Origin of the sequence: Bacteroides oleiciplenus YIT 12058, from assembly GCF_000315485.1 — a bacterium.
Taxonomy (GTDB): Bacteria; Bacteroidota; Bacteroidia; order Bacteroidales; family Bacteroidaceae; genus Bacteroides; species Bacteroides oleiciplenus.
The window spans coordinates 279,370-337,040 of the sequence record NZ_JH992942.1 but is presented as its reverse complement, the minus strand read 5'-3'; the positions used below and the strand labels follow the sequence as shown (position 1 = coordinate 337,040).

37 protein-coding genes (2 of these 37 only partly in view) are annotated in these 57,671 nt (G+C 41.6%); 21 read left to right on the top strand and 16 right to left on the bottom strand.

Annotated features, from left to right (window positions below; all coding sequences use genetic code 11):
• Window positions 1-2,085: the 3' portion of a glycoside hydrolase family 2 protein gene (locus HMPREF9447_RS14875; protein ID WP_009130564.1), read on the top strand. Its footprint begins 927 nt before the window's first position; only the last 2,085 of its 3,012 coding nucleotides appear in the window; its start codon lies beyond the left edge, outside the window; it ends in the stop codon at window positions 2,083-2,085.
• A 209-nt stretch (window positions 2,086-2,294) separates the two neighbouring features.
• Here HMPREF9447_RS14875 and HMPREF9447_RS14870 read toward each other — a convergent pair whose 3' ends face one another.
• The 8 genes from HMPREF9447_RS14870 to HMPREF9447_RS14835 all read right to left on the bottom strand — a co-directional run bounded on the left by HMPREF9447_RS14870 (window position 2,295) and on the right by HMPREF9447_RS14835 (window position 20,467).
• Window positions 2,295-5,153 carry an exo-beta-1,4-galactosidase gene (locus tag HMPREF9447_RS14870; RefSeq protein ID WP_009130563.1) on the bottom strand — a complete coding sequence of 953 codons (2,859 nt, stop codon included), beginning with the start codon at window positions 5,151-5,153 and terminating at the stop codon, window positions 2,295-2,297.
• Window positions 5,154-5,284: 131 nt separating this feature from the next.
• The gene (locus tag HMPREF9447_RS14865) at window positions 5,285-7,018 is read right to left on the bottom strand and encodes a RagB/SusD family nutrient uptake outer membrane protein (RefSeq protein WP_009130562.1); all 1,734 of its coding nucleotides are present in this window, start codon (window positions 7,016-7,018) and stop codon (window positions 5,285-5,287) included.
• A 29-nt stretch (window positions 7,019-7,047) separates the two neighbouring features.
• Window positions 7,048-9,864, bottom strand: a complete 2,817-nt coding sequence (locus tag HMPREF9447_RS14860) for a SusC/RagA family TonB-linked outer membrane protein (protein ID WP_009130561.1) — start codon at window positions 9,862-9,864, stop codon at window positions 7,048-7,050.
• A gap of 48 nt (window positions 9,865-9,912) precedes the next feature.
• Window positions 9,913-11,955, bottom strand: coding sequence for a RagB/SusD family nutrient uptake outer membrane protein (locus HMPREF9447_RS14855; protein WP_009130560.1), 2,043 nt, complete (start codon window positions 11,953-11,955; stop codon window positions 9,913-9,915).
• Between the two features lie 6 nt (window positions 11,956-11,961).
• The gene (locus HMPREF9447_RS14850) at window positions 11,962-15,129 is read right to left on the bottom strand and encodes a SusC/RagA family TonB-linked outer membrane protein (RefSeq protein ID WP_009130559.1); all 3,168 of its coding nucleotides are present in this window, start codon (window positions 15,127-15,129) and stop codon (window positions 11,962-11,964) included.
• A gap of 418 nt (window positions 15,130-15,547) precedes the next feature.
• Complete coding sequence (locus HMPREF9447_RS14845; RefSeq protein WP_009130556.1) at window positions 15,548-18,418, bottom strand: glycosyl hydrolase; 2,871 nt, start codon at window positions 18,416-18,418, stop codon at window positions 15,548-15,550.
• 47 nt (window positions 18,419-18,465) lie between these two features.
• Entirely contained in the window at window positions 18,466-19,359 is an 894-nt protein-coding gene (locus tag HMPREF9447_RS14840) for a sialate O-acetylesterase (RefSeq protein WP_009130555.1), read from the bottom strand.
• 67 nt (window positions 19,360-19,426) lie between these two features.
• Complete coding sequence (locus tag HMPREF9447_RS14835; protein ID WP_009130554.1) at window positions 19,427-20,467, bottom strand: polysaccharide deacetylase family protein; 1,041 nt, start codon at window positions 20,465-20,467, stop codon at window positions 19,427-19,429.
• A gap of 387 nt (window positions 20,468-20,854) precedes the next feature.
• Here HMPREF9447_RS14835 and HMPREF9447_RS14830 point away from each other — a divergent pair, with 387 nt between their 5' ends.
• The 6 genes from HMPREF9447_RS14830 (at window position 20,855) to HMPREF9447_RS14805 (ending at window position 28,758) form a co-directional block, all read left to right on the top strand.
• The gene (locus tag HMPREF9447_RS14830; protein WP_044138210.1) at window positions 20,855-22,375 is read left to right on the top strand and encodes a glycoside hydrolase family 28 protein; all 1,521 of its coding nucleotides are present in this window, start codon (window positions 20,855-20,857) and stop codon (window positions 22,373-22,375) included.
• Between the two features lie 123 nt (window positions 22,376-22,498).
• Window positions 22,499-22,918, top strand: a complete 420-nt coding sequence (locus HMPREF9447_RS14825) for a hypothetical protein (protein ID WP_009130552.1) — start codon at window positions 22,499-22,501, stop codon at window positions 22,916-22,918.
• Window positions 22,919-23,304: 386 nt separating this feature from the next.
• Window positions 23,305-24,177 (top strand): FecR family protein, encoded by an 873-nt coding sequence (locus HMPREF9447_RS14820; RefSeq protein ID WP_009130551.1) that lies wholly within the window; start codon window positions 23,305-23,307, stop codon window positions 24,175-24,177.
• Between the two features lies 1 nt (window position 24,178).
• On the top strand, window positions 24,179-26,962 hold the full coding sequence (locus HMPREF9447_RS14815) for a TonB-dependent receptor (protein WP_009130550.1): 2,784 nt from the start codon (window positions 24,179-24,181) through the stop codon (window positions 26,960-26,962).
• A gap of 15 nt (window positions 26,963-26,977) precedes the next feature.
• Window positions 26,978-28,117: a DUF4249 domain-containing protein gene (locus tag HMPREF9447_RS14810; RefSeq protein WP_009130549.1), complete on the top strand. Its 1,140-nt coding sequence runs from the start codon at window positions 26,978-26,980 to the stop codon at window positions 28,115-28,117.
• Window positions 28,118-28,404: 287 nt separating this feature from the next.
• Window positions 28,405-28,758 carry a hypothetical protein gene (locus HMPREF9447_RS14805; protein ID WP_009130548.1) on the top strand — a complete coding sequence of 118 codons (354 nt, stop codon included), beginning with the start codon at window positions 28,405-28,407 and terminating at the stop codon, window positions 28,756-28,758.
• 84 nt (window positions 28,759-28,842) lie between these two features.
• Here HMPREF9447_RS14805 and HMPREF9447_RS14800 read toward each other — a convergent pair whose 3' ends face one another.
• Window positions 28,843-29,595, bottom strand: coding sequence for a LytR/AlgR family response regulator transcription factor (locus tag HMPREF9447_RS14800; protein ID WP_009130547.1), 753 nt, complete (start codon window positions 29,593-29,595; stop codon window positions 28,843-28,845).
• A 131-nt stretch (window positions 29,596-29,726) separates the two neighbouring features.
• Entirely contained in the window at window positions 29,727-31,754 is a 2,028-nt protein-coding gene (locus HMPREF9447_RS14795) for a tetratricopeptide repeat-containing sensor histidine kinase (RefSeq protein WP_009130546.1), read from the bottom strand.
• An 894-nt stretch (window positions 31,755-32,648) separates the two neighbouring features.
• On the opposite strand from HMPREF9447_RS14795, the gene HMPREF9447_RS14785 reads away from it, so the two are divergent.
• The 12 genes from HMPREF9447_RS14785 to HMPREF9447_RS14720 all read left to right on the top strand — a co-directional run bounded on the left by HMPREF9447_RS14785 (window position 32,649) and on the right by HMPREF9447_RS14720 (window position 48,143).
• The gene (locus HMPREF9447_RS14785; RefSeq protein WP_009130544.1) at window positions 32,649-33,341 is read left to right on the top strand and encodes a sigma-70 RNA polymerase sigma factor region 4 domain-containing protein; all 693 of its coding nucleotides are present in this window, start codon (window positions 32,649-32,651) and stop codon (window positions 33,339-33,341) included.
• On the top strand, window positions 33,338-33,835 hold the full coding sequence (locus tag HMPREF9447_RS14780; RefSeq protein WP_009130543.1) for a hypothetical protein: 498 nt from the start codon (window positions 33,338-33,340) through the stop codon (window positions 33,833-33,835). The genes HMPREF9447_RS14785 and HMPREF9447_RS14780 overlap by 4 nt, the downstream gene beginning before the upstream one ends.
• A gap of 87 nt (window positions 33,836-33,922) precedes the next feature.
• Window positions 33,923-35,128, top strand: coding sequence for a C39 family peptidase (locus tag HMPREF9447_RS14775; RefSeq protein WP_009130542.1), 1,206 nt, complete (start codon window positions 33,923-33,925; stop codon window positions 35,126-35,128).
• 27 nt (window positions 35,129-35,155) lie between these two features.
• On the top strand, window positions 35,156-35,707 hold the full coding sequence (locus tag HMPREF9447_RS14770; protein ID WP_009130541.1) for a hypothetical protein: 552 nt from the start codon (window positions 35,156-35,158) through the stop codon (window positions 35,705-35,707).
• Window positions 35,694-37,595 (top strand): dynamin family protein, encoded by a 1,902-nt coding sequence (locus tag HMPREF9447_RS14765; protein WP_009130540.1) that lies wholly within the window; start codon window positions 35,694-35,696, stop codon window positions 37,593-37,595. The genes HMPREF9447_RS14770 and HMPREF9447_RS14765 overlap by 14 nt, the downstream gene beginning before the upstream one ends.
• Window positions 37,596-37,610: 15 nt before the next feature.
• Window positions 37,611-39,632 (top strand): dynamin family protein, encoded by a 2,022-nt coding sequence (locus HMPREF9447_RS14760; RefSeq protein WP_009130539.1) that lies wholly within the window; start codon window positions 37,611-37,613, stop codon window positions 39,630-39,632.
• Window positions 39,633-39,698: 66 nt separating this feature from the next.
• Window positions 39,699-40,223, top strand: coding sequence for a hypothetical protein (locus tag HMPREF9447_RS14755; RefSeq protein WP_009130538.1), 525 nt, complete (start codon window positions 39,699-39,701; stop codon window positions 40,221-40,223).
• A gap of 54 nt (window positions 40,224-40,277) precedes the next feature.
• Window positions 40,278-42,092 carry a dynamin family protein gene (locus HMPREF9447_RS14750; protein ID WP_009130537.1) on the top strand — a complete coding sequence of 605 codons (1,815 nt, stop codon included), beginning with the start codon at window positions 40,278-40,280 and terminating at the stop codon, window positions 42,090-42,092.
• A 515-nt stretch (window positions 42,093-42,607) separates the two neighbouring features.
• The gene (locus tag HMPREF9447_RS14735; RefSeq protein WP_009130535.1) at window positions 42,608-43,687 is read left to right on the top strand and encodes an ADP-ribosylglycohydrolase family protein; all 1,080 of its coding nucleotides are present in this window, start codon (window positions 42,608-42,610) and stop codon (window positions 43,685-43,687) included.
• Window positions 43,688-43,767: 80 nt separating this feature from the next.
• A complete protein-coding gene (locus HMPREF9447_RS14730; protein ID WP_009130534.1) occupies window positions 43,768-45,642 on the top strand; it encodes a RelA/SpoT family protein in 1,875 nt (624 codons plus the stop codon).
• 11 nt (window positions 45,643-45,653) lie between these two features.
• Window positions 45,654-46,670, top strand: a complete 1,017-nt coding sequence (locus HMPREF9447_RS14725; RefSeq protein WP_009130533.1) for a WG repeat-containing protein — start codon at window positions 45,654-45,656, stop codon at window positions 46,668-46,670.
• A gap of 162 nt (window positions 46,671-46,832) precedes the next feature.
• A complete protein-coding gene (locus tag HMPREF9447_RS14720) occupies window positions 46,833-48,143 on the top strand; it encodes a DUF5723 family protein (RefSeq protein ID WP_009130532.1) in 1,311 nt (436 codons plus the stop codon).
• A 98-nt stretch (window positions 48,144-48,241) separates the two neighbouring features.
• Here HMPREF9447_RS14720 and HMPREF9447_RS14715 read toward each other — a convergent pair whose 3' ends face one another.
• Window positions 48,242-49,336 (bottom strand): DUF2027 domain-containing protein, encoded by a 1,095-nt coding sequence (locus HMPREF9447_RS14715; protein ID WP_044138249.1) that lies wholly within the window; start codon window positions 49,334-49,336, stop codon window positions 48,242-48,244.
• 148 nt (window positions 49,337-49,484) lie between these two features.
• On the opposite strand from HMPREF9447_RS14715, the gene HMPREF9447_RS14710 reads away from it, so the two are divergent.
• Window positions 49,485-50,723, top strand: a complete 1,239-nt coding sequence (locus tag HMPREF9447_RS14710; protein ID WP_009130530.1) for an S-adenosylmethionine:tRNA ribosyltransferase-isomerase — start codon at window positions 49,485-49,487, stop codon at window positions 50,721-50,723.
• Window positions 50,720-51,229, top strand: a complete 510-nt coding sequence (locus HMPREF9447_RS14705) for an NUDIX hydrolase (RefSeq protein ID WP_009130529.1) — start codon at window positions 50,720-50,722, stop codon at window positions 51,227-51,229. The genes HMPREF9447_RS14710 and HMPREF9447_RS14705 overlap by 4 nt, the downstream gene beginning before the upstream one ends.
• Before the next feature lie 78 nt (window positions 51,230-51,307).
• Here HMPREF9447_RS14705 and glmM read toward each other — a convergent pair whose 3' ends face one another.
• The 5 genes from glmM to HMPREF9447_RS14680 form a co-directional block, all read right to left on the bottom strand.
• Window positions 51,308-52,696: a phosphoglucosamine mutase gene (gene glmM / locus HMPREF9447_RS14700; protein ID WP_009130528.1), complete on the bottom strand. Its 1,389-nt coding sequence runs from the start codon at window positions 52,694-52,696 to the stop codon at window positions 51,308-51,310.
• Window positions 52,697-52,734: 38 nt separating this feature from the next.
• Complete coding sequence (locus tag HMPREF9447_RS14695; protein ID WP_009130527.1) at window positions 52,735-53,334, bottom strand: DUF4827 domain-containing protein; 600 nt, start codon at window positions 53,332-53,334, stop codon at window positions 52,735-52,737.
• Window positions 53,335-53,437: 103 nt separating this feature from the next.
• Window positions 53,438-54,475, bottom strand: coding sequence for a DHH family phosphoesterase (locus tag HMPREF9447_RS14690; protein WP_009130526.1), 1,038 nt, complete (start codon window positions 54,473-54,475; stop codon window positions 53,438-53,440).
• A gap of 116 nt (window positions 54,476-54,591) precedes the next feature.
• Complete coding sequence (locus HMPREF9447_RS14685; RefSeq protein WP_009130525.1) at window positions 54,592-55,902, bottom strand: HlyD family secretion protein; 1,311 nt, start codon at window positions 55,900-55,902, stop codon at window positions 54,592-54,594.
• Between the two features lie 19 nt (window positions 55,903-55,921).
• Window positions 55,922-57,671, bottom strand: the 3' portion of a protein-coding gene (locus HMPREF9447_RS14680) for a peptidase domain-containing ABC transporter (protein ID WP_085938333.1). Its footprint extends 461 nt past the window's final position; the window shows 1,750 of its 2,211 coding nt (coding positions 462-2,211); its start codon lies off the right edge, out of view; it ends in the stop codon at window positions 55,922-55,924.

Genomic DNA, 57,671 nt, shown 5'->3' with positions numbered 1-57,671 from the left:
ACCGGTTTCCGCAAAACGCGCTTTGGGAATGGTAAAATTTGGTTGAATGACCGCGTACTCCAAATGAAGGGATTTGCACAGCGCACAAGCAATGAATGGCCTGCTTTAGGTTTATCAGTCCCTGCCTGGCTAAGCGATTATAGCAACGGACTGATGGTAGAGTGCAACGCCAATCTGGTGCGTTGGATGCACGTCACTCCCTGGAAACAAGATATAGAATCCTGTGACCGTGTAGGTCTTATTCAAGCCATGCCTGCCGGTGACTCTGAAAAAGACAGACAAGGACGCCAATGGGAACAGCGTACAGAACTAATGCGGGATGCTATCATTTACAACCGTAATAACCCGAGTATCTTATTCTACGAATCAGGCAACGAATCTATCAGCAGAGAACACATGCTGGAAATGAAAGCCATACGTGATAAATATGACCCTTATGGAGGACGCGCCATCGGCTCACGTGAGATGCTGGATATTCGGGAAGCGGAATATGGAGGCGAAATGCTTTATATCAATAAAAGCGCCCATCACCCGATGTGGGCAACAGAATATTGCAGGGATGAAGCGCTCCGCAAATATTGGGACAATTACAGCTATCCATATCATAAGCATGGAGAAGGCTCCAAAGCTTATAAATCCACAGTAACTAATAAAGTACAGAAACAAGTGGATGCAAGAGCTTACAATCAGAATCAGGATTCATTTGCCATTGAGAACATCAGACGCTGGTATGACTACTGGCGTGAACGTCCGGGAACCGGATTCCGCGTTAGTTCGGGAGGCGTTAAGATTATTTTCTCGGACAGTAATACTCACTTCCGCGGAGTCGAAAACTATCGGAGAAGCGGAGCCACCGATGCCATGCGAATTCCCAAAGATCTTTTCTATGCTTTGCAAACCATGTGGGATGGATGGGTTGATACGGAGAACCCGCGTATTCATATCATCGGTCATTGGAACTATGAAGAAAGTATAATCAAACCTGTACACGTGGTATCGAGCGCTGACAGTGTAGCTCTCTTCCTAAACGGAAAATCATTAGGAGAAAGTATACAGGAATATCACTTTCTGCATACATATAATGATGTCAAGTTTGAAGCAGGAAAACTGGAAGCTGTAGGTTATGATCAAAACGGAAAAGAATGTTGCCGTACAGAATTACAGACAGCAGGAAAGCCGGAACGCATTCTGTTAAATCTGATGCAAAACCCGGCAGGCTGGAAAGCGGATGGTGCAGACGTGGTTATGGTACAAGTAGAAGTAGTAGATAAAGACGGAAGACGCTGCCCATTGGCCAACGATTTGATTTCCTTTGAAATGGAAGGTCCGGCAGAATGGCGTGGAGGTATAGCCCAAGGAGAAAACAACTATATTCTGTCTCAGAAACTTCCCGTAGAATGTGGCGTGAACCGTGTTTTGATACGTTCGCTTACAGAAGCGGGCAAGGTACATCTCAAAGCAAGTGCCGCCGGATTACAATCAGCCGAAATAAATTTCACATCTCTACCTATAGAAGTAAAGAACGGACTAAGCCAATACATTCCTTCCAATGAGTTGCAAGGGCGGCTTACTCGTGGAGAAACTCCTCAGACTCCGTCTTATACAGACAAGAAAGTAGCTGTTTTCATTGAGTCCGTAAAGGCCGGCACCAATAATGAAACTGCAACTAACAGTTACGATGACAATGAACTGAGTGAATGGAAGAATGACGGCAAAGCCAGCACCGCCTGGATCACCTATCGTCTGAATCGCCCGGCCCGCGTAGATGAGATTTGCATGAAACTGACCGGATGGCGCATGCGTAGTTATCCTTTAGAAATATATGCGGGCGAAGAACTCATCTGGAGTGGTGACACAGAAAAAAGTCTCGGATATATCCATCTGAATGTAAAACCTGTATTAACTCAGGAAATCACCATCCGTCTAAAAGGGAGCAGCAGTGAAGAAGATGCTTTCGGACAAATTGTCGAAGTAGCAGCTCCGGTAGCCAATGAACTGGATCTTTACAAATCAGATGAAAGCAAAAGGGCCAAATATGAACTGAGAATTGTCGAAATAGAGTTTCTGGAAAATCTACTTCAATAATCAGAGCTATATCTTCCCACAGGCAGTTTCTCAACTGACTATAATGAACAGGAATGATAGCGACAACTAATTCGTCCCCTTATGGAATACTTTTCGTCCCCTTATGGAGGGACGAAAAGTATTCCATAAGGGGACGAAATGTTCCTTATAAGGGAACGCATTGGCTATCGCTGGGAAAATTATAAACTTTCGATAGGAAATTATATACCCTACTTGATCTTTGGCTTTAATTCATCCGGAGAATCTTTCGTATACGACTTCACACTACCAGCTACTTTAGTAAATAAATCGCTGACCCGTTCCGGTTCTATCGTGAATTGCGGACGAAAATAATCAGAGTTCATATAATCTAAAACAGCTTTATGCATCTGCCTTGCCACAATACGCCTATCAGTATCCGTAGCCAGATCCATAGTTGTCATCATCAATTTTCCGTTCAGCACATTTGCTTCGAATAACATACCTATTTTCCGACTGACAAACCAAGTATCTATGCTTTGTATGGTAGGTTGGAAATCAGCAGGAAAATCAGTAAATTGCATCACATTAGCACGGTTCAACAACTCCCACCACTGCAAATTGCTATGGTATTCTGTCGGAAATTGACGAAATAGCGGATGTTTGGAATTCACCAGAATACCTGTAGTATGCGGAGGACGCATTTTGAACCAGGAAGTATTCCAGAATACAGGAGTAAACATCTGAGATACTTCTTTTCCATAACTCACTTTCCCGGCAGCAAGAATTAAAACCTTTCCACCTTTTTTCAGAACATCCAATGCTCTTGAATCCAATGTATCTGTTGAATAAACATCTCCTTGTGCCAGTTCTACAACTTTGGGATATACCCAAAAATTCCAGTCATTTACAGCCTCCGTACCTTCAATGCGAACTTCCAGGTTCAGCTTGATAGGTTTTTCAATGTTTTCCAAAGGAAATTCAATACGTCCCAAACCATTAAGGTTCCCTATTGGAATATCCTTGTTTCCCAAAGTGTTCCGGACATACACTTTCCCATATTCATCTTTTATCGTATAAGTTACAGGAACCTGTGTCAAAGCCTTCTCACCAAAATGAGCAACCTCAATATCGGCAGAAAAAGTTTCATCATTACTATAAACAAACTTTTCGGTACGCATCAGAGGTACAGTAGCCGAGCAGAATCGCCTCCATTCCTGGGCATTGATATATCCTTTCTCTTCAAAGAACACATCAAGTACACCGACAAGTGCCGTGCCCTGACCCGAATAATCATTCAATGCAAGGAGCTGAAAGCCTGCATAATCCGGAGTACGAAGTGTTTTTTCTATCTCATATTTATAACAAAGAGCTTGCAGCTTCCCTGACGCCATCATAAACAACTGTGCTTGTTCCCCCATCTGATTATCATTCAGAATATCCCGGAAAATTTCGAAATTCCTAGCTTTATTCACTCCGGTATATTTCCGTATCTCATTAAAATTAGGAAATACACACCATTGCCCCGTTTCATGTGATACATAAGGCTGACTAACGGTATCAATACGGCTCTGAAGACGATAATCGTCAATAGTCTGTGGACGGCTCTGCCTCCACGTAAGACCACGCGCCCCTGCCTTTACATGATATTGGCTACGGGGTTGCCACTGCCATCCGCCACCAACCGAAGCGCCGGTATATACCCTGCGAGGATCAGTATTTTCCCAATATTCTACGAATCGGCTGACCCATTCTACCCAACGTCCACTTGGTTCATTGCCACATGCCAGCATACAGTAAGAAGCGTAATTACCATAGGCTTTGGTCAATGCAATAGTCTCATCCATCAAATATTTATCAATGGGTTGTCCCAATCCTAATTTAGGACCATGATTTGGCCAACTTGGTCCTTCGGGTTGCAGATAAAATCCGACAAGATCCGCAGCTACAAAAGCAGCTTCCGGAGGACAAAAAGAATGGAAACGCATATGGTTTAATCCATAACTACGACAGATACGAAATACCCGCTCCCAACTATCCACATCCATGGGAGCATAACCGGTTAACGGAAAATCACAGTTTTCCACGGTTCCACGCAACATAGTCTTACGACTATTCACATAAAACCATTTGCCTTTAATTTCGAAACGACGCATACCAAACTGCACCTCTCTTACTTCTTTATCCTCACCAGTAATAATTTCAGCTTTCAATTTATACAATGCCGGATGGAATTCATCCCAAAGTAACATATTATCCCCCATAGATAAAACAATCTCTTGTTCTGCTATGCCATGTTTCACTTTCACTTCTTGCATTAAAACCGGAAGTATGTGCTTCTTGTCTGCATTAAAACTCTCAGCTGACAATCTCACCTGCGCTGTGGTTGAGCTTTTGTTAGAAGATTTAATACGCAATTTCACTCTTGCGAGTTTCTGTTCCGGTTCCGGGAATACCTGAATATCATCAAAATAGACATGTGGTGTAGCCTGCAAACATATCCGCCCCACAATTCCATTCCAGTTTCCCTGAGTCTGGTCAGTAATACTATGTGAATCCGGTCCTACATTAATTTCTTTAATGCGATTATCTATTCTGATGGTTATATTACATTTTCCGGGACGTACATATCGGGTGACATCATATATGTGTGCTACACATAAACTATTCTGCATCCCCACCTTATGCCCATTTACCCAAACAGTAGACTCAATATGCGGACGTTCCAGAACCAACACAATACGTTCTTTTTTCCAATCTTTAGGAAGATTAATTTCTTTTTGATACCAAGCTACTCCTACATAACGTTTATCAGGCGTTAAGAAAAACGGCAGCTTTACGTTACCTTCTCTGCGATACTTCTCCATATATGGATTGTAGTAATAAGAACTATCATAAAGACTACCGGTCCACTGGGTACGAACCGTTACATCATCTCCCTTCAGCCTTTCGGGCATTGAACCGGGCAGTTCAATCACATCTTGCAATGTTTGGTTAAACCACTTTTCTTTCTCTCCTATATCCTGCCTGTCTATTTCAAAATTCCAGTCTCCGGATAAATCAATTGTCCTCTGCGCTCCCATCTGAAGAACGGATAGAAGCGACAGCATAATTAATAGTATTTTTCTCATAACTTAGTATATTATTATTTATACGAAAAGAGAGCGGCTTCACAGTCGCTCTTCTTTCTTGATTGAATTCAATCTCTACCTTACATAACTTTTGTTTAAAATATATTCCTTTATTCCCAACCTGGATTCTGTGTCAGATTTGGATTTTTCGATCTTTCAGACTGAGGAATCGGAAACAAATACATCTTGTCATCCCATTGACGTGATACATTCTTGCGCACGTAAGTAATGCTTCCATCGGCTTCCTTAATCAGCTTCATTTCAACAATATTCTTGAAATATTGGTCAGCCTCTTTCCAACGACGAACATCCCAGAAACGATGACCCTCGAAAGCCAGTTCAACAAAGCGTTCGTTACACAACTTAGTCCAGAATGTGTTGGCATCCATTCCTTGTTCAAAGTCCGGCATACCGGCACGTTGGCGTGTCTTGCTGGCAGCAGCACGAGCCGACATCGGGAACTCCATGCTGGTAATATCCGCACCACCCAGGTACTTGAATACAGCTTCTGCATAATTCAAATAAAATTCGCCCAGACGGAAAGTCAGCCAAGTATGGCGAGACTCCTTAAACTTGCTGTTGCTGGCCAATGAGATGGCACCGTTACAAAGTTTTTTGAGGTAATAGCCTGTCGGTGTGGCACCAGTCAAAGGCTCACCATTGATGCCCCCCTGGAATGTTTCAATCTTGGCGGCACCGGAATAAGTAGGCCATTGTGCACCGTTTACAGCTACCGTAGCCTCCAGACGCGGATCGCGATCCTGATAAGGATTCTTCTCATCATATCCCGAACCGTCTTCACTGATTGATTTACCGTTGATCATATCGTAAGCATCGACTAAATTCTGAGTAGGACAGTTTCCACCCACACCACCTTCAATGCCCACAGGGTAATTGTTGCTTTCCACTAAGTTATCACCGGATGAATTTTTATAATAACGGCGACCGTAGAGGATTTCCTTCATAATACCGGGCGTATTGAAACTTCCGGCATCCCACAAATCCGCATAGTTGGCAGTAAGGCCTTTGCCACGTTTTTCAGCAGCATCGAGCAACTCTTTGGTATACAAAGCTGCCATATAATAGCGTTCCTTGTCACTACTTGGATTGAACAACGGGCTGGCCCAATACAAGGCAGCACGGGCTTTCAATGCGAGCACAGCAAGTCGGTCCGCGCGACCGGTCTCTTCCGTACCTGTGGAAAATTCTCCCAGATTACTGTAATCTTCGATAATCAATGATTGGATTTCCGTACATTCATCTATGATGAACTTAAAGATTTCATCCGCCGAAGTCCGTTCTATCGAATTGACTTCTTCTGCCGTGATTTGTTTGGTCACCAAAGGTACATCACCATATTGGCGAACCAAGCAGAAGTAGAAGTAAGCACGCATAAAACGGCTTTCATACTTGTAGTTCTCATAACGGTGAAGTTGGGCGGCATAGTCGTTGTTCAGCTTCAGTTCATCGAATGACAAGCCCTGCAATTCGTAAATCACGTGGTTACAAGTACTGATGCCTTTATACATGTTACTCCAGACTGACGCTTTCGCATTGGTAGGGCTCCAAGCTCCATTGTAGAAGTGCTCGATACCATTACCCAAAAGACTGTACTCACTTTCGTCTGTAGCAGATGCCTGCATGGCGCCCGATGAGTAGTTACCGAAGTCATACTCCACGGTATTGTAGATGTCGGTCATGAATCCACCTACATTACCGAAGTTCTGTGTTATATAGTCCTTGTCGAAGATGTTGTACTCATTGTAGTCCATCTGATCAGAACATGAAGCCAAGCATCCGGCTGCACACACGACAAAGACAGATTTCCATATTTTATTGCTCATAATTCTAATGTATTAATTCGTTCATAAAATTAAAACGTAACACTCAGACCCAACGCAACGCTTTTCGTCATAGGATTGATTCCATATGCTTCGGGGTCATTCTCATCTATATGGTCGAAACTGAGGAGGTCAATGCCACGTACATACAATTTAGCGGCGTTTACAATTCTCGTCTTTTTCAGCCAAGAAGTGGGCAACTTGTAGTACACTTCCAGATTGCGCAACTTGAGAAATGAGCGGTCGGCCAACCACAGAGTCGAGGTCTGGTAGTTGTTGGCATTGCTTTGGCTGCTCAGACGCGGGAACTTAGCATTCTGATTCTGCGGTGTCCAACGATTGTCGTAAGCATATTGCGAAATATTGGTGTTGTTTATCAACGGCCAATACATGCTCTTGGTGTCGAGAACGGCACTGTAATTGCCTGTCCCCTGGAACATGGCATAGAATCCGAATCCTTTCCACTCCGCACCCAAATGCAGGCTGTAGTAGATTTCCGGGCAAGTGGTACTGTAGCCAATAGCCACTTCATCGTTGGCATCGATGATGTTGTCGCCGTTCACGTCGCGATACTTTATATCACCGGGCTTCACCGTAGAGAAATTCTGTGTGGGACTTGCAGCGATGTCTGCTTCATCCTTGAAGAAACCGATAGCTTCCAATCCGTAGAGTTGTCCGTAAGGATTTCCTGTCTGGACAAGATTCGCATATTGGCGGGGTTCTTCCAGCATTTCCTTGATTTTGTTTTTGTTCAACGAGAAGTTACCGCCGACATTAAATTCCACTTGACCGAGCTTTTTGCTATAATCAAGACCAACTTCTATACCCCTACTATCCACAATACCTGCATTTTCATACGGAGGCTCCATACCGAAAATTTCCGAGTATTTGCCTTCCGAAGTCACCCAAATGTTTGTACGGTGTTCTTTCCAAAGGTCAAGAGTCACATCCAAACATCCGAAAAGCTTCGCATCCATACCTACATTGTATTTATAGGCCTTTTCATGGCTCGGATTGGTTGTAGCTACCCGTTCGAGGTAGGAACGTCCGAAACTAGAGTTCCAACCGCTGTCGAAAGGATAAACACCTCCCGAAGTGCCATACTGCTGGGCATAGTATGACCAAACTTCATCACCCGGTAAGTTGTCCACATTGATGATACCTGCCGATGCACGCAGTTTCAAGAAGTTCACCCATTTCACATTTTCCATGAACTTTTCTTTGGAGATGACCCATGCAGCCGACAAAGTGGGCGAAAAAGCCCATTTGGTACCGGGAGCCAAACGGCTACTGCCACTTTCTACCAAAGCGAGGTCAACGAAATAACGGTTCATGTAACCATAGTGCGACCACCAGGTAATGTTCTGACGATTCACCGTGTTGTTAATGCCATTCGGGTCGTTATTCTCGTAGTCCCACTTCAACTGGCTGTAGATGCTGTGGTCGCCGAATGTCCGCTGATAGTTAAATCCCACATCGAAATGGAGTAGACGGTCAAATTCATTAGTTTTCGCATCTGTTCCCATTTCACTGTCCTTTCCATAAATTTCACTCTTTACAGTAGGCTCGGAAGCACCGTCCGCCCATGTAGGCGCATTGACACTGTAGACATACTCTTTGCTATGGTCTTCATAGATATTGGCTATATTGTCATAACTGATGCGTACGAACGCATTCAATCCTTTTGTCAGGCCGGAAAGGTCCTGAGTCAGCTTCATGTCGGCAAAAAGTGAACGGGTATGATTTTTGTAATAAGCGGCACCGGCACTCTGTGCTACAGGATTTTTTGTACCTGCCCATGTGTCGCTACCTCCCCAAACACCGTTCTCATCCCTGATGGGAAATGCGGCAGAGGGCACTGTGTAAACCAGATCCCAAAGGTCGGTCTGCGCACCCGGTCTTGACGTTTCCTGCAATACGCCCAACAAATTCACCTGCAAATCGGTTGTCTTGGTCAGGTTGATGTCCATGTTCATGCGTAAGTTGCCTTTTACGTATTTGTCTTGTGTGGAATAGCCTTCATTTGCACCCGGTTCTTTCACAAATCCCTTGTTGGAAATCAAATCCAGCATGGTATAGTAGCGGAATTTTTCGCCGCCACCGCGGAATTCGATGTTATACTTATTGGTCATCGCATTGTCGCGGAACGTTTCATCCACCCAGTTCACGTTCGGATAGAGATAAGGCATGGTTCCATTGCGCAAAGCATTGAGCTCTTGATTGCTGTAACGCCCTGTCAGACCATCGTTGATACGGGCTTCGTTGACGGCCAATCCATACGTATAGGCATCTACGAATTTGGGCTTGTTGGCAAGCGAAGTAAACAAATGATCGTATGTCACCTTGACACTGCGCGTGTTGTACTTACCGCGCTTAGTCACGATATTGATTGCTCCATTGATTCCCTTATATCCATAGAGGGCAACTGCTGCCGCATCTTTCAGGACGATGACGTTTTCCACTTCTTCGGGAGTGATACTTACAATATCTCGCTGGATACCGTCGATCATGACCAACGGCGAGTTCTTGCCGTTCAATGTTTGCAGTCCGCGTATATAGAAAGTAGGATTCACATCTGCATAACGACCACCGCTCTGCAACGATATCAGGCCATTGCCCTGACCAATAATGGAGTTACCGATATTCTTGGCACTACGCCGGTCGGTAGTTTCGGAACTAATGACCGACACGGAACCGGTAGCCTCCTCACGGGTCAGCAATCGCTCGGCACCTACATCGATGGTCTGGCCTACAAACTTGTCGGTCTGCTCTTCGTTTGATTCCTGTGCCGTCGTCGGCAGGCACAAACCTGCAAAGAGCGATAACACAATTATATATTTTTTATTCATAACGTATTATTTTACTTTATACCTTTTGATTGTTCATTATTAAAGGGGTTACCATCCGGTATTCTGTACCAAACCGTAATTCTTGTTCACTTCCGTAATAGGGAACGGTTGCAAGTACCACTTCGGATCAAAACCACCTGACCACCAAGTACGGGAACCGGTAGTGATTTGGAAGCGTTCGAAGTCGAAGTGTGACGGTTCGTAGAAGTTAGGATCGTCTTCTGCCAAGCCTTTGTTGAAAGACTTATTGTACCACTGGTCTTCGGAACGTACCCAAGCATTACCATTCTTCACCAAACGATAAATGCGCAATCCGTGAAGCGGACGTTCCAACAAGTCGGCACGCTTATAACGGATCAAGTCGAAGTAGCGTTCGTTTTGGAAAGCCAAATCACAAGCACGTTCACGCATGATTTCTGCCAGCAGATTTTCTTTGTTAGATGTCAGGTCCTTGTCGGGATTACATTCCACCAGTCCTTTCAAACCCACGCGAGCACGTACGGCATCCACGTAATCGATGGCTTCCGTGAAACTACCTCCGGTCTGAACGATGGCCTCTGCATATGTCAAGTAGATGTCGCTCAACATGATGGCATTCCACTGCGGAAACTTCCTGTTCATGACACTACCTACCAGATATTTCAGCATACGGTAACCGGTGGCATATATACCTGAATTGGTTTTCGGATTTTGTTTGGCATTAGTACCACCTACCCAAGTTTCCCAGTTATTACCGCTGGCACGTCCGTCACCCCAGTTCACGGCTTGGCGTGCACCATTTACCACTGCGGTTTCATACAGACGAGGGTCGCGAGTATAGCGGATATTCTGCAATTGTTGTTTGCCTTTCACGGTATCGCCTTGAATGAACATATTGTCCAATCTACCTTCTTTCTCCGCTTTTTCCCAATCGAACGGACTACCGTCTGCCCAGGGAAACATCTCGATGTATTCTTGCGTAGGACAATAGGCGTAACGATCATTGGTTTTGCTACCATCTACTTCACTACCAAAGCCCAAATTGAACCAACCATAATCATTACCACTGGCATTTTTACTACGGCGGACACTATGCAGAATTTCAGTACTGTTTTCCAGAATGTAGCCGATACGGTAGGCATAACGATAATCCTCCTGCGTATTACCGGCCGGTTTTATCAACTGATAATGCCCCTGGCTTCTCATTCGTGTAAAGAAATCATCGCATGCAGTCTTCAGTTTCGTCCACAGTTCGGGCTTGCTGCCACCATACCAAGCGCAGGTATCAGCTTCCAGCGTATATTTGCCTTGATAATAAGGTTGCGAATCATTGAACAAAGGAGACGCGGCGAAAGCCAGAACCTTACATTTCAGTGCCATAGCACCTGCCAAAGTCCAGTGACCGGTTTCCGACTGTGCTTCCGCACCGGTGTAAGCCCACGGCAATGCTTTGTTGGCGATTGCTGTATCCAGCAGTTCCAACATGAAATTCACGGTCGATTCCACACTGCGACGGGGCAGGTCGTAACTACTTTCGGCACCGGTGAACGACTGGCGGATAATAGGCAGACCGCCATACCAACGAAAAGCGATAAAGTAAGTATAAGCCATCAGGCATCGTGCTTCGTCGACTATACGGGCTTTCTCGGCATCACTCATGTCGGGCACTTCATTAATGCGTTCAATCAGCATCCAGCAGTGACGTACATTCTCCCAAATAAATTCATTCGTATAAGGATAAATATTACCGTTCTTGTTTCCGTCAATAGCCGAAGTCAGCGAACCGCCATAGTATTTGGAAAATACAGTGGTATTGTTAAAGAAAATATGAAAGTCATCCCCCAACGCATCGGGCATTCCTTTCCAATAGTTCTGGCACTGCGGAGCAGCGTTCGTGGAATTAGTGGGCAGATTGTAATACTGTGTAGCGTAAACACTTGCCAAGAAATTACGGGTATATTCCGGATTAGAAAATACCTCATCGGCAGTCACCGTACCGCCCGGAGACTTTTCCAGAAATGAGTTTCCGAACTTTATTTCATCCGTACAAGAAACCATTCCGAGAGTAGCCACAGCTGCTACACCTATGATATGTTTGATATTCAGTTTCATTTTTGCTTAAAAATTAAGTTTCAGACTAATGGTATAAGTACGTTGAAGCGGGTATGAGGGCGAACTGCTGGCACGTGTTTCGGGGTCACCCCAAATATAAGGAGTAAAGGTCAGCAGATTGTAACCGCTCAATGCCACTTGGGCACGATCCAATCCAATCTTCCTGAAGAAAGGAAGTTTCATGTTATAAGCAAGCATAATCGTCTTCAAACGCAGATATTTCGCATCTTTTTCATAAAGAGCACAATCCTGATAGTTATTGGTAGATCCGTTGGCCCAAGTGGCGCGCGGATATTCATAATCCTGCCCCGGTCTGTCGGGATTCCATGTATTCTCAACATGATACTTCAACAAGCCGCCACGGTCTTTCGTCGTACGGTCCAGGAACGGATAGCGGAACACGTCGCTGATGACACGCGATACGTCCCAAGAACCCGTCCACTGCATGTTAAATTCGAAATCTTTCCATGCAAAACCGGCATTCAGACCGGCAATGTATTGCGGGTCGTCGGTATAGCCCAAGTCACGGGTTTTATCGTCTTCATCGATTATACCGTTACCGTCCAAGTCCACAAACACGGCATCACCGTCTTTCAAGTCAACGAGCTGTTTCGGGAAAGGCTGGCCGAATTTTTCTTCGTACAAACGGGGCGTTTCGTCGTCATAGAAACGGAAGAATTTGTACATATAGCGCGCACCGATCCGGTGTCCCTTCTCATACTGGTAAGCATTGGTATAGGGAGATTCCTTTTTCTCGATAATCTCATTCTGGTTGTGAGAGATGTTCAGCGTAGCCCAATAGCGGAAGCTGTCGTTCACCTTGTGATTCCAGTTCAAGGAGACTTCCCATCCCCAACTGTCTACCACACCCAAATTGGCGTAAGGCGGCTGGAAGCCTACGATAGCGGGTGCAGTGTAGTCTTTCAGCAGGATGTCCGTACGGTGTTCCTTATAGTAATCGAAAGTGGCACGCAGACGGTCGTTCCATAAGTTGACATCGATACCGTAGTTTTGTTTGAATGCCTTTTCCCAAGTTACCTCCGGGTTGTTCTTGTTATTCACATCTTCATAATAAGCAGGGATCATTACCGAGTTTTCTACACCGAAGTTGTAGGCATAACCGCCACGGGTACCCATCTTATCACTATACAGAAAGGGATCGGCCAAATACATGAAGCGAGAACCACCCACCTTGTCGTTACCTACCAAACCCCATGAAGCACGGAGCTTCAAGAAAGGGATGGCTTTTTTCAAGGGCTTGAAAAAGTTTTCCTCGCTGACCACCCAACCGATAGAACCTGCCGGAAATACACCGAAACGGCGGTCGGGGTGGAAGTTTTCGGAACCGTTGTAACCTACATTAAATTCGGTTATATAACGATTCTTGTAGTCGTAAGTGACACGGCCTACCAAACCTACATATCCGCGCGGAATGTCCGAATAACTGCTGGGATAGTAATTCTTGCTCTGGTTATAGAGCACCAATGCGCCTACAGAATGATCGCCGAAAGTGCGATTGTAATTTAACTGTGCCTCGAAATACCAGTCGCGCGCCTTTCCGGTTTCTTCATTGTAACTGACGGGAGTATTTTCACCATCTTTACGATAAAGGATACCGCCATCCTCTTGAATAACAGGGAAATAGGTAGCACGCCCCACAGTACCTCCTTTGGTCACGTTGAACATATTGTTATACGAACCTTTGAGCTTAAATGCAAGGCCTTTGGTGATGAAGTCCAACTTCTGATCCAATGCAAGATCTAACTGCAACTTGTTGTTATTGTAATGGTAATAACCGCCGGTACCTCCACTGCTGTAATAATTCATGGCACCGCCTCCTGTAAAAGGCAAGGTCAGTCCATCGCTATAATCGGTGGTAGTGGCGATATTCTTTCCGTCAACGATACCCGGACTGCTGAAAGGAGTGGCCTGCAGCATACTCATAATCATGCCGGAAGCACCCTGACTGGTACGAGGCTTCTGTGCATTGTCTACCGAACCGGCCAAGTTGAACGACAAAGTAGTAGTTTTGCTCACATCCAAGTCGAGGTTGGTACGATAGTTGAAACGCTGATAGCGGTAGTCATAATGAAAATCATCAAATTCGGTAAACAGACCACCTTGTGTCATGAGACCAGCAGAAACAAAGTAGCGCATGGTCTTGGTACCACCACTGATGTTGACGTTATGCTTGGATTGCATGGTAACATCTTTCATGATGTAATCGACCCAACGCATACTCGGAAAACGGATGGGGTCGCTACCGTCCTGGAATTTCTGAAGCACTCCATCCGAGAACATCGGAGTGAATGTCTCACCGGTAGAGAAGTCAAAGTCATTTCGCTGCATCTGGTTGAAGAAAGACCCGTATTCATAACTGTTTGCCTGCTCTAAGAGGCTAGTCGGAGTCAACGCAGAGAAAGAGGTGTTGATGTCAATTTTGGCCTGTCCTTCTTTACCGCGCTTGGTGGTAATCAATACTACACCGTTGGCACCACGCACACCGAATACGGCCGTAGCCGAGGCATCTTTCAGCACAGTGATGCTTTCGATGTCTTCAGGGTCAATGTCCGACATGGAACGTTCCACACCATCCACCTGAATCAACGGGGCGGAATCTGCCCAAGTACCCTGACCACGTACGAAAATCGTGGCAGCATCCGAACCTGGCTCACCCGAATACTGTACGGTAGTTACACCGGAAAGCTGACCTGCCAACACATTATTTACGGAAGATACCGGCGTACGAACCAAATCATCCGATTTCACACTCGAAAGCGCACCGGTCACCGTCACTTTCTTTTGTACGCCATAGGCTACTACTTCCACTTCGGCAAGCATTTCGGAATCTTCCGATAAAGTAATTTTCATATTCCCGGCAGTCGCTTTCAATACCTTGGTCTTATAACCAATGTATGAAATCTTAATGTTAGTACCCACCGGGACATCCAATTTGAAATTTCCATCAAGATCAGTAATCACTCCAACCTTGCCGTCTTCCGACAAGACATTAGCTCCAATGATAGTTTCTCCATTACCATCTACTACAACGCCTTGAACACCCTTCTGCTGCGCATAGAGATTCACGGAAAGTACCGATAGCAATGTAATGAAGAAAAATTGCCTGAATTCATGCAGGCAACCAAACAGATTGTTTTTTCTTCTGTTTTTCATGCATTCTTTTTTTAAGTTAACGATAGTGTTTTTTAGTTCTCAAATAATAAATATGCCGCAAATGTACCTATATACATAATTCCATATAATATAAAATTAGACACAATCATGTAAAATTGTACACCCCCAATTAAACGGCACTTATTACATCGTCTCTTTGCCCAATATTTCCATATTCGTACACAAATTTCCATGTAACTCACTGAGTCTTTAAGAGAAATCAATGTAATATTATTAAGTACCTATGCGAATCAGGAGTTGAAACAGATATGAATCTGTTTCAACTCCTGATTCGCAATACCTATTAATCATAAAGTTAAGGAATTCTTTCTCACCTACCACCCCGCTCTTCGGGCACCTCTCCTCCGACTGGAGGAGGGGAATTTGAGAAAGATAATCCTTTCCCATTTCTCAGGGCTTATTGAACCAAACGAAGTGGAGTTAACGTTACAGCACCACAAAGTCCGGACTGCTTCGATTCCCAATTCTCTGCAGAAAACTTACCGTCCTTTCCTACATTTTCCTTCCGCCTTGCATTAAAGTTAGTATTATAGAATTTCCTCCACTCAATACCCTTTTTATCAAGATCGGCTATACGGTTAGCCATCAGATTTGAAACCCTAATTTTAAGTTTACTATCCTCTTTCAGAAGATTTCCGGGAATTTCAATACAGTAAGGAGCGTTGATAAGAGTTCCAATGTATGTATCATCCACATAAACAGAAGCACTTTCATGCACTTCTTCCACACTTAAAAGCCAAACTGAAGCTTGAACTGGCAATGTAGGAATCTGTGTTACATATTCTGCAGTACCGGAAAAGACTTCGTATTCAGGACCATAAGCAGTCCAGGATTCAAGCTGTCGAACCGTTTTTGAAACAGGTAAGTCCGGACCGCCTTTCACAAAAGTCAACGTCCAGTCTCCCTTAACGCTTACCGGATCTCCGTCTTCTTTATAATAAGGATAAATTTTTCCATTCACCTTCCCCTGAAAAGTCTCTATAATCAAAGATTCATCAGGTTTCATTTGAATATAGATTTCATGTTTACCTTTATCTTTCTTCACTTTTGCATAACCTGCTACACCACTCATCGGATTATATAAGGCAACAGAACGATAATCTGCATTAAGTGTAATCCACCCGTCAAATGGTTCTTTTGCAGGATTCTTTATAAAATAATAAAAATCACCATTATCCTTTATGCGACGGATACATTGTAAACCAGAAGCTACAATCTTCTCCGGCTTTACTTCTGCCTTGTCCACTAATGCAAATAAGTCATCAGACAAAACAATCTTTCCTTTTCCATAAGAAGCTATTTGTACGTTACCTTGCTCGGTAAACAACAGTTGCTCTTTAAGGCTATTCAATCGTTTTGCGGCTGCCTCCATATCAGATAGTCCGGGAACTCCCGTCGGAAGAATTTTATGGAATAATATCGTAGCTCCATCATTAGCCAGATTTATCAGTTTTTCGAATGTCTCCGCAGGAATCAAATGAGTTTCAGGTACGATAATCGTTTGATAATCATTCCCACCTGTAGATAAAGCTGTCTTTTTATAAGTAACATCGAGCAATTGCTTATCTGATATGGCATCCCATGAATAACCATTTTCCGTAAAGAAATCCCCGCATTCTTTCATTGACAATTCATTGAAAAGATGACCTGAATGGAAATGGCTCAACAGACCTCTTTTCCCGGGTACAGACCATAAATCGGCAATAGAAAAATAAAGTAGAATATCATTAGAGGGCTTGCCAGCTTGCAAAAAGCTTTGTGCACGGGCTACATATCGGTTTATCGTTCCAAAATCTTCCCAGAAACTATTAGCCGGAGTAAAATGTACGGCAGCATAGAAAAGCCATCCGGGCCACATGGCATCCTGAGGAGAATATGCAGTGCCGTGATAAAATATATGATTGATTCCAGCTAACAAGAATTTGTCAACATTCGACTTCACCATCCCCAAAGTAGATTCAAAATGCTCACTCAACCATGTACACGTTTCCGAAGAAACCAGTTTCTTGCCTGTGACATGCGCCGCTGAAGACGCACTTTTCAGATTTACAATATCATTTCCCTCTATTTCCGGGACATCACTTGCCGCATACAAATCGAGCACATTAGCAGGAGAACCATGTGCTTGATTTCGGATTCCCTTTCCTTGCTTGGCTGCCCATTGTTGCCAGCTTTTGGTATACTTATCAAGCAAGAGTTCGCTGATAGTCATACGATAATCATACAATATTCTGCTATTCATCTCCGATGTATCCAATCCAAGCAGAGCCGGCAAATATTCTTTCAGATCATATCCCTGGAACTTCTGAAACTCTGCAAAGAATTCAGGCGTCCAGTTAGATTCTCCCGAAGCATCGTCCACTTCATACGAGTCATTAAAATAATATCTCAAATAGCTTAAATCTTTTCCTTTAAAAGCTTCATCAAACTTATTCAAATAAGTACTTAATGCATCTTCTGAAAAATGATCTATCACCATTCCTTCTCCACCCGGACCGGAACGTTCTACCATTTTCCCATGATCACCCTGAAATAGCGCACAAATCATCCATTCACCTTCGGGAGCAGTCCATGCAAGTTTACCTTTAATTACTTTATCAGTCAGATCTATGACCTCCTTGAAGCCATTCTCTGAGATTCTATTAGCCGTTACTGTCAGTAGCGGAAGCTCTTTTTCGTAACGAACCTGATCAAAAGCATATTCCTGGCGCGGTCTATTGGCTGCTAAGAGAAATTTCACGTCTGTAGTTTGCAGTTTCCTATTACTTTGCATACGCACTAATGGCTGTTGCTTATAAGAAATCACATCTGTTAGTGTTTGTCCGCCTTTCAATCTATACACTTTTGAACTCATGTTTTTGGAAGCCTTACTCTCATCAATCCAGGGACCTCCGAAAGGCCATCCCGAAGCATTAGCAAGATCCACTCCCAACCCTAACCGCTTCGCTTCCCGAAGAGTATAAGTGAAATGTTCGACCCATTCAGGAGACAAATACTCTACAAACTGATCTTCAGTTCCACGAACCCCATATATAGGAGTTATTTCAACTCCACCAAGTCCAGCCTTCTGATACGCTTCGAGTGCAACATTCAAATCTTTTTCATTAACGGCACTACCCATCCACCACCAACGAGTCCACGGTTTCATTTCCGGTGTAATTGTTGGCCATTCTACTTGTGATTTCTGCACCTCACTACAACTACACAAACTGACCGCTACTAACAATACAGTAGCTGACTTGATGATTCTTTTATTGAGTCCAAACATATCTAAGACGGTATAAATGATTACTTTACTAATTCCGAGATAATTCCTTAAAACATTATTTCAGCCAAACACTTATACATTTCCCTACCCAAATGCTCTGCCGATTTTTTACTAAAATGAAGTCGGTCGTTCAATAGCTCCGCATCAGACATATCTATCAGATAAGCATTTAAATCTTCCTCTGCCAAGCGGCGCATACCTGCTTCCACCTCACTGCTATAAGATTTATTACTTCTGGCAACTGTGCCGAATATAAAGGGAAGTTTCGAATAATCCTTGCCTGTTTTCTGACTTAAATGTGTGCGTACATAAGTAACTACAGCCTTCAAATTATCATAATAATCTTTTCCCTTACGCTGATCACTCTCCCCCTGATGCCAAAGAAAAGCATCAATGTGATACCCTTCTTCCAACTTCGAAAGAGTTTGATCAATACAAATATCTATTTCCTGAATAAATGACAATAACAGCGATCTTCCTCCTTTAGATGTCGATTCTGTTTGAGATAACCATTCAGGATTTGCCAACCAATATCTTCCTTTTGCAGAATCATAATTAGGAGCAATAGAGGTTCCACCAACTGCCCATTTAATCACATAAAATTTATCTTTTAATAACTGTTCCAGCCAATAATAGGTCACAGTATCATAGGCCCACAAGTTATTTCGCTCACTTCGCGCAGCCCGAGGCCAAAAAGGGATGAATTTTCCGTCCGGATCATTCTGTGCAATCTGGCAATAAGGATATACCCCTTCGGAATACTCTACAGTATCTTTTGCCAATGCTTTAATATAATCTGGTAAGTCCTTATTTGAGGTCCGTCCGTCAGTATTCGACTGACCTGCTGTAATAATTACATGAACTGGTTTGGAAGCTGCTACATAACAACTACTTACAGCAAGGATAAACAACAAAATAAAAGATATCATCACCTTTTTCATAAGACTTTCATTTTTAATAAAGTTTTATGTCTGCTGATTCTTAACAGACATATTTTTATGATTTTACTTATTTAAGATTTACTTCTATCACACCTCCATAAGGATTAAAGTCAAAAACGGCTTTATCTGCATGAAGTTGCACAGGCAGTTTCTTTCCATCTTGTCTGACGGAAATCTTTTTTATCTGCTTTCCTTTAATAACCAGCGTCAACGGTTCTATAAATAACTCCTTATCCAAAGTCAATTCCGGAGTTATTCTTAAATGATTTTTTTCACATACAATATCCAACTGAGTCGCTCCCTTTTCTTCAACATAAGCTGCCACTTCACGAAATGTCCCAACCCAGATTTTATCCTCTTTTGCTTTTACTTGATCCAAATGATCCCAGAAGCGTTGTGGATTACGAAAAGCATCATAACCATAGGTTAGACCATGCGTCATTCCTACCCCCCAATCATTAGTTTCTATTAAAGTATTTACCCAAGCTTCCAAGTTCTGAGGAGTAGATTTACTACCGATAGAACGTTGTTTGGTTCTTGTACCTACCCGGTTCTGAACAGCAATCTTCTTAGCCTCTTCTTTCTTATTGTTATTAGGATACACAAAAGTACGGGGCATGACTCCTGTATTGGCAAAGATGGCACTATCGTTTTTATAAATATCCTCTCTGATTTCCTCTAACGGAAATCGGGCAAAATTCTTATGTTTCCAACCATGATTCGATATCTCATGTCCTCTGTCCGATAAGTCTTTCACTTGCGACCAGCTCATCCTCGTGGTATCAGTAATTAGTCCACCATCGCTATTAATTTTAGAACCATTAATAGCAAATGTCCCCCGGAATCCCCTTTTCTCAAACTGAGGAGCAACCAATGAATATTGTTCTGTCAAACCATCATCGAATGTATAACTGATAGCACAAGCCTTATCACCTTTATACGGAGCAATAGCCAAAGTATAGTGTTTCTTTAAAGCAGTCTGAACAGCAAGAGTGTCCTGTCCACTCATATGGTAATGAATTACCCCCTTCTTTGTGAAAGTTATCTGTTTGGCATTTACAGGAATCCCAATACCCAGTGCAAGCAAAATCACGAATAGCTGTCTCATATCCTCTATTTTTCAATCATATTAAAATGCATCGCAAACTTAGCACCGTATAAGAAAAGAGGCAATGTAAAAACAGACAAAAACATAGAAAATCGTGCTTTTCATCAGATTCCAGTACTCCCAACCTCTATTGAGACATACTTGCTCCGTACCAACACCGTACTTTCTCCGTGTAGAGGTACCTCTGAGTGGAGAACGTGCGGAGCAAGTACGGTTCGGATACGGTTCAGGTATGGACAGAGTAGAAATACCGCACGAAAACAAATATTACATGCATCTGTACATACCTCTATATAATAAATGATGCAAATGTCCTACTTTAGCGGTGATTTTTTCAGTAGAATTCATAGAGATCAGATGACAATTAATAATCAATACTTCAATTATATGAAAAGAAGATATACCTTTTCCCTACTCTTGTCAGGAGCACTTCTTTTGTCGTGTGCACAACCCCGACTTGATACTAATAACTTTGAATGGGGAGAAATCCCTCAACAACCAGACTTCTCTTGGGCAGAGAATGTAGGTAGCCGGCAATTACCGGATAGTAGTACAGTGGTATCCGCTAACTCTTTCGGTGCTGTTGCCGATAGTACGGTTCTTAGTACAAATGCCATTCAAAAAGCAATAGACAGTTGCGCACTCTCCGGAGGAGGAACCGTTACGCTGCAACCGGGCTATTATCTGACAGGAGCACTTTTTGTCAAAAGCGGAGTTAATCTGCAAATAAGTAAAGGTGTGACCCTAATAGCCTGTCCTGATATCTATTGTTATCCGGAATTCCGCTCGCGCATTGCAGGCATTGAAATGATATGGCCCGCAGCAGTAATCAACATCATCGGTGAAAAGAAAGCATCTGTCAGTGGTGAAGGGACTCTGGATTGCCGGGGTAAGATATTCTGGGATAAATACTGGGCTATGCGAAAAGAATATGAAGCCAAAGGTTTACGTTGGATTGTGGATTATGACTGCAAACGTGTACGGGGAATTCTTGTCGAACGCAGTTCGGATATTACATTAAGCAATTTCACACTAATGCGCACAGGATTTTGGGGATGCCAGATTCTATATTCCGATCATTGCACCGTTGATGGTCTAAATATAGACAACAATATCGGCGGACACGGTCCCAGCACAGACGGCATCGACATTGATTCTTCAACTAATATCCTGATAGAAAACTGCACCATAGACTGCAATGATGATATTATCTGCCTTAAAGCAGGCAGGGATGCTGACGGATTGCGCGTAAACCGTTCTACGGAAAATGTACTGATACGTAATTGCACGGCTCACAGAGGAGCAGGGCTTATAACCTGCGGAAGCGAAACTTCCGGCAGCATACGAAACATACTGGCTTACGACCTCAAAGCCATCGGCACATCAGTGGTATTTTTACTCAAAAGCGCCATGACACGCGGTGGAACTGTAGAGAACGTCTACGTGACACGTGTAGAAGCGGAAAATGTCCGCCAGGTTTTTGGCGCCGATCCAAACTGGAACCCGAAGTACAGTTATAGCACATTGCCCGAAGCTTATAAAGACAAAGAGATTCCTGAACACTGGAAGGTTATGCTCACCCCGGTAACCCCTACTGAGAAAGGATATCCTCACTTCCGGAATATATATTTATCGCAGGTGAAAGCCAACAATGTACAGGAATTCGTTTCCGCTTCCGGCATAAACGATTCACTGCGCCTGGAGAATTTTTATCTTCATGGCATTGAAGCACAAGTCCAAAAAGCAGGAACAGTTTGTTTCACACGAAATTTCAATATAACAGAAGTAAAGCTCGATGTTCCTGATGCCCAACCGATAAAGCTGAAAGAAAATGAGCAAAGTAATATTCGGGTAGAGTATGTGAAACAGCCCCATGAGCAGCTTGCGAACGAAGATTCAAAGCATTAGCATAGTGCATTAATATTTGCCCCATACTTTTAACAGATTTTAGTTGCCTGCCTTATAGGGAGTTCATACTTAGTTCCTGTCTTTAAGCATGAACTATATAAACTAAACTAAAATTAAAACAGTATGAAACAACTTTGTAAGCAAATGGCAGGAGCTGTAGGCATCCTCCTCATCCTTGCCGCATGTAGCAACGACAATTCTAATTATCCTCAAGAGTACGTAGGTTTTGACAAAGCTACCAAAAACTATTCGTTTGACAGGGAGAAAGACATGGAAGAGTTCGACGTAAAAATTATCGCGGCAGAAAAGAAAAACGAGGATAGAGAAGTTCTCATCAACGGAGTAGGCATGCCGGGACAAGGAACTGTGTTCAGCATCGAGGATAAGAAAGTTATCATCCCTGCAAAAAAGAAATCAGCCAATCTACGCGTGAAAATCTTTCCAAAAAGGATAAAGGGAAAGGCTGAATTCCGCATTGTCTGTACTCCTCAGGATAAAGAGGCAAAAAAGACGCAGATTACTGTTCATCTGGACCCCAAGTAGCCTCTTTACCCCGTTCATCACCTTCACCCAACTCTCCGCACCTCCCTGTTCATGGGAGATAGCGGGTGAAGGTGCATAAGATAAAGATACCCTTTCTCCTATTTAACAGCCTTCACCTGCGGGAATCCGGTAAAACGGATAAACGGGAAGGCTGTAACCTCTTATATATCACTTGTTTATTCCCAAAGCTTTCGGAACGTATTCGGAAAGCTTACCGAACGGGTTCCGAAAGCTTACCGAATACGTTCAATAAGGTAGGAATACTTTCTGTGTATACTAAGCTATGTAGAAAGGAATGAAAGTGATATCATTTTTCAAATAAAAGAAGAATTAGCGTAGGGAGTTTTTCCAATTTGCCTGTCTTTATAGGAAAGAGAAATAAAAGCATGGAACAAGAATTTGAAAAGATACTCGATAAACTCGTTGCCTCCACCCGCTCACCGAGAGGAAGATTCTCGAAGGACAACAGTTGGAAACTCCTTGAAAAACGGTTACCACGTCTGCAACGCCGCATCCTTTCATTGCGCACAATGGCCGGTGCAGCCGCCGTCACCGTGCTTTGCGTACTGGGTTGGTGGGCATACTATATGTTCGCCCCGGTACCATTGCAAACCGTATCCACACTGGCAGAAACCCGCAGTATCATATTACCCGACCAAACGGAAATCATGCTGAACCGCTACTCTTCCCTCACCTATCCCGAACGATTCAGAGGAAAAGACAGGAAAGTACAGCTACAGGGCGAAGCATACTTCGAAGTCAGCAAAGACGCTGCACATCCTTTCAAAGTGGAAGCCGGAGCAATCATGGTGCAAGTTTTGGGCACACACTTCAACATTGATGCCTATCCGGAAGATACCCAGGTGAAGACGACGCTGCTCGAAGGTTCCGTCGCCGTCAGCCTCATTGGAAAAGCAGAAGAATGTCTGATTCTTTCGCCCAATGAAAGCGTTGTTTATAATAAGGATAAGAAAAGCCTGACGCTGCACTCCGAGAAAAATGCAGCCCAAGAAATCGCTTGGCGAAACGGGACACTGCTTTTTAAGAGCACGCCTTTACAGGAAATCGTGCGGGAGCTTTCCAACGCATTCCACACAGACATTCGTATTGAAGGCACTGATTTACAAAATTATCACATGACCGCTACTTTCTCTGACGGTGAAACACTGGAAGAGATTCTCTCCTTGCTTTGCCGCAACCAAAAGTTTGAATACACAAAAACCAATGACAATATAACAATCACACAAAAATTAAACTAGAATGAAATCCTCTATCTGTTCACCCCGCACCATCAGGAAATACTTCCTGGTGGGAGCGGTTCTCCTCTCGACGTGTACTTTGCAAAGTACCATCGTATTTGCCAGTTGCGTTCTACAGAAAACCAATCCTGCACAAACGCGTTTCAGTATCAAACTACAAAACGCTACGCTGGAAGAGTTTGTGAAACAAGTGGAACAAAAAACCGGGTACAGTTTCATATACGGAGAAGAAGTACGCCTGAATGGACGTATCACACTGGCCGTCCGCGACCTTACCATTAACGAAATCCTACGGAAAGCTTTCGAGAATCAGCCGATAGGTTTCGAAGTCTCCGGAAAACATATTTTGCTAAAAAAGCGGTCCATGCCGCAGAAAACCGTAAGCCGACGGTTCACTATCAGCGGATACGTGACGGACGGAGCGTCTTCCGAGACGCTGATTGGTGCTAATGTTCTCGAAAGTCGTCAGCGTGTGGGCACTGCCACCAATCCTTTCGGTTTCTATACCCTTACCTTGCCGGAAGGAGAGGCCGAATTAATTTTTTCGTATTTAGGGTACGAAACACGGCACAGTTCGTTCCCGTTGAATAAAGACACCGTGCTCAATATCCGCCTGGATGGAAATAACGAACTGGCGGAAGTGATCATTCTTTCGGACAAGAAAGAAGCCGGCATACAGGCTACTGCCATGGGAGCGCATGAAATTCCGATGACACAGATACAACACACCCCGGCTGTGCTGGGAGAAGCTGATATATTGAAAACCATCCAGTTGATGCCGGGTGTACAGGCAGGAACGGAAGGATTCTCCGGATTGTATGTACGTGGCGGAGGGCCGGACCAGAACTTGATATTACTGGACGGTATTCCGGTGTATAATGCAGACCATCTGCTGGGGGTGTTCTCTGTATTCACTCCTGAAGCAGTAAAAAACACCACGCTCTACAAGAGCTCCTTTCCCGCCCGCTACGGCGGCCGTCTTTCCTCTATTGTCGATGTGCGCACCAACGACGGAGACATGCACCGTTACCATGGCGCACTCAGCATAGGTACGCTCACTGACAAGCTACATTTTGAGGGACCTATCTGGAAGGGACACACCTCCTTCAGCCTTAGCGCACGTGCCACGCACACCGCTTTCTTCAAAAACCTCATAGTGGACAAAGACGATGATTATGCCGACAAGTACAATTACTACTTCTTCGACATCAACGCCAAAGTAAACCATAAGTTCAACGACCGCAGCCGCCTCTTTCTCGGTTTCTACAAGGGAAAGGACCACTATCACTTCGACAGCACCGACGACAACAGTTATCATAATGATAGTCAAACAAAGTACTATTACAAGGATGACAGCCACCTGAACTGGGGAAACACCATCGCCTATGGTCGTTGGAACTATGTATTCAACAACAAGCTGTTCTGTAACACCACTATTTCATACAATAACTATCTGATGAAATTCACTCAGGATATGGAAAATACGCAAACCTACCAAGGCCAGATAACAGACCGGTACAGCTATTTCTCCCAATTTCGTTCCGGCATCAGCGACTGGGGCGCACGTATGGACTTCGACTATACCCCCGCACCGGAACATCACATCAAGTTCGGAGCTGAGTATATCCACCATACTTTCCGTCCGGGTATCTCCACCTCCAAACTTCAGGAAATAGAAAACGGAAAGCCGCAGGATGAAATGATTTATAATACCAATAATAACCAAGCGCTGCGTGGACAAGAGGTATCGCTCTATGCCGAAGATAATTTTAATCTGGGCAGACATCTCAGTCTGAATGCAGGAGTACGGGCATCGCTGTTCTCTACGCAGGGGAAAAGTTACTATTCTGTTCAGCCACGCCTCTCCACCCGCTATGACTTCGGACAGGGGTTTTCCGCCAAAGCGTCCTACACGTGCATGGCGCAATATGTACACCTGCTCTCGTCCACTCCGTTCTCCATGCCAACAGACCTCTGGGTGCCGATTACCAAAGACGTGCGCCCCATGTATGCCAATCAATATTCCCTCGGAAGCTATTACACCGGACTGCCCGGCTGGGAGTTCTCGATAGAGGGATACTACAAGCAGATGCGCCACATACTGGAATACCAGGATGGTGTCTCTTTCTTCGGCACCTCCACCAACTGGGAAGAGAAGGTGGAAATGGGTGAAGGGCGTTCCTTCGGACTGGAGGTGATGGCGCAAAAGACTTTGGGAAAAACCACAGGTTGGCTGGCATATACCCTGGCAAAGACCGACCACCGTTTCAAGGATGGCGCCATCAGTCAGGGGAAATGGTTTCCTTATAAGTACGACCGCCGCCACAGCATCAGTCTGTGCCTGAACCATAAATTCAGCGAACGCATTGACGTAGGAGCTTCGTGGATATTCAATACCGGTGGATGCATCACAGTGCCCGAACGGGAAACCATTATTATCCGTCCCGATGGCAACACAGAATCAGCCCCCTATATCTCTCAACGCAACAACTACCGCTTGCCCGCCAGCCACCGCCTGAATCTGGGCATCAACTTCAACAAGAAGACCAAGCACGGCATGCGCACCTGGAACATCAGCGTCTACAATGCCTACAATGCGATGAACCCCAATCTGGTTTACAGCAAATGGGAGAAGGAGCACTATGATATGGATGGCTATTATAACGACATGTATCAAGGGAATGGCAACCCAAGTGCCCCGAAGAAGATAAAGTCGAGGGCCAGAATCAAGAAAGTGACGATATTACCTTGCATACCATCCGTTACTTATACCTATAAATTTTAAAAAGCTACACCGGATATGAAAACAAGAATGAAATTACACCTTATTATATATATAGTTGTCACCGGGCTCTTTACAGCTTGTGAGAACGAAATACCCTATAATCCCGGAGAACAACGGTCGTTGCTCATTATGAACGCTTTGCTCAATGCCGGACAAACAGAAAACCTCGTCTATCTGCATCTCAGTGAAGGAAGCAATATCGGTCGCCTAAACGAAGCAACCCTTTCCCTCTACGTAAACGGTAAGCAAACAGAATCTCCCCAAGCTATATCTCCCGAAGAGTACTACGAAAATCTAAAGGGGCAGCTTGACAAAGAATCCTATGAAACATTGCTAAAGAGCATGGACTTCAAAATATTCCGCCTCAGCACTGTTTTGCAACCCGGAGACAATATCCGTCTGGAAGCCACGGCAGAAGGCGGGCAATATCATGTCAGTTCCCAAGTCACCGTTCCCCAACCTGTGCAAAGCCTGCAAGTGGACACCTGCACCGCGCTCATACGTCAATGGGGCAGTATGAGAGCTCACCGGCAATACCACATCACTTTGCAGGATCTCCCTAACGAGAAGAATTACTACCGACTGGAGATAGTGAATAATAAGGACTTTCGTTGTGTTACTTATACTATCAAGGAAGACGAGAACGGAGACTACATAAGGGACGAAAACGGGAATTACATTTATACCACGACAAAGGATACAGTCGTCAACTACAGGTATACCGAACTCATTAATCGTGAAGACGTGATACTGACGGACGGACATATCACCAATTCGGATGACGACGAGAATGCAATGTTCCCCTACATCGACAATAAGTATAACATCTTCACGGACAACCGCTTCAGCAATTCGTCTGCCACGTTGAAAGTTTATACTCCCCTTTATGATGACAACTATAATATCCTCGAATCACTGCATTACACCCGCTGTTACTTGAAGCACACCATCACCGTGCGCCTGCTAAGCTTGCCGGAAACCTACTATCGCTACCTGAAAGCCCTGAATTGCATGGATGATGACGATTATGATGAAGTCATTATGGAACCCATCAGCCTGCCTAACAACATAGAAGGCGGATTAGGCTTTGTAGGCGTTTCATCTGAAATTCAATATACCATAGATATGCCGGATAAAGAATGGGGATGGTGGTAAAATACGAATATCTACTTTCATTATGATTACTTCCATCCGGTAATTATATTACGTTTGTATTACAAATAAAGCCTAAAACAAGCAAAATAACATCTGACAATTGACCTATATCAAGAAATGACATCTTGTACTTCACTTTTCTCCTCTTACGCTTTTATGTTATAAAACATATATCTATATTTGCACAGGTAAAAAGAAAAAGCTAAGCGCTTAGGACTATTTTCAATAGGTATTAGATTTTTAGGATTAGAATTGTTTTTAGGTATAACAAATTAAAAGTAGGTATTATGAAACGTTTAGGATTAACATTAGTGGCAGCAGTATGTCTGACTGCTTCGACATTTGCAGCAGGAAATCAGCCTACAACTGCAAAATGGGAGGGTAACATCAACGTAAACAAGTTAAGTAAGTATTTGAAATTGTCCGCTGACCAGCATGAAGAAGTCGCAAATATCTGCGAATACTTCTCTGCACAGATGGAACGTGCCACAACTGCAAAGAAAGATCAGAAAAAGAAACTTCAAAATGCAGTCTACGGAAACTTGAAGTTGATGAAAAAAGCACTGACTGACAAACAATATTCTGACTATACCAAAGTATTGAACGTCACCTTGCAGAATAAAGGTATCGAAGTTAAATAAAAAAAAGAAGGCACTGAACATCACGTTTGGTGCCTTCTTTCTTTTATCAACACTAAGTGTCGACTCCCTAACCAATATACTTTTTTACAAACAATATCTATCTTGCAGTTCTTTCTTATACTTCCTCGAAACAAAAAGTTCCGTTATCTTATCGAAGGGGGGATATAATATGCACTTACTATCTTTAATAATCATCAGATAATCAATATTGATAATATAAGACTGATGTATCTGAACAAAACTGGGTGAATACTGAATAATCTGTTCCGCAGTCATTCCGCGACGCAATACCAATGGAGGCTGATCATTAAGGACCACTTCCCATTGCTTGCGATCAGAGCAATAACGGAAAAAACCAATTTCAGCCGGACGTAACGCACGCATATCATTGGTTGGTGTAAATACCATGAATGTTCTTCCACAGTACAGGGGCATTCCTACAGACAACGGGGCTCTTTGCCCTGACTCAGCCTGCTTCACAAAACGTGAAAGTATATCCTTGAGTTCTTGTTCTTCAAAAGGTTTCAGCAGATAATCGAATGCAGATTCACGGATGGCTTGTATCATATATTTGTCGTAAGCAGTATAAAAGACAACTTTCATATTCCACGAAATATCGTCCCGAATTTCCTGTAACAATTCCATACCCGTCATATCAGGCATTTCCACATCCAGAAAAAGCAAATCCGGTCTTGTCTTGATAATCATTTTCTTTCCTTGCTTCCCATTTCTGGCAGCCTTTTCCAGAGAGAAGCGTGCATCCTTACTTAACTCGAAAGTCAAATTCTCGAGTGCCACTTCGTCGTCATCGACTATTATAACTTTGTATTTATCCATGTTTATTCCATGTATTCTTTGGCGAATATAAGCATTATCCGGTTTCTACACAAAACCATTAAAGCCATTTTATAGACTATCCGGCAACAATTCATACTATCATCACTAAAAACAGGATTAAACGTCTTTTTTTAAATCTTATAATCATACTTATCCGGTAGCAAGAAGGTAACTTCACATCCCATTTCACCATTGGACAGAAGGACATTATGCACAGAAACATCTATTGTTTCCCTATTCTTCATATTCAGGATTTGAATGGTTTGCATAATAACTTTCATCCCCGTACCAGTTCCTCTGTTTTGGCTATTCAAACGATAGCCTCCACCATTATCTCTTATTCTAATACAAATTCCATTTGCTTGGCGATTAATAATAATCCACAAATCCCGTTCCCCTTTCTTTCCTCTCAAAGCATGTTTCACCGCATTCTCCACTGGAATTTGTATTAACATAGAGGGGATATAAACTTGGTCGGAATACACCTCCTCACCGATCTCTATCAGCGGATGAAAAGTTTCACCTAATGAACGGCGTTCCAAGTCAATATAAGTTTTCACAAAGTCCAGTTCTTCAGCTAAAGTGACGCACAATTGTTCCGCCAGTTCCAGATTACGACGCATCAATTTCACCAGAGAAGATAATCCCTGCTGTTCTTCCATTTTTCGTTCCGCCATTTCCTGATTGAGCACATTAAAAATGAAATGAGGAGACAAACGATTACGAATATTCTCCAAGCGAAGCGTAGAAACCGTACGACGATTCTGGGCAAGCAACAAGGCACGTTTCTTCTTGTTATACATATAGATAAAGACTACAATCAATAGAGTTATACTGGTAAGAGCAATCCAAAATATCCTTATCTGCCGTAGTTCAAGCACTTCATTCTCCTTTTCTTGGATAAAGACTTTTTGTGCCATCACTGTAGAGTCCTGTTGATAACGCAAGGCCAGATCAGCCGTACGCATCTCTACACGCTCGTTACGAATGGAATCATCCATTCGATTATTCTCCTTTAGATAGAAATAGGCTTTCCGGTAGTTCTCCGTTTCTTCATAATATTGCTGCAAATACTTATTACGTATATGCACCATATCCGGATCAATATCCGATGGGGTAACACTTTCTGTTAATATGCGCTGTGCTTTGGACAAGTCTTTTCGAATCAGAGCTAATTCGATATTCTGTGTATCAATATAATAGAGTGCAGTCGTTATTCCTGTTTCTTTAAAAAACGGTTGGCATTTATTAATATATTTAGCAGCAGAATCCGCTTCATTTATTTGCAGGAAACAATCGCCCAAATTCAGCCATCCCAGATTTTGTTCAAAGACCATATCCGGATAATCTCTCACAAGATCAATCACTTTTTTGAAATAATCAATAGCCGTTGCATAATCTCCCCGATAATAATAGGAGGTACCCCGGTTGTTCAGATAGAAATGTTTTTCAAAAGGAAGCATGCTTTCATAACTTCTGGCTGCAAGATTATAATAATAATCACATTGTTCAAAATCGCGTAAAGCTACATAAATCTGTGCTAATCCATAATAAATCGGTGGCTTTTTGGCAGAAATAATGTTTAGCGAATCACACAACAATAAGGCCCTTCTATACCAAGCCGCTCCTACATCCAACTTACCTAAACGGTTGGTGGCATCAGCAAGATTCATCAAAATGTCAGGCAGCACTTCTACTTTCGTACCGTGCATCCGCTGTTCATAAGCCTTTCTGAAATATACTTCTGCAGAGTCCATATGTCCTGTACGTGCATAAATATTTCCCTTCATATTATAGCATTCCGACCTCAAGTCTGCCAGTTGTGGAGACATGGGCTGCCTCACTGTAAAATCTTCAACCTGTTGTATCAAAAGTCGGGCAGAATCGATATCGGAAGACATCAAACAAGTTTTAGATGCTACTGCCAGATAATTATAACGCACTAAGCTATCTCTAACTTCTTGCATTTTCTGCAATGTTTGTGTACGTACTTTCCGGGGAGCAATGGATACAGAGTCTCCATTTGCAGCAAAAAAATCTTCAAATGCCTGCATTTCATCCTGTTCATTTTTTTGTTCACGAGGTGTACAAGCAGTTAAAGCAATAAATGCTATTACTACAATGCATAGTAGTCTTTCAGTCCACATTATCTTCCACATAGTACTACAATTAAGCTATTTATCCGTACAAACATAATGATTTTCAATGAAATATAACCATAGTTCTATCAAATTTTCCAGAAAAAAGCTCAATCGTTATATAAAGTTTATATCCACTTTTACCTACACTTGGCTGAAAAAAGAATATATCACTGATTTTCTTATCATTAAAGTCAAATACCCAGATAAAACGAATGTTTCGAGACCTTCTAGTTTTCTCGTTTTTCCTCCTCAAAATAGTGCTAAAGATTTCGGATTTCAGTAATTTCTGCCACGCTTCATTCCATTTATTGCTCGCATTCATTAGTTCGAGGTAGAGCTTGCATGTGTTTATCGGGTTAACTCTGCATACTTACTGTGTTTACAGTTAATATTTTGGCATTAACCACAATTATAGAACACATACTCTACAAATGATAGGTATACTGCTTCACAACAATAAAGGACGTACTCCACAGATGTGCATCAACATAAAACAAAGGACATAAAAGTAAAGAATAGCCAATGTTCCAACATATTAAAATCTATCATTATCCCAAATTCATGCCCAATTTTCTTCAAACCAACCTGATTTCAACAAAGAAAGGGGAAAAATTAAGATATTAGCAAAGCCTATTGAGAGTCTTTATACACTTCAAATCCCAATCTTACAAGAATATTCAACAGGATAATCCTCATTTTAGACACAATAAGACATGTTTTCACAAATACAGTAATAAATACCGTATTCTCCTTTTTTCTTTTATTTAGTATTTCAATATTTTTGGAAGAAAATAGTACCTATCTCTAAAATCGTCGTTTTTTTACTGTACAAAACTATTCCGATAGTAAAATACTCTACTTGGTATATTTACTGCCAGATTAAATTTTGTTAGATAAAAAATAGAAGGAAGAGTGGCGAAAGCAGAAAGGCAACAGAGAGTAATAGTTGAAGTTAAAGGGCTGTATTGGGTGGCAACAACATACATGTCCTCAGTTTATAGAAAATATAATATGCAAACGATGAAGATAAACCAGTACACCGACCAAGAGATAGTTTCTGCAATTCTAAATCGGGATACTTTCATTACGAAAGAATATTTATACAAAAAATGTTATCCGATGTTCTATACCGTTTATAATAAGTATTATACGGACTGTGATACTCCTATAGAACTTATAAATGAAATATATGTCTACATACTTTATCCAAACAAGGAAACCGGACTATGTAAACTGGCAGGATTTGGTTTTAGATGTACGTTGACCATGTGGCTAAAAGTTGTTACAGAGCACTATTGTCATCAACTATTTGCAAGAAAAATCGACTCAAACGATAAAATAGAAGTGTATAGTGATAAAAAAAAGTGGGATGACTACTCTTTAGAATCAGATTTTAGAACTCTAAATATGGAAGATGTACATGTAATACTAAAAATGATGCCCAATAAGCGTTATCGTCGTCTCATTGAACTTCGCTATTTAGAAGAGAAATCCAATGAAGAAACCGCCGAAATTTTATGTATGACAATGGCGAACTATTATAATAAGCACAAGCTTGCTAAAGCGCAATTCTGTAGTATACTTAGAAAGGAGGCATTAGTATGAAAAATCTCAATGAAATCACAAGTCGTTTTAATGACATCGATGACTTACCCGTTTCTGAAGAAATGCTTGGAGCGTATATGGAAGGAAATCTATCAAACGAAGAAACTTGGTTTGTAAAATGCCAATTGGATTCCTTACCCATGTTTGATGCATTTTCTCAAAATGTAATAGAGTTGGAAAGAGAAAATATAATTGATTTTGATTCAATGGATGAGATAGGTGACATAAGTGTTTGTCAAGAAGAATATTTTTCTACTGAAGATTTACCGATTATTCCACATGCTCATAGTGAATCATATACTCCATCAGATGAATGTAATGAACTTGAATTCAGCCTAACAAATACTGATTCAAATAAGATAGATTCTGATATAATATCTGAACTATACGAGATGAATTCTGATTTGAGCATGCATACGGAAACCTCAGCAGATTCATGCAATTTTAATGAAGGAGATATTTCAATAGAAGACGTTTACAATGAAGAATTCTAAAAAAGTCATATTAAAAAAAAGAGTGATAGATTCCTACTAAATGACTCTCTTTGTAATTAAAGTAATAACAATTAGAAATATAACAAGATGCTAGATTATTATACTTTTGATAGTAATTGCGATGGCATAGAGGATGCGATGGCTGTTATGGATGACAACTCATTAGTCTTTCTCTATGATACAAACGGCGATGGGAACTTTGATCATACAGAAAGTTTCCAAAATTTTGACCCTTATGGAAATCCATCTACGTATTTGGTTGCTGATGACAGCGACCATAATGGTATTATTGATACTGTGATGGGGAGTTTTGATGGAAATGGGGATGGCTATTCTGAGTCTTTTATCCAAATGTTCGATTATGACCAAGATGGCATACCAGATAGCGTGAAAACTTTTATAGACCTTACCGGTGATGGTGAAGCTAATATGGTGATTAATACACATGCAGATAATAGTGATTCAGGGGTTCTACAAACTACAGATGTATTTGTTGATATGGATAACGATCACAATCCGGATTATTCATATCGAGAACAAATTGTCGATACAACGGGTAATGGTTTACCGGATAAGACATTGGTATGGGAATCTCATACAGGAACGACATTTGAGGAAGCACCTGTTGTATTGGATTATAATCCATTGCATGACTTCTCTTCTCAGTTTGGTTTTGACGCTCCAGAATACGCAACGTCAGTTTATAGTTCCCCATATCAGGGTTCAAATAACTTCGATCCCTCAACTCCAAAGGAGCTCGTTAGTGGAACCCCTGCTTCAGACATGGAACATTGGGAGTTTCAAGGTAATACAGGTCGTTGTGCTATCTATTCTCAGAAATTTGTTATAGAACAACTGACTGGACAAGAAGTTGATATCGAAGAACTCGTTACAGTTGCAGAAACTAATGGTTGGTTTAATGAAGCCGATGGTGGTGGCACAGTAACTTTAAATATGGACAAACTTCTGAATTATTATGAGATAAACAATCAAGTGTCGTTTGACAATGATTTGTCAGACCTTGAAAGAGAACTGAATGATGGTAAGAAAATTATCGTTGGGGTGGATAGCGGACAAATTTGGTATGGCGAAGAGAATAATATCTTCTCTCCGGAAACAACAGCAGACCATGCTGTGGAGGTTATCGGAATTGATCGTTCTGATGAAGACAATCCGATGGTCATATTAAATGATTCAGGAACCCCTAATGGAAAAGGAGAAATGGTTCCTCTTGAGGTATTTGAAAATGCATGGTCTGCAGGTGATAGCCAGATGATTGTTTGTTGGGCATAATTATTAATAATCAAAAAACGATATAACATGGACAATAGTAAACTAATCAGTACACTGATGGGTGAACTTAAAAGTAGTTCTGTGGTACGTTCCCTTATACCGATGGGGTATGTAGCCGGTCTTCCCATTCTTTCCATTAAGAATGATAATCTGTGTGCAACCATACCATTCCTTCGATATAAAATAACCGGAGAAACAGATAAAACATTAGTTTTCCCTATAAGATATCTCATTGAATATTCTCTACCTCATAAACAGGTCGTTCAGTTTAAAGACCTATCATGTGATCAAGCTTTTGCAAAAGTTGATTTTGCGAAGGCATGTGGATTGTTTCGTCACGATGCAGTAAAGAATCTCAATCGAGAACAATATGCTAACCTTAAGAGTAGCACGTTAAGGGATTATGATAAAGTAGTTCAATTCTTGATTGATGATTCTGATTATTCACTCAATGATGAGAAGTTGATGATTCAGCATCTGTCAACTATCCTAGAACCATCATTGCTTCCTATGTATAGATTTATAAATTCTGAGTTCTATAACAAATATTTAAATGGTGTGAATCATGAACAAGATTAAGAATAAATCATTTTTTGTAACACCAACGGCCTCTGTTATTAAGCAACAGCATGCACCTTGTGAAGACAAAGAAGCCATCCCACAAGAGGGAACAATGAATCAGGATGTTAAGCCAACAGAAAATTGTAATATCAATCGAGTACAATTACGCAAGAATTTGATTGATAGTATTAAGAACGCGGTACAATCTCTGAAAGCAATAGGTATGGCACCCCTTGCTACAGAAATAATTCATTTATACAATAAAGTACTTGAAGAAAGATTTACTATAGCTTTTGTTGGTGAATTTAATAGAGGTAAGAGCACACTGATTAATAGATTGTTGAATACGGATATTCTTCCAACTTCAGATCTTCCGACTACAGCTCTCCTTACTCGCATTACTTATGGAGAGCCAAAGATGACTGTGTGGAGTCCGAAAGAAAACAAATCAAAAGAGCTTTCACTTTGCAAACAATCATGGGAAGGTCTTACTGCATCTAACTTTGGAGAAAAAGAGCCTGAAGGAAGGGTTCTTATCTCTATGAAAAACAATTGGTTAAAGAATTATCCAATTGATATTCTGGATACTCCGGGAGCAGGCGATTTGGAGGTAAAACGAGCAAAAGTTATTGGTCAAGCTTTAATGTGTACAGACGCTGCAGTTATGGCTGTCTCTGCAGCAAGTCCATTAAGCCTGACAGAACAGTCTTTTATAAAGCAGAAAATCCTCTCGACTAAAATTCCATTTATGGCATTGGTCATCACGAAATTAGATGAGGTGAAGTTTGAAGAGCGGGATAATGTAGTTCGTTTTATAAGGAAAAAATTGACCTCCCTCAAGATGAATTTGCCTATTGTGGTTGCAGATGACAATGTCAAAATGCCTACAGATGAGTTTAAATCGATTGTGGGTGTAGATAAACTCAAGGCTCTTCTAAAAATATGGCTTTCAAATGAGAATAGAGCCAATTTGACCGAGCAATGGCTCACGTCAAATGTCCAGAATGTACTTAATATAGCACATGGAGTTCTGCTTCAGCAAAAGCAACTCATTATGGCGAAAGATGATGAGAGAGAAAATCTTATCAATCAAAAGCTAATAGCATTATCAAAGGTTCATGAACAGTGGCAAGATTTGCGCGATCAGATGGTAAATCGCTGTCATAAATGTGTGAATGAATTCACAGAAAAAGTGGATGAATGCGGTGCAACAATCATTGAGAGACTTCAACATGAGGTAGACAGAATGCCCTCAGCCAAATCATGGGTAGAGAAAGAGTATTCCTATAGAGTTAAATCAGAACTCGCTGCAGTTTCTTTAACATTGGATTCGATTACAGCTAAGCATGTATCAAATGATTTACGTTGGCTGAATAATCAATTGTCAAATCAATTTAAGATGGCTATGAATCTTGAGTTAGGAGGATTAGATTCAAAAGAATCATTCTTTATCGACTTAAATGAAAAAAGCGTTCAACTTGATGATTTGACAAAAAGAAGAACTCAGACTACTTTAACTACTGTAGCCATAACCTTAGGAGCATCACTTGCATTAGCATCCTGCGGTGGCTTTATTCCTTTGGCAACACTAGGGCTAGGTACAGGTGCAAATATGTTAGCTAACACTGTTTTCTCAAAGAAAGCTGAAAAGCAAAAAGAGCAGGTGAAAAAGATTATTGCAGATACAATTCCCAATATAGTGAAGGAAGCATCGAGTGACTGCATTGTGAAGATAAAAATGCTATATAATGATATTATATCCGAAGCTCTCAATAGTGAAAGAAAGTGGATGCAGACCCAGCGTACATTAATTAGAGATACTAATAAGCCCCAAAACGAGGAGACTGCAAAAAGTGTATTAATGCATCTTGAAAAAATTGAAATATTAAAGAAACAGTTTAATTAGAAATACTTTAATGCAATGTGTACAGATAATTATCAAGGATATGCGTGGTTCAAGGAGAAGAGAAGTAACCTTGCACAAATGCTTGGCGAGTCTTCTACAATAATTAAAGACCTTGCTATGCCTCAATTTGCTGATAATCTCAAGCAATTGAGTGAAAAGGTAAATAATGATTCATTTAAGATACAGATTGTTGGTACCTTCAAAAATGGAAAATCTACATTTATTAATGCCCTCTTGGGTGAGGATATTCTTCCAACTCAGGCACTACCATGTACAGCAGTAATTAACGAAATAAAGTATGGAACAGAAAAGCGAGCTGTACTCCACTTCTGCAATCCATTACCTGGTAGACTATTGGATTGTATTCCGGAAGCTACACTCAGATACATGCAATCACATGGTATGAAGGATGTCCCACCAATGGATATTGAATACGACGAAATAAATAAGTATGTTGTCATTCCAACTGATGGAGATCCTGATGAGATATCACTTATGAGCCCCTATAAAACGGTAGAACTTTACTATCCATCTCCATTATTGAAAGAAGGTGTTGAAATTATTGATTCTCCGGGACTAAATGAAGCCGATGAGCGAACAAAAGTAACTTTAGAGTACCTCGATAAGGCAGATGCCATCATATTTTTGCTCGATGCAACTAAAGCATGTGCTAAGAATGAAATGGAAACTGTAGAAGATATATTAGTTGCCAAAGGATTTGATGACATGTTTTTTGTTGCGAATCGGATAGACTGTATTGCTCAGCGCGAAAGAGAATCGATTAAGGCATTTATTGAGAAGAAAGTGGATCAGTTTACTACAAATCCAGTCTATTGCGTATCTGCCTTGCAGGCTGTTGAGGGAAAAGTTAATCATAATGATAATCTTTATCAAGGCTCTGGAATGCCAGCATTTGAAGCCAAACTGGCAGAGTTCCTTACAAAGGATAAAGGACGAATTAAACTTGTTCAACCTGCAAGAGAACTCAGCAATATACTCGCAAAAGAAGCACTCTATAAAGTCATTCCAAGTCAACGAGCACAGCTTTCTACCAGTCTTGATACACTGAAGAAACGCTATGCTATCGTGCAACCTCAATTGACAGACCTGGAGGCTCAGAAACAGCAAATGTATAGTCAGATGCTATTACGTATTGAACGTTGTCAAAATGACTTACGTAGAACTATTGTTGGTTATTTCAAAGAACTCGCATATAAGATTCCAGCGTGGGTGCAAGAGTATACCCCCAGTACTAAAGTTGGACTAGCTTCAAAAAGCAAACTCAAAAAACTTGCTGATGAAATAGTAGCTTACATAACAGGTAAAATAAAAGAAGAGTTTTCTGCCTGGAATAACGAAACTCTTCAACCAATAATAAAAGAAAAGGCTAACGATATTTTTGAAAGGAGCGGGAAAGACTTGGAGCAAATTTATAAGGCTATAGATGATATTTACGTACAGATGTCAGGTAATTCAGTAGATGTAAAAGGAGCTTCTGGATGGGAACGTGCAGTTGGAGCTGGTTTGTGCTTATTTGTTGGGGCCGGAAGTGGAGCAGAAGTCATGGTTAATGGATTTAATACGAAAAACTTTATAAAGAACTTCGCACTAGATCTTGGAGTAGGAACAGGCATTCTCTTACTTGGCATTACGAATCCTATCATAGGAATTGCAGCTCTTGTCGCTCTGATTTGGCGCGGTATTTATTCTGGTGGTGCTGCTAGTATTGAAAGTGTAAAGAAACAAGTTTCTGAAGTTATTGTTTCATCAATTAGTGATGAAGCTACAAGTAAAGCCGATGATGCAGTATCTAAAGTCAGCAAATCTTTCACACAAATGGCAGACAATGCAGCAAGTGCTGTAGATACAGAAATCAATAGTGTGAGAAGTCAACTTGAAAGCATCATTAAGGAGATGGAAAGAGGTCAGGCAAATATTGACCGTCGCAACTCTGTTATAAATGAGTGTGAAACGAAAATTCAAACACTTAATGGACAACTTACGGATTTCATCTTTGAACTGACAGATTCCAAATAACATTCATGTATTCATGGGGTTATAAAAAAGCATAGCCTCGTGAATACTTTTAACAACATAACATTTATGGCTGATATTCAACAATTCGAGAAACTTTGGGATGGTTTTGTTACTTCTTTTAAGGGAGACCTTATTGGGCAATCAAGAAAGCAAACGCTAACCTATCCGTTAGTAAAGCTTATTTTTTCTGATAAGGTTCTAACCTTAACTTCAGAATATGGTTCTTTTGGTCGCTGGTTAGATGAAGTTATCAGAAACCAGCCTCGGAAAGGTAAGTTAATAAAAGAACTTCTGACCAAAGACATGGTTTTGACCGAAGAAAGATTAAATAATGAAATCTCATCTGGTATGAAATATGTCGCAGTTGGAGGAGCAGGTGCCCTTGGATTCATAGCAGCGAAAGGTATGGCTTTAGGAATGCTTAGTACAGCTGTTCTTACTTTAGCGCCAATGGCTATTGTTTATCCAGTAGCTACATCCTATATTTCTACTCATAAAGAAAAAAATATCTACACATTAATTGATGCTTATATAACTCAACTTGATAAATACAAAAAATCTATTAGTTCTGTTTTACTTGCTGAGGAATAATTGTTACATAACACTGTTTCAATTTCCATTGAAACATATCTAAAAAGAGTTACTATGGATTTATTGTCAACGCTTAATACACTCCACACTATCATCTCAGACAGTCTCTTACCTGAGATAAATAAAGACTCATATTTGAACCGGTTAAGAAAGATTGAGCAAAGATCAAAAGATTCCAATATATATGTCGGTATAGTTGGTGAGTTTTCAAGTGGTAAATCAACATTGATTAATTCATTAATAGGTGCGGATTATTTTGTCACAAATTCACTTCAAGGCACAACTACAACTATAACTGCAATTAAGTATGCAGAAACCGCCGATCTTGAACTCAAGTATAAGAATGGAAAGTCATTAAGGTACAGTAATAATAAATTGTCGCTAATTGAAAAGTATCTGCCAGAGGTTTATAAAAAGCTATCTATCGGTGAAAAAATAAAGCTGAAAGTTGTAGGATTATTAGGTGGCAACAAAAAAGATGAACTATTACTTCGAATTTTTGATGTAGTAACAACATCAGATGACGCATCCGAGGACCTGGATGAAGCTGTCGTATACCATCCTTCTGATTTTTTGAAAAATGGTATTGTAATCTTAGATACTCCTGGCACAGATTCACTAAATCCTAATCACCAAACAATTACTGAACGTGCTATATCTGAGAAATGCGACTTGGCAATGGTGATAATTCCATCCAATACACCTTTTTCACAAACTCTATCTGGTTTTATCGAAGATAACTTATTACCTTGTATAGATAAATGCTTCTTCCTAATAACAAAAGTAGAATTGTTGCGAAAAGATGTTGAACGCAGAAGTCTTATTAAATGGGTTAATTCTCGATTAGATGCATTTTTTGGTATAGAGAATCCTAAAACTATTTTAGCTCCTACTCTTTTATCTCTTGAGGAAAGGGGATTGATAGAAAGAACAGGAATGCTTGAACATCTTTCCAGCGAAGACAGGTTTATGCTTTCATCTGAATTTGATTCAGATACTAAAAGAATGTTTAATGAGATTCTCGCAGGCAAAGATGATGCTATTCGTGGAACTTTGAATAGGTTTATCAAGTCGCTTAATGCAAATTTGATGAAAGAGATATCAAAAAAACAGATACAACTTGAAACCGACTTGGCCACATTAAAAAGGTTACAAACTATCCCACTAAATCAATTTATGGCCAACTTCTTTAAAAAAGAAGACGCTGACGAAAACTTCAGTTTTACTGAAGCTCGATTACAAAATCTTTGGTATAAAAAGCAAATGGATTTTGAAAGATATGTGTGTAACAAAATAGACCAAGCTGATTCTAAGAATGAAGCACAAGGAGTCATGGATGAAGGCAGCACTATAAGTTATGGGCAATCATGTTTTCAAGATTGCTATAATGCATTCTCTTCAGAATTAAATGGACTGATATCATTTCACGAAAACAACTTTGACTCATTTAGAAATTTGTTTTCTTCAACATTCTCTATAACAGCCTTAGACTTCACTTTTAAATTGAAAAATAAGCCTTCATGGCAAAGGGAATATAAATCAAACTTTAGCAAGTGGAATCTAACAACTGCTCCTCTTTTTCGTGTCTTTAAGAAACTGCAAACAATTAAGCAAGAGATGAAAGATGAAGTGCGACGTCAATTAGAAATAAACATCGAGAAAATGCAAAGTTATTATATGCAAAAGATTACAGAAGCGAATACCAATTTGAATGAGCAAATGGAGAAAATAAAACCACTATTTGCTTCAAAGTATAACCACATAATTAATAAAAAAATTGCAGAAGAACAACAAAAAGAACAATTACTCCGTTCACAGATTGCTCAATTACAACAATCTCTCAAAACATTAGAATCAATAATACACTAAAGAGCAATAAAATGCTTATACGGGATAATATGGCATTCCGTAAGCTCAAGCATACTGATCATTTTATTACCTATTTTCGGCCATATATTATACTTTAATACCAGTGTTACCAGAGGTGCTATAGCAGAATAAGCCACAACAAACTGATCTTTAAACTGATATAGTATAATTATAGAAAGTAAAGTTACGCTCTGATGTAACCTTACTTTAGTTTTCTTAGTAAGCCATCGATATGAGTGCAGCATGTCCGTATCATTGTTAATCGCAGGTGCAGTCGCACACCTACAAGACAGAATACCAAGTGGTATAGAAATTATAACAACCGAAAAACGTATTAATATCCATCAGAAAAATATAGAAAAATTGAAAGAAGTGTGTGAACATGCAGAAATATCTGATATTTCATTCGATAAAAATTCATTAAACCTATCGCTTGAATTACATTAAATTTAATCGAAGTGATAGAATGAAGGAAAACAGGTATCTCTATATAAAAACAAGAAAGAAACAATATTATGGACGAGAAAATACAAAAAGACAGAATTCGTGGTTCATTGATAGGTGGAGCCATAGGTGATGCTTTAGGCTATCCTGTAGAATTTTTAGATTCTGCAGCTATTCAAAGAAAATATGGAAATGCAGGAATTACCCGTCTTGATATCAGGCAATGGTGGAGGAACGAAGACAATTCTGCCGAAAAGGCCTGGATTTCTGATGATACACAAATGACACTGTTTACAGCCTGTGGCATTTTGAATGCAAAAGAAAAGGGGAGCACTCCTGTACATAGTATTTGTGAAGCTTACATAGAATGGTATTATACGCAATCAGGTAGGAGGAACAAACGTTTTAATGAATGTTGGATCGGGGATATTCCGGAACTGAATCAACGCAGAGCCCCCGGCAATACTTGTCTCACTGCTCTTTCTTATATTATGGCAGGAAAAAACTTCCATAATAACAGTAAAGGATGTGGTGGTGTTATGCGCATCGCCCCCATCCCCTTATATGGTGTAGCCCAAGGACGAATATCGGATATAGATGCTATTGACCGCCTTGCGGCAGACGCAGCAGAGCTTACCCACCAACATCCATTAGGTTTTATTCCGGCAGCCTTTACTGCCCATGTCATTTATCGTCTGGCTACCGATGAACATCCGCAGAAGGAGACATTCAAGAATTATATCAGGGAAGGATTGGAGTCAGTGCAGCAAATGTTTGGCAACCATGCCGAAGAAGTAGGACAATTTATTTATTTAATAAAGAAAGCTATCCTCCTGTCAGATATTTCAACAGATGATGTACGTGCCATCGAAGACGAATTAGGTGGCGGATGGGTGGCTGAAGAAACCGCCGCTATAGCCATCTACTGTGCTTTGAGCTATTTTGAAAACTTCGAAAAGGCCATGATTGCAGCTGTAAATCATACAGGTGACAGTGATTCTACAGGTGCTGTAACCGGGAACTTGTTAGGCGCTGCCATTGGTTACGATGCCATCCCCCAGTTCTACAAAAATGACTTGGAACTGCATGATGTAATATTACATATTGCTGATGACTTGTATCTCGGCGAAACGACACCTTACCGGAAGTAAAAAAACGATCAGACTAAGACAGTCTTTGACTAGGAAGAAAGCAAGTGATAACTTTATAAACGCCATTATCCATAAGTACTATGAAACAAGATTACGAAAAGCTGATAAAAGAACGTGTGGAAAATCTCTTCCATACGATGGAACAACGGGTTACACCCCAAGAAATGGAACAGATTAGAGCTGCTTACCAACTGGCTCACGAGGCTCATAAGGAGCAAACGCGCAAAACCGGAGAACCGTATATCATCCATCCGATAGCAGTGGCCCGTATCGTTGCCGAAGAACTCAGTCTGGGAGCCAATCCCGTTATTGCCGCTTTCCTGCACGATGTAGTGGAAGATACATCATACACCATGGAAGACATAGAAAAACTCTTCGGTGAAGATGTTGCTTTCTTAGTGCGTGTAGTGACCAAACAGAAGAAAGAGCATTACGAAATGTCCAAACAATTGGATAATTTCAAACAGATGCTCGACTCAGTTCATTATGACATACGTGCCATCTTGATAAAGTTAGCCGATCGCCTGCATAACATGCGTACGCTCAACAGTATGAAGCCCGATAAGCAAATGAAGATAGCGGGTGAAACGGACTATTTCTACGCTCCATTAGCTAACCGTTTAGGACTGTATGATATAAAAACAGAGCTGGAAAATCTCAGTTTCCGTTTCCGCTGCCCACACGAATATGCGCAATTTGTGGAACTGCTTCAGCAAGACAAAGCAGATAATGATGCCGCACTAACAGCTCTCACAAATAAAATAGAGAGTATTCTTCAAAAGCATAATATCCAAGTGAGAATAGAAGTACGGTATAGAATGCCTTATAGTCTATGGCGTAAGATAAATAAATCACACACAGACTTCAAGCATCTGGCCCACAGACATTTCATCCAGATTATTTTTCCCGACAAGGAAGAAGTGTCGGAAAAGAATCTGTGCTTGCAGATTTACTCGCTATTGACAGATACATTTAAAGAAAAACCGGGTAGTATTGCCAACTATATAGACTCGCCCAAAGAAAACGGTTATCAAAGTTTTCATGTGAAGTTACTGTCCGAACATGGCACCTGGGAAGAAATACATATCAGCAGTGAACGAATGGTTTATTATTCACAGTTCGGTTGCGTGGCCAGTCGCTCAGAAAGTAATATCAAGAAGTGGATCGAGAAGTTCAAGTTCGTTCTGCAAGATATTGCTTATCACAGTCAGGATGGTTGGTTTATTGAAAACGTAGTCTCATCTTTTTATAATGATGACATTATGGTTTTTACCCCTAAAGGCCAACCAATCATATTACCACAACGTGCCACGGCTCTGGACTTCGCATTCGAGATACATAGCCGTTTGGGAGAACATGCCCAATATGCCCGCATCAACGGAAAACTATGTTCTGTCAAAACCGTACTTCACCGCGGAGATTGTGTGGAAATCGGAGCAAACGAACAGACACATCCACAACCTGATTGGGTCAACCACGTATTAACGTACAAAGCCAAACGTTATTTACGTACTTATCTGTATCGGATGAAAAAGATACCATATCAACGTTGCCCTTTTTGCCATCCGCTTCCGGGTGACGAAGTTATCGGGTTTACGGAAAATGACAAATCCGTAACTATCCACAAACGTGATTGTTCTACCGCCATCCGCCTGGCATCTCAAAAAGGAGATTCCATTGTCTCCATTGACTTCAAAGAAGACAAAGAAATCTTATATCCGGTGCGAATTCATATCAGAGCGGTGGATCGCTATCATCTCCTGAGCGACCTGATTGACTGTATCACCAATAAGTTAAAGCTCTCTATTGAAAGTTTGCACACAACGACAACAGACGAAATCGTGGATTGTTTCATTAATTTCTCCGTGCACTCTTTCAACGAATTACAAGATATTATCAGCTTCATCAGTCTTATAGAGGGAGTGGATGAAGTTCAAAGAGAAGAATTAAAATAATACATATGACTATGAAACGATTTACTTTTAAACGAATACTTGCTACAATCAGTGTAGTTTGTTTATGTGCCATCACTACTGTCATCCTTGCAGAATACATAAAAAGCAATAAAGGATACGAATCTTTTGGAGATACGTATAGCAGTGAATGCTATTCCATGCGAACAAAAGACGGGTATAAACTCATCAATTCAAAGACTGGAAAAACCACGATCGACAAAATAGACTGGCTGTTGGCTTCCGACCAATATTCGGACACATTAGTGGTATTCTCAAAAAAGAATAAACGGGGATACTTCAACCGCTATACGGGAGAAGTCACTATTCCGGAACAATATACACATGCCTGGATTTTTGCAGAGGGACTGGCAGCAGTAGTATCAAATGACAAAATCGGTTTCATCAACCAACAGGGGAAAGTAGTCATTGGTTTTCAATACCCTTACTTTAAGGACAATGCAAAAAATATTAATTTTGTTTTCCGCAACGGTTATTGCAGCATGTTCGATGGATCAGGGAAATGCGGCATCATCAATCAAAAAGGAGAATGGGTATTGGCTCCTTCATTCGATTATATCGAAACGCCTGTATATGGTAAAAGATTATTCAGAAATAATAAAAAATACGGTGTCCTTGACGAGTCTTTGCATGTAGCAATTCCGGCAGAGTATGCTTATATAGAGTTAACGAAAGATGCAGCAGTCGTCACAAGAACAGACGAAAGTAAATCGCTTCTTTCTTATAAAGGAGAAATGATAAATCCATGTGTATATAGCAGTATAGCAAGATTAGATTACGATACCGGTAAATATACAGATAGTGGCATAGAGATATCTGAACCCACCGGTTTATATTGTTATGGTATGGTCAACAGCTATGGCTTGATGAGCGAAGACGGGAAACCAATTACTCCTCCGCTCTACAAAGACATCACACCTATCAATAAAAATTTGTTTCAATGTACTTTGAAAGGCTCGTACTCTGCCATTATTATTGACCGTAAAGGAAATGTGATAAAGCAGGAATAGTTATCTCCACTTAATCCGTTTTTAAAACCGCATATTCTCGTATAAACACCATTTATCTCAACTTTCTGCAATTTTATATTTGCATATCACAAATAAGAGTTTTAACTTTGCATAAACAATTCTAAGTATTCATTAACAATAACCCACAAATAACGAGACACAATGAGAAAGCTTTTACTTCTGGGATTTTGCATTTCCCTATTTGTGCCTACAGCTATGCAAGCACAGTACTTACGTTCATCCTATTTCATGGAAGGTAGCAGTACCCGTATGCAACTAAACCCGGCATCGCAACCGAAGCGTGGCTATGTCAATCTGCCTGTTATAGGTTCATTGACTGCCGAGGTATCATCCAATTCTCTGGGCATCCAAGACGTCATTGACATTTTTGATTCCGACGGAGAATTTTATAACAATGACAAGTTCTACAACCGCTTGAAAGGCATGAATGAGTTGAATATCAGTCTCAACACTGATGTTATCTCTTTCGGATTCTATAAAGGAAAAAGCTTTTGGTCGTTCAACGTCGGAGCTCGCGTAGATGTAGATGCCACAATCCCCAAAACCATGTTCGAGTATCTGCGGGCGGTAGATGTGGAAAACTTTAATTGGGAAGGTCAACAAGCTTTCAATATCCAAAATGAGAAACTGCGTCTAAATTCTTATATAGAAGTCGGAGCAGGCTATTCACGTGCCATCAACGAACGCCTGACCATAGGTGGTAAAGCTAAACTTTTATTAGGTGCCGGAAATATAAACCTAAAGATCAACCAACTCTATATATCCGCAAAAGAAGCAGGAATAGACTCTGAATTGCAATTGAAAGCGGATGCATATCTGGAAGCCTCTGCCAAAGGACTGGATTTAGAAGAAGAAAATGGATACATCACCGATCTGGACAACAACAACTTCGGCATCAGCGGTTACGGAGCAGGCTTCGATTTGGGAGCAAGTTATCAGGTAATGAAGAACCTCACCTTCTCTGCCGCAATTCTTGATTTAGGATTTATCTCCTGGGGCAAATCGAGCACTCAGATAGCCGAATCAAACAAAAATACGATTATTAATAAAGACAATTACGGTGATTCATCCGAAGTGCTGGATTTTGAATTATACGGTTTGCAGAAGAAAGAAAACAAGTCTCGCACCACTTCTTTATCACCGACTATGGTTTTAGGGGGAGAATACGGATTGCTGGATAACAAATTGGGCTTAGGCTTATTGTCAACCACCCGTTTCGGACAATTAAAAACATACTCCGAATTGACTCTCTCAGCCAATTATCGTCCAAACACCTTAATTAATGCTTCATTAAGTTACTCCATGATACAAGGTGGCGAGACATTCGGTATCGCCTTCAAAGTAGGTCCTTTAATGTTGGGAACCGACTACATGTATTTCGGAAACAATTCCAAACATGTGAATGCTTTCATCGGACTTTCTATTCCTTTAGGAAAGAAAAGTTCTGATTAAACTGCAAAAGCTACAAGTTACAAAAAGCTACGAGCTACGAGTTGCTGCACTATTATGCGCAAGATACTCGTAGCTCGTAGCTTTTTGTAACTCGTAACTTATTTCACTGTCACCATCGTCGCCCCGAAACCATATTCCTGGAAAGAAGCATCCTGATGCCGGAAAGCCGAATACTTACGTTTCAATTCATCAAGCAGCGCCTTGCGAAGCACACCGTCACCTTTACCATGAATGAAGACAATGCGCTGTTCACGCTTATTCTTATACTGTTCCAGCACTTCGCGGAACTTATCCAACTGATAATTCAATATCTCACTGTTACTCATCCCATGAGTATCATCCAGCAGTTCAGCTATATGGAGGTCTATTTCGATGATACCACTCTGTCCGCCACGCTTCACAATGGGCTGGGATTTTGGCTTATCCACCAGTGTTTTCTGGAGCAAAGCAGACTGCAGTTCCTCAGCGGAAACATACACTTGTTTGGTAGGAATATCATCCTTCACTATGTCATAAATCAATGCGGGAGTTTCAAAGAACTCTGATTCCTGAAACGTATGCAGCTTATAAAACTTCACCGTATCAATGCGAAACTCTACACTGACAGCCGGTTTCAAAACAAAAGACCGGCTATCCTTAAAAGCAATGAACTGCACAGCTACATGTTCCCGGTCATTCAATTCTGCTTTCTCAAACTCTTCCAGCAAAAATTTAGTGTTTGGTTCTACCATTCCATGAGAACGGACACTCCATGCCTTTCCCTCAGCGCAGAGATAAGTATAATACAGATAGTAATTGCTATCATTCACCAGATATGACTCAAAAGGAGTAGTACTAACCGCTTTAATATCTTCCGGAACGAAAGCCAGAAAAACATCCAGGATATCCCCGCCACGAGTTTCCGGCTGGCGATAGACAGAAGCCTGCGGTTTAGACAAGCGCTCCGTTTCCTCCTGAGCAGAATGAGATATAGAAGACCGGACTGGTTTCTCTTCTACTTTCTTCGGAGCAGCTTTCGGCACGGACCTTGTCATATTATAATCATCCGTATCAATCACTACACACTCACGCATAGGCATCGGAATATCAAACCCGTCAGCATCCTCTATCAATACAATATCTTTTCCTCTGAAACCTGTCACTACACCGCCCCCAATTTCATTGAGAAAACGTACTTTATCACCTATTTTCATCATATCATTTACGATTTAACTATTTATGATTTACGATTGAGGCTACTTAAACGAACAATCGCCCTACAAAGATACGGTAACTCAACAAAAAAAGATAGAAAAAAGACGATAAATATCCGTACCTTTACAGCCCGTAAAGAAGTTTATCATGAAAGAAGATCCGAAACATATCCGTATCAGCGAGTTCAACTATCCGTTACCGGACGAACGCATCGCTAAATTCCCCTTGACTGTGCGCGATCAATCCAAACTTTTGGTCTATCGTCACGGTGAAGTATCCGAAGACATTTTCACCTCACTTCCTTTTTATCTGCCGGCGGGAAGCCTGATGATATTCAATAATACGAAAGTAATTCAAGCACGCCTGCACTTCCGCAAGGAGACAGGCGCTCTGATTGAAGTGTTCTGTCTGGAACCCATTGAACCGAATGATTATGTACTCAATTTCCAGCAAACAGAACATGCTGCCTGGCTTTGCATGATTGGCAATCTGAAGAAATGGAAAGAAGGGACTCTGAAACGGGAGATGGTTGTAAAGAATCAACCCATTACCCTAACAGCTACCCGAGGTGAATGTCATGGTACCAGTCACTGGATTGATTTCCACTGGAACAATCCGGAGATTACCTTTGCTGACATTCTCGAAGTATTCGGTGAACTTCCCATCCCACCCTATCTGAACCGGGAGACGCAGGAGAGCGACAAGGAAACTTATCAGACTGTTTATTCCAAGATAAAAGGTTCAGTAGCTGCACCTACCGCCGGACTGCATTTTACCCCCCACGTGCTGGATGCTTTGAGAAAAAAGGGAGTTGAGTTGGAAGAACTAACATTGCATGTGGGTGCAGGAACTTTCAAGCCCGTAAAGAGTGAAGAAATAGAAGGGCACGAAATGCATACGGAATATATATCCGTTTCGCACGGGACGATTGAGAAGTTGATTACCCATGACGGAAAAGCCATTGCCGTAGGCACTACATCAGTAAGAACACTGGAAAGCCTCTACCATATCGGTGTTACTCTCCTGAAAAATCCGGATGCAACAGAGGAGGAACTACACGTTCAGCAGTGGCAGCCTTACGAAACAGCAGAAGAGACTGCAAATATCACTTCTACAAAAGCATTGCAAGCCATTCTCGATTATCTGAACCGCCATAATATGGAAGCTTTACATACCAGCACGCAAATCATCATTGCCCCGGGATATGATTATAAGATTGTCTGCGCCATGGTCACCAATTTCCACCAGCCGCAAAGCACATTGCTGCTGCTCGTCTCAGCCTTCGTAAAAGGCAACTGGCGAAAGATATATGACTTTGCGTTAAGCCACGATTTCCGTTTTCTGAGTTATGGAGACTCATCATTATTAATACCATATGATTTATGAACAGCGATAACAACCAGGAAATGTTTCCCCTTGTTGATGAACAAGGAAATATAACAGGTGCCGCCACTCGCGGCGAGTGTCATAGCGGCAGCAAGTTGCTTCATCCCGTGATACACCTGCACGTTTTCAATTCCAAAGGCGAACTTTATCTGCAGAAGCGTCCCGAATGGAAAGACATCCAACCGGGCAAATGGGATACTTCCGTAGGCGGACATGTCGATTTGGGAGAAAGTGTAGAAATGGCATTGAAGCGCGAAGTGCGCGAAGAGCTGGGCATCACCGACTTTACACCCGAAACCATCACTCATTATGTCTTTGAGTCTGCCCGTGAGAAAGAACTCGTTTTTGTACACAAAACCGTATACGACGGTGAAATACATCCCAGCGACGAACTGGACGACGGACGCTTCTGGACGGTAGAAGAAATTAAAGAGAATATAGGCAAAGGCGTATTTACTCCGAACTTTGAAGGAGAAATCGGAAGAATTATACCACTGGACGCATAACGATATGGAACCTTATACAAAAAGAGGCGGCATCCTTTTACCAGAATGCCGCCTTTCTTGTTCTTATTGAGTATTGACTTATTTCGCCAAATCTTCGATCACCTTCATTATCTTCTGACCGATTTCTTCAGCCGCTTCCGGTGTAGAAGCCTCGCTATATACACGAATAATCGGCTCGGTATTGCTTTTGCGCAAATGTACCCACTTGTCTGCAAAATCAATCTTTACACCATCAATATCATTGATTTCTTCATTCTTATAAAGCTCTTTCACTTTCGCAAGAATAGCATCAACGTCAGTTTCGGGAGTCAGGTCCACACGATTCTTTGCCATAAAGTAAGGCGGATAAGTTGCACGAAGCTCGCTTACTTTCTTTCCCTCATGTGCCAGATGGCTCAGGAATAGAGCAATACCTACCAACGCGTCACGTCCGTAGTGGCTTGCCGGATAAATCACTCCGCCATTGCCTTCACCGCCGATAACGGCACCTACTTCCTTCATCTTGGTGGTTACATTCACCTCGCCTACGGCAGAAGCAAAATATTCCTTACCATATTTGCGGGTTACATCGCGCAATGCACGTGTAGAGCTTAGGTTAGAAACAGTGTTACCTGGTGTATGTTTCAGCACATAGTCGGCAACGCTTACTAACGTATATTCCTCACCGTACATTTTTCCATCTTCGCAAATCATTGCCAGACGATCCACATCCGGGTCAACCACAAAAGCTACATCAGCCTTGCCACCTTTCATCAGGTTCATGATGTCACCCAGATTCTTTTCCAACGGTTCGGGATTATGCTGGAAGTCCCCTGTCGGTTCGCAGTAGAGTTTTTCCACATGTTGCACACCAAGTTGTTCCAGTAATTCCGGCAGAATGATGCCGCCTACAGAATTCACACAGTCGATAGCTACACGGAAGTTTGCCTTTTTGATAGCTTCTACGTCCACCAGATCAAGCGCCAGCACACTGTCTATGTGTTTCTGATTGTAAGTTAAGTCCATGCGATAAGAGCCCAATTGATCTACTTCAGCATAGTCAAATTCTTCAGCCTCGGCAATGCGAAGTACTTCGTTACCTTCGGCAGCATTCAGAAATTCGCCGTGTTCATTCAGCAATTTCAGAGCGTTCCATTGTTTGGGATTGTGCGAAGCGGTCAGGATGATACCGCCACTGGCGCCCTCCATAGTCACAGCCAGTTCAGTAGTCGGTGTGGAAGCCAGATCGATGTCAATAACATCCCAGCCCATCCCCATCAAGGTACCTACCACTACATTCTTTACCATTTCACCCGAAATGCGGGCGTCGCGTCCTACTACAATTTTGTTGCTTTTTACTGTGCACGTTTTGCGGATAAGTGCTGCATACGCTGATGTGAATTTCACAATGTCAAGCGGATTCAATCCTTCACCCGCTCCTCCGCCAATCGTTCCGCGGATTCCAGAGATAGATTTGATTAGAGTCATTTAGGTAAATAAATTAAGAGATTGTTGGTTACACTATATCATCTATAGATTTGATATTTACGGATATCGTAGTAATAAGGATATACATTTTGCATTGCCGAATTATGCCCCATTTTGGAAGGAACAATCAGTTTAACATGTGCGCCATCACGCACGTAGGCCAATGGTACTAACCAGCCAGCAGGTACAGAAGTACCGTAGTAAAGCATAAATCCTTGTGTAAATTGACCGGCAATAGAAGAACTTGTTACTCTATAATTGAATTCATCCACTACTTCTGCATAATCCAGATTGGACATGGTTACCACGTTATTCATAAGGCTAAATTCCATAAAACGAACCAAAATCTGGTCATTAGGTTTCACGGTATCGGCAGGATTGGTAGACCCCTTATCCACTATCTGCATATACACACCACTGGCGAGCTGCACATATTCATTCTTGGATAAATCCGTAGTCGAGTCGTTTCTATAAAATTCAGTCTGAGATATAACAGTTATACTACTGTCTCTGATAAACGCTTTAATGGCATCTTTCTCATCCTCCAGCATTTCTGCATAGGTCTTGGTATTATCGCAAGCCTGAAAAGCCAAGCCACATGCCAACAAAGCTAAAAAAAACAATGTAAGTTTCTTCATTATCTGTTATTTAGTAATTCCGTACAAAAGTATTCGATTTCGTTGAAAGTTGAAAGCTCTGCGTGGAAACTTCGTATCTTTTAACCTTTGTGCCTCACTTTTTTTATCCTTTCGCATTCAGCAGAGGCTTGAATTTTTCCAAAGCGCGTTCCAAAACCCTTTTCGCTTCATCTATCGTGCCGTAAAATTCGCCGCCAGAGGCATTCAGATGTCCACCTCCATTGAAGAACTCGGCAGCCAGTTGATTACAGGGGAATGTACCCACCGAACGCAACGAAACTTTAATCATCGGCTTTTCCGTATCTTCACGCAGGAAACAGGAGAAAACCACATCTTTTATGCTCAAAGGAATATTCACAAACCCCTCACTGTCACCGCGGATATAGTCGAAACGTCCCTGTTCATTCTTGGTTAATGATATCAAGGCTGCATGATAATCAGGATACACCCGCATTTGCGAAAGCACATACCCCATCAGTCGCAGGCGACTTTCGGAATAAGTATTATAAACTTTTCGGTAAATATCGTCCTTGTCGATGCCTTTGGATAGCAGCTCTCCGATAATGAAATAGATTTCCCGATTGTTGGAGTTGTAAGTGAAACCACCTGTATCGGTCATCATGCCGGTATAAATACACTCCGCCCCTTGTTTGGTTATCTCGCTGAAATAGCCCATGCGGCATATCAGACGGAATATAAGCTCGGAAGTGGACGATATATTGGGATGCGAAATAGTAATATCACAGAATTCTTCGGGATACAAGTGGTGGTCTATCAATATTTTCTTCCCTTTGGCAGTTTTTATAGCGTCCGCCATCGCATCTATACGGCTCAAAGCGTTGAAGTCCAAGCAGCAAATGATCTCCGCCTCAGCTATTAGTTTGTCAGCAAACTCTTTGTAGCGGTCGTAAAGCAATACATCTTTACTGCCCGGCATCCACTTCAGGAAATCGGGAAAAGCATTCGGCACAATGACGTTGGCCGTCTTATCTTGTGAATTAAGGAAGTGCCATAACCCTAATGAAGAACCGATAGCGTCACCATCCGGTGCCACATGGGCTACAATAACGATTCTCTCCGCATGTCCCATCCATCTGGCAAAGCGGTCTATCTTGGCTTGTTCTATTACTTTGGTCAACATATACTTTTATGATTTTAGAAACGGATGAATAAAATAACTCTCTTCATCCATAACAAATTGAGAGGACAAAAGTACGAAAAAGTTCGGGAGTTGAGGGAAAGTAACAGAGGTTTTATTTAGTCTTCGTATTCCACTATCTTTCTTAACGGAGCTAACAACCTCTCCAATACATTCCTGTCCGCCAATATAATATCTGCTGTCCCTTTCAATTCGCGTACTGTAGGGAGCGTTCTGCCATAGTTTGTATGCAAACCATCGGGCAAAGTGATTTCCACAATGTATACTCCGTCTTCTGTCGGAACCGGAGAAATACTTTCCACCCTTCCCTTTACATAACCAAATTCCTGATCAGGATAATTATCCATACGCACATGTACCTTCTGTCCTATCTGTACCTTTCCTGAACCCTGCAAAGGAAGTTTTGCCTTTCCAACGACTTTCGAATCTTTCGAAGGTTGTACCACAAAAACCGTCTCCCCCGATTCTACATTCTGATTACGGCTCCAAACCGTCATAAAAGTTACTTTGCCACAAATCGGGCTACAGAACAAATAGCTCTGTTCCCACGAACTCAATTGAGCTTCAAGTTGTTCCACTGCATTCTTCAATTCAAGTCTGTGGTTTTGTTCTTCATCATAAGCCTGCTTGCCCAAATCCAATAAATTTTCTTCCTGCTGCTCCAATTGCATTTCAGCTTGCAGCAAACTCATACCGGAAGTTTCCTTGGTACGCAGACTCTGCAAATAACGGCTACCCGACTCTTCAAATTCTGCTGCAATCATAGCATCTCCTTCAAAAAGGATGGAATCCCGGTCATACATACTTTGCGCTAATTTCATTTCTTTTTCAGTCAATGTATGCTCACGCTGCACCAGATTGAGATAAGAACGTTGCCCACCCAGCTGTTTTCTTCCGGCATTCAATTTCTTTGTGTAATAGTCCTGCTCAATAAAACGGATATAATCTGAAAGAGCAATCATGAAAGAAGCGTACACCGATTGTAGTTCCCCTAACTGCAAACGTTTACCTATAAAATAGTCCGCTCCTTTATCCGGTTCATAACCGGCCTCTTTCCATTCTTTCATACAATCTGTCAGCCACAGTACATCTTCAGTTACAGAAGTATTCTGAATTACCCCCAAACGCTCACCTGCCTGCACCATGCCACCATTATTTATATACAACGTATCAATCTTTCCTGCTGAACGTGCCAGGATAAAGGCCGGAGGTTCTTCAGTTGTCAGAGTCACTTCCGCTTGCAGCACATCCGGGTATCGAAATACCCAGCACCCAACCAATATAACAAGCAGAATAATAAACAGCACCGTTATCCCCCACCTCACCACCCAAGGTGAAATGTGATTCATTACTTCCTGCACTTCTTCACTACGCAGTTCTATCTCCTTGTATTTCTTCTCTTCTTCCACAGTATTGAGTTACAAATTTCTAATTACCCAGTTCCAATTGATTTTTCACCAACTGATAATACAAACCTTTCCGCTCAGTTAGTTCCCGGTGAGTTCCCCCTTCCACAATCTTCCCTCTATCCAGCACTATTATGTTGTCCGCATCTCTCACCGTACTCAACCGATGAGCCACCACCACGACCGTCTTGCCCTTATAAAATTCGTACAAATGTTCCATAATCTCACGTTCATTATTGGCATCCAAGGCATTAGTAGCCTCATCAAAAAACAGATAATCCGGATTCTTATAAACGGCACGGGCTATCAAAATGCGTTGTCGTTGTCCCTGACTGATACCATTTCCTTCCATACCAATTTTAGTATTATATCCTAACGGTAGAGAATCTATAAAATCACGAATATTTGCAATAGTCACCGCATGCCGCAAGCGTTCAATATCAATCTGCTCTTCGCCCACTGCAATATTCTGGGCAATTGTTTCAGAAAAGATGAAACCATCCTGCATCACAGAACCGGTTCGGGCACGCCATAGGTGCGGATTGATATTTTCCAACGGAGTGTCCTGTATTTTGACAGTTCCTTTATTGGGAGTATAGAAGCCGAGCATCAACTTTATCAGAGTGGTTTTACCGCTTCCACTCGCTCCAACAATAGCTGTCACCCTATGTCGGGGAATATGAAGAGAAATATCATCCAGCACATAATCCCTGTCTGCACCATCATAACTGAACGACAGATTCTCGATCCGAATATCTCCCTTTTTCGGCAACACCGTCAGTTTCGATGAGATATCCTGTTCTTGATCCCTTTTGCTATGTATCTCATTCAGACGTTCCAAGCTAATCTTCGCATCCTGAAACTGCTGAGCAAAACCGATAAAAGAAGAAACCGGAGAACTCAACTGACCGATAATATAAGTAAGAGACATCATCATCCCCAAAGTCATCTGCCCATCTATCACCGCCTTTGCCGCAATGAATGAGATTACAATGTTCGTGGTCTGATTAAAGAAAATAGAGCCCACTTGCTGAACCTGTCCCAATGCCAACCCCTTTATACTGATTTTAAACAATTTCACCTGTATGCGCTCCCATTGCCAGCGTTTTTGCGTTTCACAGTTGTTCAGCTTGATCTCCTGCATGGCAGTCACCATCTGTATCAGACTGCTTTGTTCTCCGGCAGCTTGTGCAAAGCGTCGTATATCCAGTTCGCGCCGATACTTCATGAAAACAAGTATCCAACAAACGTACAAGGTATTGCCTAATAAGAAAATGCCTAATACCGTGAGATTATAATAAGCAAGTACAAAAGCAAAAATGAAAAAGTTGACGAACGAAAAGAGCGTAGTAATGGATGATCCCGTAAGAAAAGTCTTGATACGTTCATGGTCACCAATACGCTGTATAATATCGCCCACCATTTTCGAATCAAAGAAATGCAACGGCAGTTTCATCAATTTTGCCAGAAAATCAGATATCAATGATATGGTAATCCTCGTGTTGACATGCAATAATATCCAACTACGGATAAACTCTACCGACAGTTGTGAAACAGAAATTATGACTTGGGCCACCAGTACCAATAGTATAAAATTCAGATTACTGTCTCGTATACCGACATCCACCAAAGATTGTGTAAGAAAAGGAAGGATGAGCTGCAACAGGCTGACAGTCAACATTCCCAACATTAGTTGTATTAGTTGTTTCTTATAGGGAGTGAGGTATCTCAGAAAGAAAAGCAATCCTCTTTCTCTAACTTCCGGTTCATCT

Bases quoted from the DNA above. Each gene is read 5' to 3' on its own strand.
- HMPREF9447_RS14870 (WP_009130563.1), bottom strand. From the start codon at position 5,153: ATGCTGTCGCTTCTATCCGTTCTTCAGATGGGAGCGCAGAGGACAATT.
- HMPREF9447_RS14865 (WP_009130562.1), bottom strand. From the start codon at position 7,018: ATGAGCAATAAAATATGGAAATCTGTCTTTGTCGTGTGTGCAGCCGGA.
- HMPREF9447_RS14860 (WP_009130561.1), bottom strand. From the start codon at position 9,864: ATGAATAAAAAATATATAATTGTGTTATCGCTCTTTGCAGGTTTGTGC.
- HMPREF9447_RS14855 (WP_009130560.1), bottom strand. From the start codon at position 11,955: ATGAAACTGAATATCAAACATATCATAGGTGTAGCAGCTGTGGCTACT.
- HMPREF9447_RS14850 (WP_009130559.1), bottom strand. From the start codon at position 15,129: ATGAAAAACAGAAGAAAAAACAATCTGTTTGGTTGCCTGCATGAATTC.
- HMPREF9447_RS14845 (WP_009130556.1), bottom strand. From the start codon at position 18,418: ATGTTTGGACTCAATAAAAGAATCATCAAGTCAGCTACTGTATTGTTA.
- HMPREF9447_RS14840 (WP_009130555.1), bottom strand. From the start codon at position 19,359: ATGAAAAAGGTGATGATATCTTTTATTTTGTTGTTTATCCTTGCTGTA.
- HMPREF9447_RS14835 (WP_009130554.1), bottom strand. From the start codon at position 20,467: ATGAGACAGCTATTCGTGATTTTGCTTGCACTGGGTATTGGGATTCCT.
- HMPREF9447_RS14830 (WP_044138210.1), top strand. From the start codon at position 20,855: ATGAAAAGAAGATATACCTTTTCCCTACTCTTGTCAGGAGCACTTCTT.
- HMPREF9447_RS14825 (WP_009130552.1), top strand. From the start codon at position 22,499: ATGAAACAACTTTGTAAGCAAATGGCAGGAGCTGTAGGCATCCTCCTC.
- HMPREF9447_RS14820 (WP_009130551.1), top strand. From the start codon at position 23,305: ATGGAACAAGAATTTGAAAAGATACTCGATAAACTCGTTGCCTCCACC.
- HMPREF9447_RS14815 (WP_009130550.1), top strand. From the start codon at position 24,179: ATGAAATCCTCTATCTGTTCACCCCGCACCATCAGGAAATACTTCCTG.
- HMPREF9447_RS14810 (WP_009130549.1), top strand. From the start codon at position 26,978: ATGAAAACAAGAATGAAATTACACCTTATTATATATATAGTTGTCACC.
- HMPREF9447_RS14805 (WP_009130548.1), top strand. From the start codon at position 28,405: ATGAAACGTTTAGGATTAACATTAGTGGCAGCAGTATGTCTGACTGCT.
- HMPREF9447_RS14800 (WP_009130547.1), bottom strand. From the start codon at position 29,595: ATGGATAAATACAAAGTTATAATAGTCGATGACGACGAAGTGGCACTC.
- HMPREF9447_RS14795 (WP_009130546.1), bottom strand. From the start codon at position 31,754: ATGTGGAAGATAATGTGGACTGAAAGACTACTATGCATTGTAGTAATA.
- HMPREF9447_RS14780 (WP_009130543.1), top strand. From the start codon at position 33,338: ATGAAAAATCTCAATGAAATCACAAGTCGTTTTAATGACATCGATGAC.
- HMPREF9447_RS14775 (WP_009130542.1), top strand. From the start codon at position 33,923: ATGCTAGATTATTATACTTTTGATAGTAATTGCGATGGCATAGAGGAT.
- HMPREF9447_RS14770 (WP_009130541.1), top strand. From the start codon at position 35,156: ATGGACAATAGTAAACTAATCAGTACACTGATGGGTGAACTTAAAAGT.
- HMPREF9447_RS14765 (WP_009130540.1), top strand. From the start codon at position 35,694: ATGAACAAGATTAAGAATAAATCATTTTTTGTAACACCAACGGCCTCT.
- HMPREF9447_RS14760 (WP_009130539.1), top strand. From the start codon at position 37,611: ATGTGTACAGATAATTATCAAGGATATGCGTGGTTCAAGGAGAAGAGA.
- HMPREF9447_RS14755 (WP_009130538.1), top strand. From the start codon at position 39,699: ATGGCTGATATTCAACAATTCGAGAAACTTTGGGATGGTTTTGTTACT.
- HMPREF9447_RS14750 (WP_009130537.1), top strand. From the start codon at position 40,278: ATGGATTTATTGTCAACGCTTAATACACTCCACACTATCATCTCAGAC.
- HMPREF9447_RS14735 (WP_009130535.1), top strand. From the start codon at position 42,608: ATGGACGAGAAAATACAAAAAGACAGAATTCGTGGTTCATTGATAGGT.
- HMPREF9447_RS14730 (WP_009130534.1), top strand. From the start codon at position 43,768: ATGAAACAAGATTACGAAAAGCTGATAAAAGAACGTGTGGAAAATCTC.
- HMPREF9447_RS14725 (WP_009130533.1), top strand. From the start codon at position 45,654: ATGAAACGATTTACTTTTAAACGAATACTTGCTACAATCAGTGTAGTT.
- HMPREF9447_RS14720 (WP_009130532.1), top strand. From the start codon at position 46,833: ATGAGAAAGCTTTTACTTCTGGGATTTTGCATTTCCCTATTTGTGCCT.
- HMPREF9447_RS14715 (WP_044138249.1), bottom strand. From the start codon at position 49,336: ATGAAAATAGGTGATAAAGTACGTTTTCTCAATGAAATTGGGGGCGGT.
- HMPREF9447_RS14710 (WP_009130530.1), top strand. From the start codon at position 49,485: ATGAAAGAAGATCCGAAACATATCCGTATCAGCGAGTTCAACTATCCG.
- HMPREF9447_RS14705 (WP_009130529.1), top strand. From the start codon at position 50,720: ATGAACAGCGATAACAACCAGGAAATGTTTCCCCTTGTTGATGAACAA.
- glmM (WP_009130528.1), bottom strand. From the start codon at position 52,696: ATGACTCTAATCAAATCTATCTCTGGAATCCGCGGAACGATTGGCGGA.
- HMPREF9447_RS14695 (WP_009130527.1), bottom strand. From the start codon at position 53,334: ATGAAGAAACTTACATTGTTTTTTTTAGCTTTGTTGGCATGTGGCTTG.
- HMPREF9447_RS14690 (WP_009130526.1), bottom strand. From the start codon at position 54,475: ATGTTGACCAAAGTAATAGAACAAGCCAAGATAGACCGCTTTGCCAGA.